Annotated in this window: 39 protein-coding genes and 1 tRNA gene; 23 read left to right on the forward strand and 17 right to left on the reverse strand. The window is 68.6% G+C overall.

The features are described 5' to 3' along the window. The 8 genes from infB to N788_RS07965 all read left to right on the forward strand — a co-directional run. On the forward strand, positions 1–2,101 hold a 2,101-nt coding region (gene infB, locus N788_RS07930), incomplete at its 5' end, for a translation initiation factor IF-2 (protein ID WP_051924490.1). 14 nt (positions 2,102–2,115) lie between these two features. Continuing rightward, entirely contained in the window at positions 2,116–2,478 is a 363-nt protein-coding gene (rbfA, locus tag N788_RS07935; protein ID WP_034223460.1) for a 30S ribosome-binding factor RbfA, read from the forward strand. Positions 2,479–2,488: 10 nt separating this feature from the next. Continuing rightward, positions 2,489–3,409: a tRNA pseudouridine(55) synthase TruB gene (gene truB, locus N788_RS07940; RefSeq protein WP_034223462.1), complete on the forward strand. Its 921-nt coding sequence runs from the start codon at positions 2,489–2,491 to the stop codon at positions 3,407–3,409. 180 nt (positions 3,410–3,589) lie between these two features. Then, positions 3,590–3,850, forward strand: coding sequence for a 30S ribosomal protein S15 (gene rpsO, locus N788_RS07945; RefSeq protein ID WP_034223465.1), 261 nt, complete (start codon positions 3,590–3,592; stop codon positions 3,848–3,850). A 137-nt stretch (positions 3,851–3,987) separates the two neighbouring features. Continuing rightward, positions 3,988–6,084, forward strand: coding sequence for a polyribonucleotide nucleotidyltransferase (gene pnp, locus N788_RS07950; protein WP_034223550.1), 2,097 nt, complete (start codon positions 3,988–3,990; stop codon positions 6,082–6,084). Between the two features lie 78 nt (positions 6,085–6,162). Next, entirely contained in the window at positions 6,163–10,620 is a 4,458-nt protein-coding gene (locus N788_RS14850) for an Ig-like domain-containing protein (protein ID WP_160171920.1), read from the forward strand. A gap of 172 nt (positions 10,621–10,792) precedes the next feature. Then, complete coding sequence (locus tag N788_RS13930) at positions 10,793–14,656, forward strand: NHL domain-containing protein (protein ID WP_084695960.1); 3,864 nt, start codon at positions 10,793–10,795, stop codon at positions 14,654–14,656. Positions 14,657–14,678: 22 nt separating this feature from the next. Then, positions 14,679–15,290, forward strand: coding sequence for a CDP-alcohol phosphatidyltransferase family protein (locus N788_RS07965; protein ID WP_034223470.1), 612 nt, complete (start codon positions 14,679–14,681; stop codon positions 15,288–15,290). A 15-nt stretch (positions 15,291–15,305) separates the two neighbouring features. Here N788_RS07965 and N788_RS07970 read toward each other — a convergent pair whose 3' ends face one another. Continuing rightward, a complete protein-coding gene (locus N788_RS07970) occupies positions 15,306–15,548 on the reverse strand; it encodes a DUF6868 family protein (RefSeq protein ID WP_034223473.1) in 243 nt (80 codons plus the stop codon). A gap of 229 nt (positions 15,549–15,777) precedes the next feature. Between N788_RS07970 and N788_RS07975 the strand changes: the two genes are divergently transcribed. From N788_RS07975 to N788_RS07990, 4 genes are all read left to right on the forward strand, one after another. Further along, positions 15,778–16,575 carry a nuclear transport factor 2 family protein gene (locus N788_RS07975; protein ID WP_034223476.1) on the forward strand — a complete coding sequence of 266 codons (798 nt, stop codon included), beginning with the start codon at positions 15,778–15,780 and terminating at the stop codon, positions 16,573–16,575. 87 nt (positions 16,576–16,662) lie between these two features. Further along, entirely contained in the window at positions 16,663–17,712 is a 1,050-nt protein-coding gene (locus tag N788_RS07980; protein ID WP_034223480.1) for a type 1 glutamine amidotransferase domain-containing protein, read from the forward strand. 36 nt (positions 17,713–17,748) lie between these two features. Then, positions 17,749–18,438, forward strand: a complete 690-nt coding sequence (locus tag N788_RS07985; protein ID WP_084695961.1) for a response regulator transcription factor — start codon at positions 17,749–17,751, stop codon at positions 18,436–18,438. Continuing rightward, a complete protein-coding gene (locus tag N788_RS07990) occupies positions 18,435–19,664 on the forward strand; it encodes a sensor histidine kinase (RefSeq protein ID WP_034223483.1) in 1,230 nt (409 codons plus the stop codon). Before N788_RS07985 ends, N788_RS07990 begins: the two co-directional genes overlap by 4 nt. Before the next feature lie 63 nt (positions 19,665–19,727). Here the strand turns inward: N788_RS07990 and N788_RS15135 are convergent, their stop codons facing one another. Together N788_RS15135 and N788_RS08005 are read right to left on the reverse strand one after the other, a co-directional pair. Continuing rightward, the gene (locus tag N788_RS15135; protein ID WP_152560431.1) at positions 19,728–20,519 is read right to left on the reverse strand and encodes a tail fiber protein; all 792 of its coding nucleotides are present in this window, start codon (positions 20,517–20,519) and stop codon (positions 19,728–19,730) included. 158 nt (positions 20,520–20,677) lie between these two features. Next, positions 20,678–22,075, reverse strand: coding sequence for a GntP family permease (locus tag N788_RS08005; RefSeq protein WP_034223485.1), 1,398 nt, complete (start codon positions 22,073–22,075; stop codon positions 20,678–20,680). 156 nt (positions 22,076–22,231) lie between these two features. Between N788_RS08005 and N788_RS08010 the strand changes: the two genes are divergently transcribed. From N788_RS08010 to N788_RS08020, 3 genes are read left to right on the forward strand one after another with little or no spacing between them, the layout of a single operon-like run. Then, complete coding sequence (locus N788_RS08010) at positions 22,232–24,436, forward strand: TonB-dependent receptor (protein WP_034223486.1); 2,205 nt, start codon at positions 22,232–22,234, stop codon at positions 24,434–24,436. Beyond that, the gene (locus N788_RS08015) at positions 24,436–25,494 is read left to right on the forward strand and encodes an extracellular catalytic domain type 2 short-chain-length polyhydroxyalkanoate depolymerase (protein WP_084695963.1); all 1,059 of its coding nucleotides are present in this window, start codon (positions 24,436–24,438) and stop codon (positions 25,492–25,494) included. The genes N788_RS08010 and N788_RS08015 overlap by 1 nt, the downstream gene beginning before the upstream one ends. A gap of 13 nt (positions 25,495–25,507) precedes the next feature. Further along, on the forward strand, positions 25,508–28,837 hold the full coding sequence (locus N788_RS08020) for a hybrid sensor histidine kinase/response regulator (protein WP_034223489.1): 3,330 nt from the start codon (positions 25,508–25,510) through the stop codon (positions 28,835–28,837). 84 nt (positions 28,838–28,921) lie between these two features. Here N788_RS08020 and N788_RS08025 read toward each other — a convergent pair whose 3' ends face one another. Beyond that, entirely contained in the window at positions 28,922–30,772 is a 1,851-nt protein-coding gene (locus N788_RS08025) for a 3-hydroxybutyrate oligomer hydrolase family protein (RefSeq protein ID WP_152560432.1), read from the reverse strand. Positions 30,773–30,882: 110 nt separating this feature from the next. On the opposite strand from N788_RS08025, the gene N788_RS08030 reads away from it, so the two are divergent. Beyond that, a complete protein-coding gene (locus N788_RS08030) occupies positions 30,883–31,692 on the forward strand; it encodes a 3-hydroxybutyrate dehydrogenase (RefSeq protein ID WP_034223491.1) in 810 nt (269 codons plus the stop codon). An 88-nt stretch (positions 31,693–31,780) separates the two neighbouring features. Next, entirely contained in the window at positions 31,781–32,440 is a 660-nt protein-coding gene (locus N788_RS08035; protein WP_034223494.1) for a response regulator, read from the forward strand. Here the strand turns inward: N788_RS08035 and N788_RS08040 are convergent, their stop codons facing one another. After that, positions 32,441–33,754: a hypothetical protein gene (locus N788_RS08040; RefSeq protein ID WP_034223496.1), complete on the reverse strand. Its 1,314-nt coding sequence runs from the start codon at positions 33,752–33,754 to the stop codon at positions 32,441–32,443. Positions 33,755–33,835: 81 nt separating this feature from the next. On the opposite strand from N788_RS08040, the gene N788_RS08045 reads away from it, so the two are divergent. From N788_RS08045 to N788_RS08055, 3 genes are all read left to right on the forward strand, one after another. After that, positions 33,836–34,297, forward strand: coding sequence for a hypothetical protein (locus tag N788_RS08045; protein ID WP_034223497.1), 462 nt, complete (start codon positions 33,836–33,838; stop codon positions 34,295–34,297). 51 nt (positions 34,298–34,348) lie between these two features. Further along, positions 34,349–34,927: a cysteine dioxygenase family protein gene (locus tag N788_RS08050; RefSeq protein ID WP_034223499.1), complete on the forward strand. Its 579-nt coding sequence runs from the start codon at positions 34,349–34,351 to the stop codon at positions 34,925–34,927. Positions 34,928–34,964: 37 nt separating this feature from the next. Further along, a tRNA-Leu gene (locus tag N788_RS08055) sits at positions 34,965–35,050 on the forward strand. 76 nt (positions 35,051–35,126) lie between these two features. On the opposite strand, the gene metX is transcribed toward N788_RS08055, so the two are convergent. The 10 genes from metX to ccmA are packed head-to-tail and all read right to left on the reverse strand — an operon-like array spanning position 35,127 to position 42,866. Further along, positions 35,127–36,239, reverse strand: coding sequence for a homoserine O-acetyltransferase MetX (metX, locus tag N788_RS08060; protein WP_034223501.1), 1,113 nt, complete (start codon positions 36,237–36,239; stop codon positions 35,127–35,129). After that, a complete protein-coding gene (locus N788_RS08065) occupies positions 36,236–37,234 on the reverse strand; it encodes a tetratricopeptide repeat protein (protein ID WP_034223504.1) in 999 nt (332 codons plus the stop codon). The genes metX and N788_RS08065 overlap by 4 nt, the downstream gene beginning before the upstream one ends. A 2-nt stretch (positions 37,235–37,236) precedes the next feature. Beyond that, complete coding sequence (locus tag N788_RS08070) at positions 37,237–37,662, reverse strand: cytochrome c-type biogenesis protein (protein ID WP_034223508.1); 426 nt, start codon at positions 37,660–37,662, stop codon at positions 37,237–37,239. Beyond that, positions 37,659–38,192: a DsbE family thiol:disulfide interchange protein gene (locus tag N788_RS08075; RefSeq protein ID WP_084695964.1), complete on the reverse strand. Its 534-nt coding sequence runs from the start codon at positions 38,190–38,192 to the stop codon at positions 37,659–37,661. Before N788_RS08075 ends, N788_RS08070 begins: the two co-directional genes overlap by 4 nt. Beyond that, on the reverse strand, positions 38,189–40,126 hold the full coding sequence (locus N788_RS08080; RefSeq protein WP_034223513.1) for a heme lyase CcmF/NrfE family subunit: 1,938 nt from the start codon (positions 40,124–40,126) through the stop codon (positions 38,189–38,191). The genes N788_RS08075 and N788_RS08080 overlap by 4 nt, the downstream gene beginning before the upstream one ends. Then, entirely contained in the window at positions 40,127–40,603 is a 477-nt protein-coding gene (gene ccmE, locus N788_RS08085) for a cytochrome c maturation protein CcmE (RefSeq protein WP_034223572.1), read from the reverse strand. Further along, entirely contained in the window at positions 40,603–40,761 is a 159-nt protein-coding gene (locus N788_RS14390) for a heme exporter protein CcmD (RefSeq protein WP_084695965.1), read from the reverse strand. The genes ccmE and N788_RS14390 overlap by 1 nt, the downstream gene beginning before the upstream one ends. Beyond that, entirely contained in the window at positions 40,758–41,507 is a 750-nt protein-coding gene (locus tag N788_RS08090; protein ID WP_034223518.1) for a heme ABC transporter permease, read from the reverse strand. Before N788_RS08090 ends, N788_RS14390 begins: the two co-directional genes overlap by 4 nt. 10 nt (positions 41,508–41,517) lie before the next feature. After that, a complete protein-coding gene (gene ccmB / locus N788_RS08095) occupies positions 41,518–42,204 on the reverse strand; it encodes a heme exporter protein CcmB (protein ID WP_034223523.1) in 687 nt (228 codons plus the stop codon). Further along, positions 42,201–42,866, reverse strand: a complete 666-nt coding sequence (gene ccmA, locus N788_RS08100; RefSeq protein ID WP_425476478.1) for a heme ABC exporter ATP-binding protein CcmA — start codon at positions 42,864–42,866, stop codon at positions 42,201–42,203. Before ccmA ends, ccmB begins: the two co-directional genes overlap by 4 nt. A 178-nt stretch (positions 42,867–43,044) precedes the next feature. On the opposite strand from ccmA, the gene N788_RS08105 reads away from it, so the two are divergent. The 3 genes from N788_RS08105 to N788_RS08115 are packed head-to-tail and all read left to right on the forward strand — an operon-like array spanning position 43,045 to position 48,654. Further along, positions 43,045–46,689, forward strand: a complete 3,645-nt coding sequence (locus tag N788_RS08105; RefSeq protein WP_034223531.1) for a S8 family serine peptidase — start codon at positions 43,045–43,047, stop codon at positions 46,687–46,689. A 13-nt stretch (positions 46,690–46,702) separates the two neighbouring features. Next, positions 46,703–47,851: a pyridoxal phosphate-dependent aminotransferase gene (locus tag N788_RS08110; protein WP_034223535.1), complete on the forward strand. Its 1,149-nt coding sequence runs from the start codon at positions 46,703–46,705 to the stop codon at positions 47,849–47,851. Positions 47,852–47,853: 2 nt separating this feature from the next. Further along, complete coding sequence (locus N788_RS08115) at positions 47,854–48,654, forward strand: amidohydrolase (RefSeq protein WP_034223538.1); 801 nt, start codon at positions 47,854–47,856, stop codon at positions 48,652–48,654. A gap of 1 nt (position 48,655) precedes the next feature. On the opposite strand, the gene N788_RS08120 is transcribed toward N788_RS08115, so the two are convergent. Next, a complete protein-coding gene (locus N788_RS08120; RefSeq protein WP_034223541.1) occupies positions 48,656–49,414 on the reverse strand; it encodes a class I SAM-dependent methyltransferase in 759 nt (252 codons plus the stop codon). A 3-nt stretch (positions 49,415–49,417) separates the two neighbouring features. Next, positions 49,418–49,604 (reverse strand): hypothetical protein (locus N788_RS14855; RefSeq protein ID WP_034223544.1); only part of this gene is annotated, 187 nt, incomplete at its 5' end.

A 49,604-nucleotide genomic window follows, 5' to 3' on the forward strand; every position in this document is an offset into this window, starting at 1 on the left:
GGCCGAGCCCGAGGCCGCACCGCTGGCGCCCGGCGCCATCGTCATCCACGAGCGCAAGCCGCGCGCCAAGCCGGCCGCGCCGCCGCCGCCGAGCCCCAAGGCCGCCACGCCCGCGGGCAAGGCCGCGCCCAAGCACAAGGTGCGTGGGTCGCATGCCATGGTCGACAACGAAGGTGACGAAGGCCAGGGCGCGCGTTTCGCGGCCGGCCAGCTGCACCTGTCCGAATCCGAGCGTGCCCGTCGCGGCGCCGCCGGCAACCGCAAGAAGTCGCGTACCCGTGGCGCCGAGCCGGCGCGCACCGGTGGCGGCCAGCACGGTTTCTCCCGCCCGACCGCGCCGATCGTGCGCGAGGTCTTCATCGGCGATTCGATTTCGGTGACCGACCTGGCCCAGAAGCTGGCCATGAAGGGCGGCGAAGTGGTTCGCGCGCTGTTCAAGATGGGCGTGATGGCCACCATCAACCAGGTGCTCGACCACGACACCGCGGTGCTGGTGGTCGAGGAACTGGGACATCGCGCCAGCAAGTCGGCCGAGGACGACGCCGAGACCGCGCTGACCGCGCTGCAGGTGGAAGTGCAGGGCGAGAAGAAGCCGCGTCCGCCGGTGGTCACCATCATGGGCCACGTCGACCACGGCAAGACCTCGCTGCTCGACTACATCCGCCGCACCAAGGTCGCCACCGGCGAAGCCGGCGGCATCACCCAGCACATCGGTGCCTACCACGTCGAAACCGACAAGGGCGTCATCAGCTTCCTGGACACCCCGGGCCACTCGGCGTTCACCTCGATGCGCGCACGCGGCGCCAAGCTCACCGACATCGTCGTGCTGGTGGTCGCCGCCGACGACGGCGTCATGCCGCAGACCGTCGAGGCCGTGCAGCACGCCCGCGCCGCCAACGTGCCGCTGCTGATCGCGGTCAACAAGATCGACAAGCCCGAGGCCAACCCGGACAACGTCAAGCAGGGCCTGGTCAAGCTGGAAGTCGTGCCCGAGGAATGGGGCGGCGACGTCCAGTTCGTCAACGTCTCGGCCAAGACCGGCGAAGGCGTGGACGCGCTGCTCGAAGCGATTTCGCTGCAGGCCGAGGTGATGGAGCTGCAGGCCGTGTACGACTCCCGCGCCACCGGCGTGGTGATCGAATCGGCCCTGGACAAGGGCCGCGGCCCGGTGGCCACGGTGCTGGTGCAGCAGGGCACCCTGAAGAAGGGTGATTTCCTGGTCTGCGGCACGCACTACGGTCGCGTCCGTGCCCTGTTCGACGAAGCCGGCAAGCAGGTGGATTCGGCGCAGCCGTCGATCCCGGTGCAGGTGCTGGGCCTGTCGGGCGTGCCCGACGCCGGCGACGACTTCGTGGTCGTGGCCGACGAGCGCCTGGCCAAGGAAGTGGCCCAGGAGCGCGACGCCAAGCGCCGTGAATCGCGCCTGGTGGCCGCCGCCGGCAGCCGCATGGAAGACATCATGGCCCAGATGGGCCAGGACAAGGACCAGGCCACCCTGAACCTGCTGGTCAAGGCGGACGTGCAGGGCTCGGTCGAGGCCCTGCGCCAGGCCCTGGTGGCGCTGTCGAACGACATGATCAAGATCAACGTGATCAGCTCGGGCGTCGGCGGCATCACCGAGTCCGACGCCACCCTGGCGGCGACCTCGAAGGCCGTGATCATCGGCTTCAACGTCCGCGCAGACGCCAGCGCCCGCAAGGTCATCGAGACCACCGGCCTGGACCTGCGCTACTTCTCGATCATCTACGACGTCATCGACCAGGTGAAGCAGGTCGCGTCCGGCCTGCTGGGCATGGAGATCCGCGAGGAGATCATCGGCATCGCCGAGGTCCGCGACGTCTTCCGCAGCTCGAAGTTCGGCGCCGTCGCCGGTTCGCTGGTGACCGAGGGCGTGGTCAAGAAGAGCAAACCGATCCGCGTGCTGCGCGATTCGGTGGTGGTCTTCGAAGGCGAGCTCGAGTCGCTGCGCCGCTTCAAGGACAACGTCGAAGAGGTCAAGTCCGGCGTCGAGTGCGGCATCGCCGTGAAGGCCTACAACGACGTCAAGCCGGGCGACCAGATCGAGTGCTTCGAACGCATCGAGGTCCAGCGCACCCTCTAAGGGAGGCATGAACCATGGCCACCAAGAGCTTCCATCGTACCGACCGGGTTTCGGCGCAGCTGCGCCGGGACCTGGGCCAGATCGTGCACCAGGCGGTGCGTGAACACGGGCTGCCGTCGGTGTCGGTGTCCGACGTCGAGGTCACCCGCGACCTGGCCCATGCCAAGGTCTTCGTCACCGCGCTGCTGGCCGAACAGGGCCCGGTGGCGGTGGCGGCGCTCAAGGAACTGGCGCCCGAACTGCGCCATCGCCTGGCCCAGGCGGTGCGCATGCGCCACGTGCCCGAGCTGCATTTCCACTACGACGATTCGGTGGACAAGGGCGAGCGCATCGAACAGCTGCTGCGCGACAACCCCGTCCCGCCCGCCGAAGACTGAGGTCCGGCGGATGGGCCGCATGGTGTTCCGGCCGCTGGACGGCCTGCTGCTGCTCGACAAGCCGGCCGGCCTGAGCTCGAACCAGGCGCTGCAGCAGGCGCGGCGCCTGTTCCGGGCCGAGAAGGGTGGCCACACCGGCGCGCTCGACCCCCTGGCCACTGGCCTGCTGCCCCTGTGTTTCGGCGAGGCGACCAAGATCGCCGGCCTGCTGCTGGGCGGTCGCAAGGCCTACGAGGCCGAGGTCGGCCTGGGCCGGACCACCGATACCGACGATGCCGATGGCGAGGTCCTGCGCGACCGGCCGGTGCCGGCCCTGGACCGGGCCCGGGTGGAAGCGGCCCTGGCACCGCTGACCGGCCGGATCCGGCAGCGGCCGCCGATCTTTTCGGCACTCAAGCAAGGTGGCGAGCCGCTTTACGCCAAGGCCCGGCGCGGCGAGGCCATCGAGGTGCCCGAACGCGAGGTCGAGGTTGAATCGATCCGGCTGATCGAGCTCGACGGCGACCGCCTGCGGCTGGCGGTGACCTGCGGCTCGGGCACTTACATCCGCAGCCTGGCCCGCGACCTGGGCGAAGCCCTGGGCTGCGGCGCCCACGTGACGGCGCTGCGCCGGACCTGGGTGGAGCCCTTTCTGGAACCCCGGATGCACACCCTCGAGGCCCTTGAGGCGGTGGCCGCACAAGCCGGCGAGCCCGGGCTGGATGCGCTGCTGCTGCCGGTCGAGGCCGGCCTGGCGGGCTTCGAGCCGGTGTCGCTGGACGCCGACCAGGCCCGGCGCCTGGGGCACGGCCAGCCGGTGCCGGTCGCAGGGGAGGTTGCGACAAACCTGAACCTGCAGGGCCCGGACGGGCGATCCCTGGGCCTGGGCCGCCGGGACGAAGCCGGCCAGGTCTGGCCCCAGCGGCTGTTTCGGTGGGCCAGCGCCTGCTGAGGGGCCTTGGCGGCCAGGCCGGACCCCCGTGCCTTCACGCCTTACGCCTTGTCCGGACAGCCCCAGTCCGTTAAACTTTTGCGGCTTTTTCGCAAAGCAATTCCCCCAACCGGCGGGCCATCGCGGTGCGTCGCCAACGGCGACGTTCCTGCGGGCTGCGCATCACCAAAGAGAAAACCAATGTCCATTGATTCCGCCAAGGTCATCGAAGAATTCAAGCGTGCCCCGAACGACACCGGTTCCCCGGAAGTCCAGGTGGCGCTGCTGTCCGCCCGCATCGACCAGCTGTCCGACCATTTCAAGGCCCACAAGCAGGACCACCACTCCCGCCGCGGCCTGCTCAAGATGGTCAACCAGCGTCGCAGCCTGCTGGGCTACCTCAAGAAGAAAGACGTCGCGCGTTACCAGACGCTGATCGAGCGCTTGGGCCTGCGTCGCTAAAACAGGCAAGTACCACACGGCGCAGAAATGCGCCGTGTGCATTTTCGGGGAACGGAAACGTCCGGGATCGGAAATGCGCCAACCGCGGGGCAGGGTGCCCCCCGGGGATGAATCCAGAGATAAAGGAAGTGATAAACGTGGCGAAAGTAACCAAGACGTTCCAGTACGGGCAGCACCAGGTCACGCTTGAGACGGGCGAAGTCGCCCGCCAGGCCGGCGGCTCGGTCATCGTGAAGATGAACGACACCGTCGTGCTGGTGACCGCGGTCGGCAACAAGAACGCGCGCGAGGGCATGGACTTCTTCCCGCTCACCGTCGACTACATCGAGAAGTTCTACGCCGGTGGCCGCATCCCGGGTGGTTTCTTCAAGCGCGAAGGTCGCCAGACCGAGCGCGAGACCCTGGTTTCCCGCCTGATCGATCGTCCGATCCGCCCGCTGTTCCCGGAACACTTCCGCAATGAAGTGCAGGTCATCGCCACCGTGATGTCCATGAACCCGGAAGTGCACGGCGACATCCCGGCCCTGATCGGCGCGTCCGCCGCGCTGGCCCTGTCGGGCATCCCGTTCGCGGGCCCTATCGGCGCCGCCAAGGTTGGCTACGTCGACGGCAAGTACGTGCTGAACCCGACCATTTCCGAGCTCAAGACCTCGGACCTGGAACTGGTGGTCGCCGGTACCGCCAACGCCGTGCTGATGGTCGAGTCCGAAGCCAAGGAGCTGAGCGAAGAGGTCATGCTGGGCGCCGTCGTGTTCGGCCACGAGCAGATGCAGGTCGCCATCAAGGCGATCAACGAGCTGGTCGCCGAAGTCGGCGTCAAGCACTGGGATTGGAAGGCTCCGGAAAAGCAGCAGGCCCCGATCGACGCCATCAAGGCCGCCATCGGCGACAAGCTGGCCGCCGCTTTCCAGGTGCGCGACAAGCTCGAGCGCAAGGAAGCGATCTCCGCCCTCAAGAAGCAGGTGCTGGAGTCGCTGAAGGACCAGGCCGAGGCCAATGGCTGGAACATGGCCGACCTCGCCAAGGAGTTCTCCGAGTTCGAGTACAGCACCATGCGTGAGTCGGTGCTCAAGACCAAGGTCCGCATCGACGGCCGTGCGCTCGACACCGTGCGCCCGATCTCGGTGCAGACCGGCATCCTGCCGCGCACCCATGGCTCGTCGCTGTTCACCCGCGGTGAAACCCAGGCGATCGTGGTCGCCACCCTCGGCACCGCCCGCGACGGCCAGATCATCGACGCCGTGGAAGGCGAGTCCAAGGACCACTTCCTGTTCCACTACAACTTCCCCCCGTACTCGGTCGGTGAAGCCGGCCGCATGATGGGCCCGAAGCGTCGCGAGATCGGCCACGGCCGCCTTGCCCGTCGCGGCGTCCAGGCCGTGATGCCGTCGATGGAATCGTTCCCGTACACCATTCGCGTGGTGTCCGAGATCACCGAATCCAACGGCTCCTCGTCGATGGCCTCGGTCTGCGGTTCCTCGCTGGCCCTGATGGACGCCGGCGTGCCGATCAAGGCGCCGGTGGCCGGTATCGCCATGGGCCTGGTCAAGGAAGGCGCCGACTACGTCGTGCTGTCGGACATCCTGGGTGACGAAGACCACCTGGGCGACATGGACTTCAAGGTCGCCGGTACCGAAAACGGCGTGTCCGCGCTGCAGATGGACATCAAGATCGACGGCATCACCAAGGAGATCATGGAGACCGCGCTGGCCCAGGCCAAGCAGGGTCGCCTGCACATCCTCGGCGAGATGGCCAAGGCCATCACCGCGCCGCGCTCGGAGCTGTCCGAGTTCGCGCCGCGCCTGCTGACCATCAAGATCCATCCGGACAAGATCCGCGAAGTGATCGGCAAGGGTGGCGCCACCATCCAGGGCATCACCAAGGAAACCGGCACCCAGATCGACATCCAGGACGACGGCACCATCGTCATCGCCTCGGTCAACGCCGCCGCTGCCCAGGCCGCGAAGGAGCGCATCGAGCAGATCACCTCCGACGTCGAGCCGGGCCGCATCTACGAAGGCAAGGTCGCCAAGATCATGGACTTCGGTGCGTTCGTCACCATCGCCCCGGGCAAGGACGGCCTGGTGCACGTGTCGCAGATCTCCAACGAGCGCGTCGAGAAGGTTTCCGACAAGCTCAAGGAAGGCGACATGGTCAAGGTGAAGGTGCTGGAAGTGGACAAGCAGGGCCGCATCCGCCTGTCCATCAAGGCCATCGAAGAAGGCGAGGGCTGAGCCCCGCTAACCGACGTTAGCTGAATGAGAAAGCGGGCTTCGGCCCGCTTTTTCTTTTGCCGACCGCGAATTCTTCGCGTGTCGGCGGTGGCTGCATTCGGTATCTTTGCCGGGAGCCGCTCCTTAGGAAAATGTTGGATGCGAATTGATTCTTGCCGCGGGTACCGCGGCTTGGCCGCGACGCTACTCATCCTTGGCCTCGCCTGCTCCCACGTGGCATTCGCCCAGGTCATCAACGCGTTTTCCGGCGGTGGCGTCGGTGACGGCGCGCCGGTGGCCACGGCCGCCTGGCAGGGAAACAAAATGCTGGGGGACGGCACTGGTGCGATTTTCATTTCCCAGAGCGCGGGCGACCGCATCCGCCGCGTATCCCCGGCCGGAATCGTCTCGACCTGGGCAGGCCCGGTCAATGCCTGGTACCACGGTGCGCATCCGCCGCAGTTTGGAGTGGACCTGTCGTCGCCGAGCCGGCTGAGCACCGACGGTGCCGGCACCATTCACGTCTATGAAAGCGGGCCGCGCCGTATCCGGGAAATCGCAGCCAATGGCAGCGTGCGCCTGCGCGCCGACGCCGCAGCCCTGGGCAACCGCTTCAACGTGCGGGGCCTGGCGAGTGATTCGTCGGGCAATCTTTTCCTCTCGGCCGACAACGCGGTCTGGCGACTCGACCAGGCGGGGGTATTCACTGCGGTGGCCGGTACGGGTACGGCGGGCTATTCAGGTGATGGTGGTCCCGCCACTTCCGCCATGGTGTCCAGCCCCAGCGCCCTGGTCCGCGCCTCCGACGGCACGCTGTACGTGGCTGATTATGGCAATGACCGCGTCCGGCGCATCACCCCGGCCGGCGTCATCTCGACCCTGGCCCAGGTGCCCTCGCCGGAGGAATTGCTGCTGGCACCGAACGGCGACCTGTACGTCGCGGGTCGCGACTACCGTGTCCGCCGCATCACGCCGGCGGGCGTCGTTACCGTGGTCGCTGGCAACGGGGAAAGCACCGGCGGCTACAGCGGCAACGGCGGACCGGCCGTCAATGCAGTGCTTTCCTTCATCCACTCGCTGGCTTTCACTGCTTCCGGCGACCTGCTGATTGCACATGCTCCCGCGGTCATTCGTCGCGTGGACGCTGGCGGAACCATCCATCCCTGGTCGGGTGAGCTGCTTGGCGACGGCCTTGCCCGCTTCGAAACATCGTTCAACCAGCCTACTGCCCTGGCCGTCGATGGCCAGGGCAATATCTTGCTCGCCCACCACAACCGCATCCGCAGGGTGGCACCCGACGGCGTGACCAGCACGGTGGCCGGCCGCAGTGGCGTGGGATCCTCCGGCGACGGCGGCCCGGCGCTGGATGCGCTGTTCCGCACCATCGAGGCCATGGTCGTGGATGCGGCCGGCAACATCTACTTTTCGGAAACCAGCAGCGCCGTCGTCCGGGTCGTGCGAACCAACGGCACGGTCGAGCGGTTTGCCGGCAACGGTTCGTTTTCCGTATCTGGTGACGGCGGACCCGCAGTGGACGCCGGCGTGCCCTGGCCCAAGGGGCTGGCGGTAGACGGGCAGGGCCGGCTTTACATCGCCAGTCGGCGCAGCGTACGTCGCGTCGAGCTCGACGGCAGCATCACCACGTATGCAGGCGGGCTGCAGTCCGGCTTTGCCGGCGATGGTGGGCCGGCCACGCAGGCCTTGTTCTGCTATCCCACCGAGCTGTCATTCGCGGTTGGTGCGCTGTTCATTGCCGACTCTTGCAACAATCGCATCCGCCGCGTCGATGCAGCAGGCATCGTAACGACCGTCGCCGGCAACGGCAGTGGCGGGCGGCCGGGCGAAGGCGGGCTGGCCCTGGAAAGTCCCTTCACGCTGTATGGCGCCATGGCGATTGCCAGGGACGGCAGCATATTTGTGGCCCAGCCTGAGGACCGACGCATCTACAGGATCGATGTCGATGGCGTGGTACGGCTCGCGGCCGGCAATGGCCAGCCGGGCTACGGCGGCGACGGCGGCCATGCGGACCAAGCTGGCTTCAATTATATCGGTCCGATGACCGTGGATTCGTCCGGTGCACTTTTCATCGGTGACCAGGGCATCAACCTGCTGCGCAAGGTGACCGGGTTCACCCAGCAGCCGACGCTGCCGGTGATTTCCATTGCGGATGCCGCCGTACTTGAAGGCGATACCGGCACGTCTATCGCCCGTTTCGTCGTCAGCCTCGATCGTGCGTCGTCGGGTCCGGTTGGCTTCCGTGTGCGTACGCAGTCGGGCACCGCCCTCGTGGGCACCGACCTGATCGCGCCTGATGGCGGCGATCGTGTGATTGGCGTCGGGCAGCTTTCGGTCGAAGTCGAGGTCGAGGTGATTGGCGACACGCTTGAAGAATCGGAAGAGACCTTCCAGCTGGTGCTTGAGTCCGTCACCGGCGCGCAGCTCGGCAGAAGCGCGGCCACGGGCACGATTGCCGACAACGACAACGCCACCGGCGGCCCGCCGGGTGGCCTGGGTGCGCCGCTTGCGCGCGCCGACCGCCGGGTGGTGGCGATCAATGCACCGGCGTTCCTGGTCGAGGTGCTGCACAACGACGACTTCGACCCGGCCAACCTGGGTGCTTCACCGGTGACGGTGGTGGGAAGCGCACAGGGTGGGCAGGCCATGGTCGTGGGTGACGCCGTGCGCTTCACTCCGCAGCCCGGATTCGCAGGCGAAGGGGGTTTCCGCTACCGACTCTGCGACACACAGTCTCGCTGCACCGAGGCGGCGGTGGCGATCGTGCTGCGGCCGATCCCGCGGCGCGACCTTGAGGTCCTGTCCCGTTCGGGTCGCTTCACGCAGCCGCTGCAGAACCTGCCGGCGATGCCCGCCGCCGTGTTCAGGACCACGCAACTGGCGGCAGGAAAGACCTTCGGGATGTCCCCGAGTGTCGACGATGCACCGGCCAGTCCCTGGAACTCGACCGTCGGAAGGACCTACCAGTTTTTCTTCCTGGACCGGGACGATGGCGCACAGGACGTGCCGCACATCGTGCATGTGGACATGCTGCAATCCACGGGCGGCGAAAAGCTCGACCTTTACCTGGGCCTGGACGTCAATGGCGACGGCTGGCCGCAGGAGGACGAGGTGCTCTGCATGGACGCGCAGTCGCCAAGCCCGCGCTGTGACGCGCTGATGCCCGCGCCATTGACGGACATCAGCCGCTATTGGGTGATGGTCCACAATCGCAACCCGGTCCCGGCCCGCGCGGAACTGGTGACCTACGACGTGCCCCTGCTGCCGTCCGATGGCAGCCTGGTCGCCACGGGTCCGGGCAAGGTGCCGGCGAATGAAGCCTTCGACCTGTTGCTGTCCTGGCGTGACCTGAGTTTGCTCGAGGGTGAGCGCCGACTGGGTTATGTCTGGCTGGAGACCTCGCCTGGCGTAGCGGCCGGCGGCTTCCCGGTGCGCCTGCATCGCACTGGCAATGTCGAAGAGCCCGTCCTGCTGACGCCGGGGCTGCCCACCACGGTGCGTCTGGCGCCGGGACGCAGCCATCGCCGCATCTTCCTGGACGTGCCGGTGGGCAGCACCCGCCTGGAGGTCGATGCCAGCGCGCCGAATAACCAGTTCACCATGCAGCTGGTGCACGCAGGCGCCGACAACGATGCCGCCGACACCTCGGTGCCGGAATCGCCACAAGCGGGCACCGCGCTCGCACGTCCCAAGCGTGGTCCGGCCGTTCAGGCCGTGCCGCAGCCGGGTCGCTGGTACGTGGTGGCAAACAATGCGGGTGTGGCGCCGGGTGAGATGACGTTCACCGCCAACGTTGAAGGGGCCGCGCCGAAGGTGCGTCCGGGCAGCTACTTCAACAGCGCACGACCCGGCCATGGATTGTTCCTGTATCCGGCTGGCGACCAGTGGGCGGGCCTGTGGTACGCCTATGCCAACGACGGTGGGCCGACCTGGTATTACCTCCAGGGCCTGGCCCCCGGTGCCAACGGCGTCTGGACCGGCGAGCTCTACCGCGCTGCCTGGAACGGCAGTTCCAACAGACTGGTGGACGTGGGCGTGGTCACGGTGGCGCCGACTGGCCCGGATGCCTTCACTTTCAGCTACACCCTCGATGGCTTGTCGGGCAGCGAGCCGATGGCATCGCTCGGCCGCGGCTGCCCGACGTCTGCCGGACTGCCGCAGGACCTCAGCTCGCATTGGTTCGACCCGACGCGCGCCGGTACCGGTTTCAGTGTGCAGATGTGGCAGGACTACGAGTACTTCGCAGCCTTCATCTACGACGCCCGCGGCGTACCACGTTTCCTGGCGGCCGAGCGCAGCGGTTTTGGTGGTGCCGAATCGACGCTGGCGCTGCAGCAGCTGCGCGGCAGCTGCCCGACCTGTACGTTCACGCCGAGCCAACGCAGCAACGTGGGTACGCTGCTGCGCCGGGTGTCTGGTGGCAGCCTCGACGTCATCGAGCTGGATCTGGAGTTCACCCATGGCGTGCCTGGCCTGTGGAGCAGCATCGACAACCTTGAATTGCTGGGCGGCACGGGCACCACGCAGGGCTGCGTGCCTTGACCGCGGAGACTTAATGGCGGGAACCGGAGCACGTGAGCTCGCGCAAGTCGTTCGTGAACCTGGCCTGCGGCCAGGGTCACGAACGAACAGCGAACTGACCTGAATTCCTCAATTTCCCCGTAACTACGCCCGTTGCAATGGTCGACAACCACCACCCGGAGTTATTGCTTTGATGGATATTTCGCCCCGCCCTCTGTGGCTGCTTGCACAGGCCCTGGTTGCTTTCGCGCTGGCAGTGTTGTCCGCCGCAGCGGGTGCATCCGAGACCATCAACACCTATGCGGGTACAGGCGCTGCCGGTCCGATCGGACCGGAAGTTCCGAGGCTTGAGGCCAACTTCGAGGGACCGACCGCCGTCGACACCCTGCACCGGGGGGCCATGGTTGCCGATGGGGCGCGCATCCGGGCAGTAAACACGCAGACAGTCCGTACGTTTGCCGGAACGGGCACCCCAGGATTTGCAGGAGACGGCGGACCCGTCGCGGACGCCGTCATCGGCGTGCCCGGGGGCATCGCAAAGTTGCCGGCGGCCGAGGAAAGGGTTCTGACCTTTTTTACCGACCCGGCGACGCATCGGCTCCGGATGGTGGACGACCAGGGCATCATGCGTACCCTCGCGGGCAATGGCTCGGCGGGTGATACCGGCGATGGCGGAGCGGCCGCGGCTGCAACGCTCGACGCCCCGACGGCGCTGGTTTCGAACTATCCGGGTTACCCGCGTTCGCTTTTCCTGAGCACCGGCAACCGGGTCCGGCTGGTCCGCCTGGATCCGATTTCGGCGGCACCGCCTGCCGGTGTCATCCTGGCGTTCGCCGGCACCGGTGAAGCGGGCTTTTCCGGCGACGGTGGCCCGGCGGCCAGTGCTCGCCTGAACTCGCCAGGCGCCCTGGCGGCGGCTCCCGACGGCAGCGTCTACATCGCCGATAACGGAAACTTCCGGATACGCCGGGTGGACCCGCAGGGAATCATCACCACGGTGGCGGGCACCGGCGTGGAAGGCGATGCCGGCTTGGGCGGTCCCGCTACGCAGGCCCAGTTGAGTGTCGTCACGGCCCTGGCGCTTGACCAGCAGGGTCGTCTCTACATCGCACAGGCGCAGCACCACCGTATCCTGCGCATCGGCGGCGACGGCCAGCTCGAGTCGTTCATCGGCACCGGAACGGCAGGATTCTCGGGCGATGGCGGCCCCGTGGGTGCCGCCCAGCTCAACCAACCCTCGGGCCTGGGCGTGGACGTCGACAACCGGCTCTGGATCGCGGACAAAGGCAACCGCCGCATCCGGATCACCAGCCCCCTGATCGCTGACGGCGCGACGGTGCCCGAAGCGCCGGGCAAACCCCGGGCGTCTTCAGCGAATACCGCGATCAGGGTCGAAGTCGAGCCGCCGGCCGACGGCGGCATGCCCATCCTCGAATACATCTATGAAGCGACGCCGGCCGACGTTCCACCGCAGGCCAGTGCCTACCCTCGGCTGACCGTTTCCGGACTCGAAAACGGCCGCACGTATACCTTCACCGTGCGCGCACGTAATGCCGTTGGCCTGGGCCCGCGCTCCCCGGCTTCGAACCAGGCCGTCCCCCTGCTTTCGATGCCCGAGCTGTCGGCGCCGGACGTCCAGGTGTGGGAAGGCAACAGCGGCGGGTCCGTGGCGCAGATGCGCTTCCTCCTCGACAGCCCTGCCGTGATTCCCGTGGAATTCTCGGTGCGCAGCAATGGTGGCAGTGCGACGCCGGGCGTCGACTACGCGCCCATCCCGCTCACGCCCCTGCGCATCGAGGTCGGTCAGACCGAAGTGAGCCTGCCGGTGACGGTTTTTGGTGACACCGCGGTGGAACAGGACGAAACCATCGAGTTCGACTGGGACTTCGGCATCAGTGGCGCCTATAGGGAAACACCGCGCCAGCGTCGCTGGACGCTGGTCGTGCGTGACGACGACATCGCCACGCCGGTCGAGATCGCAGTGCGCAACGACCGCCTCGTGCTCAGGGAGAACAGTCCGGCAACGGCCGTGCCTGTGCTGGAGAACGATGAGTTCGACCTGGCGCGCCTGGCCGGAGGAAGCCTGGTCGTGGCTGCACCGCCCGTAAAGGGTTCGGCCACCGTCGACAACGGCGGAACGCCGGGTAGTGCAGGGGATGACGTGCTGCGTTACCAGCCGCATCCCGACACCGCAGGTGAAGACCAGTTCTCCTACCGTGTCTGTCTTTCCGGCGGTGTTTGCAGGGAGGCCACGGTAACCGTGATGATCCGGCCGCACCTGGACCACGAACTCTATTTCGTAGGCAATGCTGGCTTCAAAGACCTTGAGTTGATCGGCCTGCGCGCCATGCCGTCAGCCACGTATTCGACGACGGCGCTGGTCGGGCCGGTCTTCATCCAGGACGCCCTGTCCGTGGATCCGAGCAGCGAGACCCCCTGGGACGGCGGCGAAAGCCGTCGCGTGCACCTGCGCACCTTGCCGGAGAGCGACACACCCGACGCGCGTGAATGGAAAGTACTGGTGGAATCCGGCGACGCCGGCGAAGGCACCGCCGTCGACCTGTACCTGGGGCTGGACGAAAACGGGGATGGCCAGGCTTCGCCGGATGAACTGCGCTGCACGTCAGCGACGGACGCGAATGTCGAACGCTGCGAGCTCGCGCTCAGCCAGTCGCCAGGCGAGCGGCCTGCCTACTGGGTGATGGTGCACAACCGCGGCGTTTCAACGGCATCCACGCGCACCGACATATTTGAAGTTCCGATGTCCGGGTCCATTGGCAAGCTGGTCGCGACCGGCCCGGGCCGCGCGGACGCGGGCGAAGCCTCGACCCTTCGCGTGGCCTGGCACGACGGTACCCTGCTGGCGGGCGGATACCGGGTTGGCTACGTGGCACTGTCGGCAGCCGACGGCCAGCCAATGGGCAGCTTCCCGATCCGCATCCACGACTACGACCTCCCTGTCGAAGCCGTCGTGCTGCGCAGCGGCGAGCCCTACACCCTGGCGCTACGCCCTGGGCAAAGGCATGAATCGATCATCATCGACGTGCCCCTGGGCGCCACCCGGATGACGGTGCAATCGGCAAGTACCCAGAACGTCGACCTGTACCTGGCGCCGGCCCCCGGCAGCGGCGGTGGCCCCGACTCCCTGGTGGCGCCCGTGGCCAATGCCGCCACCCACAGCGCGACCGGGCCGACCGGCAACGAAGTAATTGAAGTCAGCGGTGCTGCGTTGACACCCGGCAGGTGGTACCTGATCCCGCGCAACGCCGCCGCGGCGCCCGCGAGGATTGAACTCACTGCCGTGGTCGAAGGGAATGTGCCGGCGGTCAGGCCGGGCAGCTACTTCAATGCCGATCGTTCGGGCCATGGCCTGTTCCTGTATCCGGCAGGGAACCAATGGGCCGGCCTTTGGTACACCTATCTCGAGGACGGCGTTGGTACCTGGTATTACCTGCAGGCGCCCGCGCCGGGCATCGAAGGCCTTTGGACCAGCGCGATCTATCGCGCGTCCTGGAACGGGATGCGTAATGTGCTCACCCAGATCGGTCACGCCACGGTGACGCCCACCGGATCGGACGGTTTTCTCTTCAGCTATACGCTAGACGGCAAGACCGGTTCGGAACCAATGGCGCCGCTGGGGCGGGGCTGTCCGACACTGGGCGGGTTGCCGGTAGACGCAAGCTCACACTGGTTCAACCCGGACAGCGCGGGCACGGGCTATAGCGTCCAGTTCTTCGAGAATTACGAGTTCCATGCGGCGTTCATCTACGACGAACGCGGACAGCCGCGTTTCGTCACGGCCGAGCGCAACGCCTTTGGGGGCGCCAACGCCAACCTGGTGGCGCAGCAGCTCACGGGTTTCTGCCCGACCTGTCCGCGCCTGGCGCCACCCGAGCGGTTTGACGTCGGCGTGCTCGGCCGCACGATCAGCCAGGGCAAGCTCGATCGCATCTCGCTGGATCTGCTGTTCGAGGCGGGTGTCGATGGCGCCTGGAGCATCGACGAGCCGGTGCAGCTGCTCGGCGGCCCCGGTACCACGCAAGGTTGTGCGCCCTGACGGGTGACGGCAGGATAGGCCGATGAAACGTCATTTCTCGATGATCCGCGATTTCCACCTGGCCGACTGGTTCACCCTGGCCAATGCCTTCTGCGGCACGGGCGCGATCTTCGCCGCCATGCGCTTCCTGCAGGACGGGCGGGTGGGCGACCTGCTGTGGGGCATGGCGCTGGTGCCGCTGGCTTTCGTGTTCGATGCACTCGACGGCTGGGTGGCGCGCCAGCGCCACGGCGCGTCGCTGCTGGGGCGTGAACTGGACTCGCTGTCGGACGTCATTTCCTTCGGCGTGGCGCCGGCGGCGCTGGCCTATGCCTGCGGCATGCAGGGCGGCTGGGACTGGCTGGTGCTGTCGTACTTCGTCGGCTGCGGCGTCAGCCGGCTGGCGCGTTTCAACGTCACGGTCGAAGAACTCTCCGAGGGCGCCGCCAAGGTGCGGTTCTTCGAGGGCACGCCCATCCCGACCTCCGTGGTGCTGGTCGGTCTGCTGGCCGTCGCGGCCTGGCAGGGCGCCATCGGCGAGAGCCTGTGGTTCGGCCAGCTCGACCTGGGCTGGCAGCTGCATCCGCTGGTGCTGCTGTTCGCCGTCTCGGGTTCGCTGATGATCAGCAAGACGATTCGGATTCCCAAGCCCTGAGCCAAACCATCCCTGTTATTTGATCAACTGGATCGCGATCAGCGGCGTCAGGTTGAAGACGATGATCAACAGCTTGTAGGCGGCCATGGCGCCGTAGTGCACGGCATCGAACACCTCGTCGGAAAGCGTGAACCAGCGCCGGTGCAGCCGGCGCACCGGTGCCCGGAACCAGACCAGGGCCGCCAGCCAAACCAGCAAGATGCCGTAATTGATCGCGAGCGACCACAGCAACAGTTCGGTGATGGGATCGTTTTTCATGGCGCTTCCCTCGGTTCGAATTGTGACAAGCTTAATTGGTGCCGGGTGGATGTGCTCGATTCCGCCGTTCGCCAAGCCCATGATCGCCAACGTTTCTTGTCTGGAAAGGCCGTGTTTCCAGGCTTTTCGCGTTTCATCCCTGGGTTGCTGCTTCGTCATTGTGGTGCTCTCGCGCGGGGCGTAGCTTGGCCCGCAACGGGGCATTCCGTCCCCGCAGGGAGGGAGAACCATGGATAAGCGCATCATCGCGGCCAGCCTCGCACTGGCGATGGCCGGCCAGGCCGAGGCGGCTTGCACCGCCGCCCAGAAGGCCGAACTCGAAGCACTGGATCGCAGCTGGTCCGAAGCGGCCCGCAAAGGCGACAAGAAGGCGCTCGACGCCATCTACAGCGACCACTTCCACGACCTTGCCCCGGGACGGCCACAGGACAAGAAGTCGGCGATCGCGTCGGTTACCGCAGGCGCGGGCGGGGGCGATCCGATCGTGCAGGACTTCTACAACATCCACTGTCACGGCGACACCGCAGTGATCACCCATCGCGTCGGCGGCACCTGGGAAGACGGCGACCAGTCGGGGAACTGGTACGCCCGCAGCATCCACCATCTCGTGCGCGAAGGCGGCAAGTGGCGGGTACTCGCCAATGCCGGACACCCGTTGGACGATGCCGGTGTCGTCACCTACCTGGACCTGGAATGGAACATCGCCGACATGGCGGGCGACAAGTCCTGGTACGAGCGCAACCTGGCTGCGGACTACGTGGGCGTCAGCAGTCGCAATGGCGAACTGCAGGACAAGAAGTCCGCCGTCGCGGAGATCGGCAAGTACAAGGTGAGCCAGGCCGACAGCACGGACGTGGACGTCCAGGTCAATGACGACACCGCCCGCGTCACCGGCATTTACCACTACGCCGGGACGGACGACAAAGGCCAGGCGTTCAAGCGCAGCATCCGCTACATCGACACCTGGGTCCGGCGTGATGGGCGCTGGCAGGTGTGGAGCTCGCAGGGGACCCAGATCGCGGATTGACCGTCCCGGGTTTGATCCTGGTTTTACCTTGCCCCGGCATCCTGCTTCTCGACCGCCAACCGGGCGGCAGGATGTCGGAGCAGACTCATGTGGAAATGGATACGTTGGACGGCCGGCATCATCGCCGGCCTGGTGGTGGTGCTGGGGATTTCCGGCTGGGCGTACGTCCAGAGCCTGGACCTGGACGCCGAGCCGCGAGGCAACCGCGACGCTACCGCGGCGGACCTGGCCTTCGTCCGCGATGCCGGCCCCGCGCAGCGCGGGCGCGTGCTTGCCGTGCTCAGCAGCACGGCGCGATTCGACCAGGACCGGCGCAAGGGCGGCTACGAGCTTACCGAAATCTCGCGCGCGTATTGGGTGTTCCAGGCCAATGGTTATGAGGTGGACCTTGCCAGCCCCGCCGGTGGCAGGCCGCCACAAACCCTGGACGATGGGCTGGTCGACGCCGATTACGCGTTCCTCAACGACCCCGCCGTCGAAGCCAAGCTGGCCGATACGATCCCGCTGGCTCGCGTGGATTCGTCCCGTTACGACGCCGTCTACTTCGTCGGCGGCAAGGGCGCGATGTTCGATTTTCCCGGCAACCCGGACATCGCGCGCATCGTTCGCGACATCGCGCCCAGGGGCGTGATCGGTGCGGTCTGCCATGGCCCCGCGGCGCTGCTGGACATCGAGCTGCCGGACGGGCGCCCCTTGCTGAGCGGCAAGCGGGTCACCGGGTTCAGCAATGCCGAGGAACTCTTCCTGATCGAACAGGCGCGCAACGTCTTTCCCTTCATGCTGCAGGATGCACTGGCGGGGCAGGCGGGTGCCTTCGTGGAGGGGCCAATGTACCTGGACAACACCGTGGTCGATGGCAACCTGGTCACCGGCCAGAATCCCTGGTCCACCTGGTCGGTCGCCGAGGCCATGGTGCGGGCCCTGGGCCACGAACCGGTGGCCCGCGAGGCCACGACCGAAGAGGTCAGCGTCGACCTGCTTGCGACCTACCACGCCCAGGGCCTGGCGCCGGCCCTTGCCCGCAAGCGGCAAGGACCGCGGGCCGGCAAGCACATGCTGCTGATGCACGCACTGGTGTCGGCGATGCAGTGGCGCCTGCGCGAGGCCTGGGAGATACAGCATCTGGCCAGGAACTAGGCGATTATTGGCCTATCGACGGAGGAGGCAGGCAAGGTGAGGGCGGGGCAGATCAAGGTGCTGTTGGTCGAGGACGACCTGGACGTGGCCGCCGGCATCGGCGACTACCTGGAAGCCAACGGGCTCGAGGTGGACTTCGCCGCCAACGCGTCCGAAGCACGGGCGCAGGTGGCCCGCTCGCCTTTCGACCTGCTGGTGCTGGACGTGAACCTGCCGGGGCAGGACGGGGTTTCCCTGTGCCGCGAACTCAAGCGCGACCACGGCCTGGCCACGCCGGCCATCTTCCTGACCGCCCGGGGCGGTCTCCAGGACAAGCTCGACGGATTTGCCGCCGGCGCGGTGGACTACATGGTCAAGCCATTCGCGCCGGCGGAGCTGCTCGTGCGCATCCGCGCGATCTGCGCCCACGTCTCCGGCCCGTCCGGCGTGATGCTGGATGTCGACGGTTTCCGGCTCGATGTCCATGGCGGCTTGCTCAGTCGTGGTGATCGCCAGCTCCAGCTGCATTCGACCGGCCTGGCCATCCTGCAACGGCTGATGCAGGCGCATCCACGCACGGTGGGCAAGCAGGTGCTTTGCCAGGGCCTGTGGGGCGACCAGACGCCTGAAAGCGATCCCTTGCGGGCACATATCTACCAGCTGCGCCAGGCGATGCTCGACTGTTTCGGCGAGGCGCCACTGACCACCGTGCGGGGTATCGGTTACCGTTTCGGGTCCGGGTCATGAGCGCAAAGCGCAGCCTCGGCCAGGTGCTGGCACGACAATGGATCGCGTTCGCCCTGGTGCTGGCGACGTGTTTCGCGGCGATGGGCCTGGTGCTGCTCTACATCCTGGAAGATGGCTTCATCGACGACAGGCTCGCCGGCGTCGCGGCGGGCATCGTCCGACTCGACGCGGCGCGGTTGCCCGAGCGCTTCGAAGCGTTTTCGCCGCAGCAGGCCCCTGCCGGGCTGGCGCGGGACATGCGGGGATCCCGGCCAGGAAGCATCCGCGAGTTCCGGCTGGACGACGGCCGCTACGTGCACGTCCTGGCGGGTCGCAGTCCCGCCGGGGACGATTATTTTCTGGTCTACGACGTCAGCGACCAGTTGCGGGTGAACCAGGCGCTGGCCGCGGCCTGGCCCTGGCTGTTGGCGATGGCGGCGGCCCTGGTGCTGATTTCATGGCTGCTGTCGCGCGCGCTGGTGGTGCGGATCGCGCGCCGCGCCCGCGGACTGATCGCGCAGATAGGCGCAAGCACGGACCCGGACGCGCTCAAGGCCTTTGCCGCCCGGGAGGAAATCGCCGAATTCAGCCAGATGGCACGCTGGGCGGCCGACTCCTGGAGTGCACGTCTGCAGGCGCTTGCCCTGGAGCGCGAGACCCTGGGTTTCCTGGGGCATGAGCTGCGCACGCCGCTTCAGTCCGCGCGCACCAGCCTGGCCTTGCTGCAGGACGATCCCGGCAACCAGGGCGCCTGGACCCGGTTGCAGCGTGCCCAGGACCGACTGCTTCGGGCCAGCCAGAGCGTGCTTTGGCTGGCCAGTGATGCCGAGCCACCGGCAGATGCCCGTTGTGGCGTGCGCAAGGTGCTCGACGGCCTGGTGGAGGAGTTCGCTCCGCTTGCACAGGGGCGCGGCCAGACGCTGGAACTGGCCTGCGCAGGCGATCTTCATTGGGCATTGCCCGGCGAGGTTGCCGAGACCGTGGTGGCCAACGGCCTGCTCAATGCCATCCAGCACGGCGGGGCTGGCCGCATCAGCTTGCAAGCCAATCCCACTGGCCTGGTGATCGAAAACCCACGGCCCGCCGAGGCATCCACGTCGGGCTTCGGCCTGGGGCTTTCGCTGTCGGCGCGTTTGCTAGCGCGTTTCGGCTGGACGCTGGAACGCACAGAGCCCGATGGCCGGGTTCGGCTCCACGTGCAGTCACCCCCGATCGGGCGGGGGCCTGAGTGTGCGACCGCTGGATGACCGGCTCCCGCGGCTGAAGCCGCGGGAGCCTTTGGCTATGCGGGCGATTGCCCGGTGGCAGGGCTACGAACGCGAGGGAAAGACACCGTTCGTGCAGATGAAGTACGTCAGCCCGTTGGGCGCGGCATCGCGCAGGTCGGGCAGGCCAAACGTGGTGCGACCATCGCCGCCGTGGGTGGTGCCCAGCAGCGCGAACAAGGCCGAATTCGACGAGATCGCCAGCAGTTGGCCCTCGGCTTTTACGCCGGAGGCGACAGAACCGGCGGTAAGCATCACCTCGCCCAGGACGCAGTCGTATTCGCGACCGCTGGCGGCCCAGTGGGTGTTCACACCAAAGCGCAGGTCAGGCGTGATCGGTCCGGCGGGGCCCTGCGGACCCTGTGGACCCTGTGGACCCGCGGGACCGGTGGCTCCGGCGGGGCCGGTGGCACCGTCGGCGCCCGCCGGGCCGGACGGACCCATCGGACCGATCGGTCCCATCGGGCCGGGCGTACCCGGGATGCCGGCCGGGCCAGGAACGCCCATCGGTCCCATCGGGCCCATGGCACCCATCGGACCGGGAACACCCATCGGACCCATCGGGCCAGGTGCGCCCATCGGACCCGTCGCACCGGTCGCGCCGGTTGCACCCACCGGCCCCTGCGGGCCGACCGCGCCAGCCGGGCCCTGGGGCCCCTGTGAACCCCAGGAAACGAGCGAGGTTCCCCAGCGGCAATTGACGAAGCTGCCCTTCTTGATGCTCAGCACGAGCAGACTGTCCGAATCCTGTGCGCAGGCATAGAACGTATCCGGATCCGGCGGATTGGCCGGCGGCGGCGGCGGGAACCACTGAGCGGAGGCGGTGGCAGGCAACATTAGGGCCGCAGCGGCGAACAGTCCCGCCAGGCGGCGCGACGAAGATGCATTAACAATCATTTGATTCCCCTGATTCTTGACGGATGCAGCACTTCCCTATTACGCAATAAGGCGTGCCATGTGGACACCCGCCGGGAATCCGGCGCTGCTGGATGGAACTACACCCAGCCCGTGGCGTAGAACACACTGATGATGAAAAACACCGCCAGCGTCTTGATGATCGTGATGGCGAAAATGTCCTTGTAGGCCTGGCGGTGCGTGAGACCGGTGACCGCGAGCAGGGTTATAACCGCGCCATTGTGCGGCAGGGTGTCCATGCCGCCGCTGGCCATCGAGGCAACGCGATGCAGCACCTCCATCGGGATGTTGGCGGCGTTGGCGTTGGCGATGAAGGTTTCCGACATCGCCGCCAGCGCGATCGACATGCCCCCCGAGGCGGAGCCGGTGATGCCCGCCAGTGCGGTCACCGTGATCGCTTCGTTGACCAGCGGGTTGGGAATCGAACCCAGGGCCCCGGCAACGACGAGGAAGCCGGGCAGGGCGGCGATGACCGCGCCGAAGCCGTATTCGGACGCCGTGTTCATCGAGGCCAGCAAGGCGCCGCCGATCGCCGGTTGGGTGCTTTCCGCGAAGTGCGTGCTCACGGCCTTCCAGGCCAGCACCACGACCGCCACGATGCCGGTCAGCAGCGCCGCCTCGACCGCCCAGATCGCGGCGATCCGCGAGACTTCCTGCACCACCGGCTCGGCATTGCCGATCACCGACGGGTCGAAGGCGTGGCTCTCGCCGTAGTAGCGCGGGATCAGCACGGTGTAGAGCTTGTTGGTGACGCCCACCAGCACCAGCGGCAGCAGCGCGATCCACGGGTTGGCCAGCTTGTGGCCGGCGAAGGGCGCCGGCTCGTTCCGGAGTTCGGTGCCGTAGCCTTCGCCGGCGCGACGCGCGACGCGACGGCGCCACTCGAGGTAACTGATGCCCAGGGCGAGGATGAACAGGCCGCCGAGCGTGCCCAGCACCGGCGCGGCCCAGGTGTCCGTCCCGAAGAAGCCGGTGGGGATGATGTTCTGGATCTGCGGCGTTCCGGGCAGCGCATCCATCGTGAAGGTGAAGGCGCCCAGCGCGATCGTGCCGGGGATCAGGCGCTTTGGGATGTCGGCCTGGCGGAAGAGCTCGGCCGCGAACGGATAAACCGCGAACACCACCACGAACAGCGAAACGCCGCCATAGGTGAGCACGGCGCAGACCGCGACGATGGAGAGCATCGCCCGGTCGGGGCCGAAGAGCCGGATCGTCGCCGCGACGATGGACTTGGAGAAGCCCGAGATCTCGATCAGCTTGCCGAAGATGGCGCCCAGCAGGAACACCGGGAAATAGAGCTTGAGGAAGCCCACCATCTTGTCCATGAACAGGCCGGTGAACATCGGCGCGACCAGCGATGGGTCGGTCAGCAGCACCGCACCCAGGGCCGCGACCGGCGCGAACAGGATGACGCTGTAGCCGCGGTAGGCCACGAACATCAGGAAACTCAGCGCCGCCAGCACGATCAGGAAAGACATGCCCTAGAACCCCCGGAAAACCAGACTCCGAGTGTCCGCAGGCAAACCCGTCGCCACCACTTGTACCAAGGTACAGGTGTCGCCCGGCCGGCCCGGTCGTAGTCTGCGGGGCATCCGGCCGTCCGGCCGTTCGCCAAGTCGTTCGAAGGGGAAACCATGAAGCGCAAGCAACTGAGCCTGGCCATCGGCCTCACATTGTCCCTGGCGGCGCTGCAAGCGCAGGCCCAGGAGACCACGCCGGCGCCGGCCAGCGACGAGGCCGTGACCCTCGACGCCATCCAGGTCACCGCGCGCAAGCGCGAGGAGACCCTGCAGGAAGTGCCCGTGGCCGTGACCGCCTTCACCCCCGAGACGATCGACAAGCTCAATATCCGCGACATCGGTGACCTTGATGCCCAGGTCCCGAACCTGACGATCTACGCCGCGCGTGGCTCCAGCAGCACGGTCACCGCGTACATCCGCGGCGTCGGCCAGTCCGATCCGCTCTGGGGCGTCGACCCGGGCGTGGGCATCTACCTCGACGACGTCTACATCGCCCGCCCGCAGGGCGCCCTGCTCGATGTGTTCGACGTCGACCGCGTGGAAGTATTGCGTGGCCCGCAGGGCACGCTCTATGGCAAGAACACCATCGGCGGTGCCATCAAGTACATCTCCCGTGGCCTCCCGACTGAAACCGAAGGCACCGTCGCGGTCACGGTCGGCAGCTTCAACCAGATGGACGTGAAGGCCGCCATCGGTGGTTCCTTCGGCGGCAATGACGCCCTGCGCGGCCGCCTGTCGGTCGCCAGCCTGAGCCGCGACGGCTACGGCAAGAACATCGTCACGGGCCAGGACGTCAGCGACAAGGAAGTGTTGGCCCTGCGTGGCCAGCTCGGCGCCTACGTCACCGAGGACTTCAACCTGCAGTTCGCCTTCGACTGGCTCGACGACCAGTCGGGCGTGCGTGGCGCGCAGATGTTGGCGCCCAACCGCTTCGTGCCGACCGCGCCGCCGATGGCCGACCGCTACGACGTGCGCAATGGCATGCCAAATATCAACGACACCTCCATGCAGGGCATTTCGGCCACCGCCAACTGGCGGATCAACGACGACTGGGGCTTCAAGTTCGTCACCGCCAAGCGTGAATCGGACACCGAAACCAATATCGATTTCGACCTGACCCAGGCGCCCATCGCCGACGTCAAGGCCTTCTACAGCGACGAGCAGGTGAGCCACGAACTGCAGCTCAACTACGATGCCGGTGGCCGTGCCCGCGGCGTCATGGGCCTGTACCTGTTCGACGGCGAGGCCGGTGGCCAGGTCCTGAACAACTTCTTCGGACTCCTCTTCGGCGACACCCAGGGCACGGTCTACACCGAGTCCGTGGCGATCTACGGCGACTGGACCTTCGACATCAGCGACCGCCTGCACCTGGACCTGGGTGCGCGCTGGACCGACGAGGACAAGCGCGCCGACGTGTTCAACCGCGGCTACAGCGACGGCACCTACACCAGGCCGACGACGGTGGTCGCGGACTTCGACAAGACCATCAACTTCAGCAACCTCTCGCCCAAGATCTCGCTGGGCTACCAGGCCACCGACGACATCCTCGTCTACGGCCTGGCGACCCGCGGCTTCAAGTCCGGCGGTTACAACATCCGGGCCCAGGCCACCGCGGTGCCCCGTTCGGCTGAGCCCTTCGATGACGAGGTCGTGGACAGCTACGAGGTCGGCGCCAAGATGGCCTTCCTCGACCAGCGCCTGTTCCTGAACCTCTCGGCCTTCCACAACAAGTACGAAGACATCCAGCTGTCGGTGTTCACCAGCTACGACAGCAACAACGACGGCACCAACGATGCCTTCTTCGGCGACTTCACCAACGCCGGCTCCGGCACGGTCAATGGCGTCGAGGTCGAGTACCAGTGGCTGCCGACCCGCAACTGGCTGATCAGCGGCAACATGGCGTTCCTGGACGCGAAGTACGACGAGTTCATCTACACCGGCCTGAACATCGCCGACGAGCAGGAGTTCACCAACGCGCCGGAGTTCTCGGGTGCCATAAACATCGAGTACCGCAGCGACCTGGCCAATGGCGGCGATATCTCCGCGCGAGTCGGCTACAGCTACCAGGATGACGTGGTCGCGACCACCGAAATCATCCGTTCCGGTGCCGTGCCGATCACCCAGGACGGGTACGGCCTGGTCAATGCCGGCGTGATCTGGAACACCGGCGGTCCGTGGTCCTTCTCGCTCCAGGGCACGAACCTGACGGACAAGGAATACCGGACCACCGGCTACAACATCAACGCGGCGCTGGGCGTGCTTACCGGCTTCTACGGCCCGCCGCGCCAGTTCAGCCTGTCGGCGCGTTACGAGTTCTGATGACAAGCTTTCCCCGGGAACTTTCCCAACGGGCCGCGCAAGCGGCCCGTGTTTTTATTCCGACGGTTGCGCTGCTGGCGCTGGCTGCCTGCAGCGCCGAACCGCCGCCGCCCTTGCCGGCGATCGCGGTGGACCCTGCGCGGGTGGCCGTGGCGGGTGTTTCGTCCGGTGCGATCATGGCGACCCAGGCCCACTTCGCCTGGTCTGACCGCCTGCGCGGCGCCGCCATGGTGGCCGGCACGCCCTATGGCTGCGCCGGCGGCTCGCTGGAAACCGCCCTGGGCCCGTGCATGCAGGCGCGGCCCTACCTGCCTGATCCCGACCGCCTCGCCGGGGCCGTGCGGGCGCGGGCCGAAGCCGGCGTGCTGGCCCCGCTCGCGGGCCTGCGTGGCGACACGGTTTATGTCCTGCACGGACGCGACGATGCCACGGTCGCGCCGGCGCTGGCCGGGTCGGTGGCCGGCGTCTATGAAGCACTGTCCGGGGAGGTTGGCGGCATCCGGATCGTGGCCGACACCACGCGCGGGTTCCCGCACCTGCTGCCCACCCTGGACCGCGGCGTCGACTGCGCGGTGGGCGGCGAGCCGTGGCTGGGTAACTGCGGCTTCGACGCGGCCGGGGAGATCATGGCCCACCTGTTCGGCGAGCCGCCAACCCCGGCCCGTCCCGCGGCCGACGGCGAACTGCGGCGTTTCGACCAGGCGCCGTTCGCACCCGCGGGCGTGGATCCGATGCTGGCCGGCGTCGGCTACCTCTACCTGCCCAAGGCCTGCGCAGCCGGCGAAACCTGCGGGGTGATGGTCGCTTTCCATGGCTGCCAGCAAAACGCCGACAAGATCGGCGAGGTCTTCGTGCGCGACGCCGGCTTCAACCGCTGGGCCGACGTGCACCGCGTGGCCGTGCTGTATCCTCAGGTTCGATCAAGCTACCTGCCGCTCAATCCAAAGGCATGCTGGGACTGGTGGGGATATACGGGCGAAAACTACGACACCCGCGACGGCGCCCAGCTGCGCTGGCTTGGCGCCGCGTTGACGGCGCTGGGCGCGCCCATGCCGTGAACCGGACGCGGTCGTGCTGACCGACGTCCTGGTCATCGGCGCCGGCCTGCTGTGGCTGGGGCTGTTGTTCGGCACGGCGCTGCTGGCCGAGCGCCGTCCCGGCCTGCTGGCGAAACAGTGGCCGGTGGTCTACAGCCTGTCGCTGGCGGTGTACTGCACGTCCTGGACCTTCTACGGCACGGTCACCCAGGCCCAGCGTTCGGGCTGGGCGATCCCGCCGACCTTCCTGGGCACCATCCTGCTTTACGTGCTGGGCTTTGGCTTCCTGCTCAAGCTGCTGCGACTGGCCCGCGAGCACAATTCCACGTCGCTGGCCGACCTGATCGCCACGCGCCTGGGCCGCAACTCCTGGCTGGCGGCCGTGGTCACCTTCGTGGCGGTGATGGGCATCGTTCCCTACATCGCTCTGCAGCTCAAGGCGGTGGCGATGAGCTACGGCCTGCTCACCCGGGCCTCCGAACTGGCGCCGCCGCCGTGGCAGGACAGCGCGCTTTACGTGGCGCTGGCGATGGGCCTGTTCGCGATGCTGTTCGGCACCCGGCGGGTGTCGGCCGCCGAACACAACCGCGGCCTGGTGCTGGCGATGGCGGTGGAATCACTGCTCAAGCTGGGCGCGATGCTCGCCCTGGGCGTCTTCGTGGTGTTTGGCCTGGACCTGCCGGACGTCGACCTGCCGCCGCCGCCCGCCGACGGCGCCAGCGGCTTCCCGGCGCTGGTGTTGCTGGGCGCGCTGGCCATGTTCACGCTGCCGCACCAGTTCCACGTCGGCATCGTCGAGTGTCGCCAGGAACGCGAACTGCGGACCGCCCGCTGGCTGTTCCCGCTGTACATGCTGGTCATCGCGCTGCCGATCCTGCCCCTGGCGCGCGCCGGCGATGCGCTGCTGGCTCCCATGGGCGTGCCCTCGGACCTGTACGTGCTGGCACTGCCGCTGGCCGAAGGCCACGAGGCACTCGCGTTGCTGGCCTTCCTGGGGGGGCTCAGCGCCGCCACCGGCATGGTCATCCTGGCGACGCTGGCATTGAGCGTGATGATCGGCAACCACTGGCTGGCGCCGCTGCTGGTGCGCGGACCCTGGTCGGGCGGGGCGGGCGAAGGGGCCGACCTGCGCGGGGCCGTGCTCAACCAGCGTCGCGTGGGCATCCTGGCGGTCGTGCTGCTGGCCTGGGTTTACAGTCGCCTGATCGCCGGCTCGGATGCGTTGGCCGACATCGGCGCGCTGTCGTTTTCGGCGCTGGCGACCCTGGCGCCGGCGGTGGCGTTCGCCGTCTGGCGCCCGCAGACGCCGGCCCGGGCGGTGCTCGCCGGCCTGGTGGTGGCGGTGGCGATCTGGAGCTGGGTGCTGCTGGTGCCGGCCTTCGCCGAAGCCGGCGGCGAGTCCGCGCCGTGGCTGCGGCAGGGACCCTTTGGCTGGGCCTGGCTGGCCCCCGAGGGCATGTTCGGACTGGGCGAGTGGAGCCGGATCGGCCGCGCGACCCTGCTCAGCCTCGCGGCCGGCGCGCTGGTTCCCTGGATGCTGGCTTCGCGCCTGGACGTGGCCACGCCGGACCGCGGCGGTGCGCTGTCGCGCGAGGCGCTGCGCGAAGTGGCGGTGCGGTTCCTGCCGGTGGACCGGGTCGACGCGGTGCTGGCCGGGGCCGCGGCCGGGCAGGCGGTGCCGTCCCAGTTGCAGCAACGCATCGAGCGCGAACTGGCGGCGGTGCTCGGCGCGGCTTCGGCCCGGCTGCTGCTCGATGCCGCGCGCCGTGCCCAGGGAACCGATCTCGATACCGTCGCCACCATCGTGGGCGAAGCCTCGCAGGCGCTGCGTTTCAACCAGCGCGTGCTCGAGGCCGCGCTGGAAAACATGAGCCAGGGCATCTCGGTGGTGGACGCCGAACTGCGCCTGGTGGCGTGGAACCGGCGTTACGCCGAGCTCTTCGACTACCCGCCGGAACTGCTCCAGGTCGGCGTGCCGGTCGCGGAACTGGTCGCGCACAACGTCGACCGCGGCCTGGCCGGCGATGGCCCGCCGGAACGGGAGGTCGCCAAGCGCCTGCGCCACATGCGCGCGGGCACGCCCTACGTCGCCGAAAGGCACTTCGGCGGCATCGTCGTCGAGATCCGCGGCAACCCCATGCCCGGCGGTGGGTTCGTGGCCACGTTCACCGACGTCACCGACTTCCGCCGCAGCGAAGCCGAGCTCAAGTCGGTCGCCGAGACGCTCGAACAACGCGTGGCCGAACGCACCGCGCAGCTTGCCGGCGCCAAGGCCGAGGCCGAGCGCGCCAATCGCGGCAAGTCGCGTTTCCTGGCGGCGGTCAGCCACGACCTGGCCCAGCCGCTGAACGCGGCGCACCTGTTCGTGCACGCCCTGGCGCCGCGCCTGGCGGCCACCGAGCACGAGGAGGCCCTGGCCAACATCGATGGCGCCCTGGTGTCCGCCGAGGGCCTGCTGTCGGGCCTCCTGGACATCTCGCGGCTTGATGCCGGCGGCATGGAGCCCAAACCCGAGGTTTTCCGCGTCGACGAACTGCTGCAGCACCTGGCCGCCGAGTTCGGCGTGCTGGCGGCGCAGAAGGGGCTGGCGCTGGACCGCGTGCCTTCGAGCGCCTGGGTCTTCACCGACCCCCAGCTGTTGCGCCGGGTGCTGCAGAACTTCCTGGGCAACGCGGTGCGCTACACGGCGCGCGGCCGCATCGTGCTGGGCTGCCGGCGGCGCGGCGAATCCCTGGTCATCGAAGTCTGGGATACCGGCCCGGGCATCGCCGAAGCGGACCAGGCGGTCATCTTCGAGGAATTCCGGCGCCTGGACAAAGGCGGGCAGGGGCTGGGCATCGGGCTGGCGATCGCCGAACGCGTGGCACGCCTGCTCGGACTGCCGCTGAAACTGCGCTCCTGGCCCGGCCATGGCACCGTGTTCTCGATCCAGGTGCCGCGGGCGGCGCCGGCACCGGCCGACACGACGGCAGCGCCGGAGCCGACGCCGGAGCCGCCGCGCAGCCGCGTGCTGGTGGTGGACAACGACCCGGACGTGCTGCGCGGCATGCAGGCCTTGCTGGGCGGCTGGGGCTGCGACGTGATGGCGGCGCGCGATGGCGACGACGCGGTCGCGCTCGCGGCGGAGCACGGCCCACCCGACTTGCTGTTGCTCGACTTCCATCTCGATGGCGGCCAGACCGGCCTGATGCTGCGCGATCGGCTGGCCAGCGTCATGCCCGCGCGTCCCTGCGTGATCATCACCGCCGACCACGGCCCGGACGTGCGCGACGCCATTGCCGCGGCCGGCTGCGTGCTGCTGCACAAGCCGCTCAAGCCGCTGGCGTTGAAGTCGGTGATGTCCCGCCTCTTGCAGAACGTGTAGGAGCGCCTTCAGGCGCGAATCCCATCTTTGCCAAGGGCAAGGCCGAAGGATTCGCGCCTGAAGGCGCTCCTACAGGGCGCGGGGCTAGGGCATCGCGCCCAGGTTTTCCCTGGCGAGCGGCGCCAGCTTCCCGTCCTCGAACGAACGCGGCGTGGTCGCGATGTCGGCATCCGCCGGCAGCGCCACCCCGGCCGCGAGGTGCTGCCAGGCGGCGTCGAGGGCACGGTAGCCGTAGGGCATCATCGGCACGTAGCGTTTGCCCAGCACCGGCAGACCGAGGAAGGCGTCGAAGTGCTGCGCGTTCTGTACGCGCCAGTAGCGCAGGTCGGCGCCCCCGGCTTTGGCCCAGCGCGCGTAGGCGCCGCCGCTGAAGGGTTCGGGCACCAAGCCGTCGTCGGCGCCATGCACGACGATGATCGGCAAGCCCAGGCGCGGCACGCCCGCGCGCGTTGCCTCGACGCCGGCACGCACGGCGCTGCCGGGTTCGGTCCACAGCGCACGCAGGCACTGGTTGCCGCCCAGGGCCGGATCCGCAGTGGTGTCCATGCCGCCCACCAGGGCGACGCCGGCGCCGGGCGGGATGCCGCTGGCATCGGACCACCACGCGGCGCGCTCGGCCGGCGTCGGCGCGCGCAGCTGGCCATCGGCGCCGAGCGCGGCGAAGGAAAAACCACAAGGCATGTCGGCCGGGCCGGTGCGTGCATAGGCCGAAGCGTAGGTGGCATTCACCGCGCGCCACAGGTCGAAGTTGCTGCTGATCACGCCGGCGGCGATGCCGGCGTCGGTCCAGCCGCCGTCGAGCAGGTGCTGGCGTGCCTGTTCGGCCTGGGCGGCGGCATCGCCGGCATCGAGCAGGCCGCGGGCCTGGAGCATCGTGCAGCGCGCCAGGCCGGCCGCCGAAGGCTGGCCCTGCGGACGGGCCAGCACGTTGTCGTCGAAGGCGCCGGCATTGAGCGCGCAGGACATCCACAGCGCCGCATCGGTCGAATAGTCGTAAAGCGCGCGCCCGCCGTTGCCGGGCAGCACGTTGGGCGAGATCGCCACCACCGCATCGATGCCGGTGCCGGGCAGTTCGGCCGCGCGCAGCACCGCGCCGCCGCCGTTGGAGACGCCGACCGCGATCACGCGGGTATTGGCGTGGGTCCAGGGGCCGTCGTCGGGATGCGCGAGCGCCAGCACCTGGAAGGCAAAACGCGTCGCCTGCCCGACGTGACGGCCCCAGTCGGCCTCGGGATTGTCACCCGAGTGCGCGTGCTTGACCGCGATCGGCGCGACGCCATCGACGGTGTCCCGCGGCGCGACCTCGAATTCCACCGCCTCGCCCGGACCGGCCAGCCGGCCGTCCAGCGCGAAGCCGCGGCCGTCGCCGGTGTCGACGTAGCCGGTGCCCGCGCCCTTGTCGGTGTAGGCCACCGCGCAGCCCCGGGGCAGACCCCAGGCGCCGGCGAGGGCGATGGCGCCGTAGATGCCGCGCGAACCGGACGAGGCCGTGACGACGATGCAGCGCGCATCGGTGTCGAAGTCGTCGGGCAGTTGCACCATCACCCGGTGCGGCTGGCGACGGCCCGGCAGGGTGGCCAGGGCGTGGTACTCGCGGCCGGTGACCGGCGCCAGCGAGCCATAAAATTCACCGTAGCCACCGCCCGGCGCCAGGTCGGCGATGCCGCGCCAGTTGGTCCAGACGGCGCGCCGGCGCAGCTCCTGCGCGGTCGGCGCGGCCGGGTCGGCAAAGCCGGGTGGCGTGGCGCTTCGCAGGCCTTGGGCGCCCAGTCCCGCGGTCAGCAGGTCGTCGTCGCCGCGATGGGTGTGCAGCGCGATGCCGGCCTCGAGGTCCAGTGCCCCCGGGCCGACGCCGCCACCGACACCGGCACAGGCGGACAGGGCCAGCGCGAGCGCGGCGATCGGCAGGGGGCGCGACAATCGGTGCATGTTCATGGCCAGACCTTAGCAATGGGCGTGTCGGCCGGCATCGTACCTTGGTACGACGCGGGGTCGCGGGGTCGCTGCTAGTCTGGCGACAGGCTTTCAACTGCCAGGAATTGCACATGGGCGAACGTTTCCTCGAGGGCCGCACGGCCCTGGTCACCGGCTCCACCTCCGGCATCGGGCTGGCCATCGCCCAGGCGCTGGGAAGCGCCGGTGCCAGCGTGGCGGTCAACGGCCTGGGCAGCCACGAACAGGTCGAAGCCGCCGTCGCCTCGGTCTGCAGCGCCGGCGCGCCGAAGGCGACGTTCCTGGCCGCCGACCTGGCCAACGCCGACGCCGTGGAAGCGATGATGCGTGCGCTCGACGACTGGGGCCCGGCCGACATCGTCGTCAACTGCGCCGGCGTGCAGCACACCGCGCCGATCGGCGAAATGCCCGCCGCCACCTGGGACAAGCTGATCGCCATCAACCTCAGCGCGGCCTTCCACACCATGCGCCTGGCATTGCCGGGCATGGTCGGGCGTGGCTTCGGGCGCGTGGTCAACATCGCGTCGGTGCACGGGCTGGTGGCGTCGGTGAACAAGTCGCCCTACGTGGCCAGCAAGTTCGGCCTGGTCGGGCTGAGCAAGGTCGCGGCGCTCGAAACGGCGGGTGCGGGCAGCCGCGACAGCGGCGGCGTCACCATCAACTGCGTTTGCCCCGGCTGGGTGGAAACGCCCCTGATCGAGCCGCAGATCGCGGCGCGCGCACAAGCCAACGGCGGTGACCGCGACGCCGGCATCCGGGCTCTGCTGGCCGAAAAACAGCCCAGCGGCCGCATGTCGCTGCCGGCCGACATCGCCGCGACCGTGCTGTTCCTGTGCCGCCAGGAAGCCCACAACATCACCGGCACCGCGATCCCGGTCGACGGCGGCTGGTCGTCCCAGTAGCCACGCTTCCTTTGGGAGGGACTTCAGCCCCGAAGAGCTTCGGGACTGAAGTCCCTCCCACAGCGAACGCCGGGATAGACTTTCGCCCGTGACCCGCCTGCTGATCGCCGACGACCACCCGCTCTACCGCCTGGCGCTGACCCAGGCGGTGCGCGGCGTGCTGCCGGAAGCGGACATCACCGAGGCCGAAGACCTGCCCGGCGTGCAGGCGGCGCTGGCCGCGCATCCGGACATCGACCTGGTCCTGCTGGACCTGCACATGCCCGGCAGCCACGGACTGGTCGGCCTGGCGTCGCTGCGTGCCGAATACCCGGGCGTCGCGGTGGCGATGATTTCGGCGCACGAAGACCCGGCCACCATCCGGCGCGCGCTGGCCTACGGCGCCGCCGGCTACCTGACCAAACGCGCCGACCTGGGCGAACTGCAGGCTGGCCTGCGCGCGGTGCTGGCCTGCGAACAATGGCTGCCGCCGTCCCTGCGCGAGGCCGTGGCCAGCGCGCCCTCCGAACCCGGCGACCGCGAGACGGCCGCGCGCCTGGCGACGCTGAGCCCGCAGCAGTTCAAGGTCCTCACTCGCGTCGCCGAGGGCCGGCTGAACAAGCAGATCGCCGACGAGCTGGGCATCCAGGAGCGCACGGTCAAGGCCCACATGAGCGCCATCTTCGAAAAGCTCGGCGTGCGCAACCGCACCCAGGCCGGCGTGTTGCTGGGCAGTCTGTCGCTGTCCGACCCGGCCCGCGAGGCCTGATCAGTACCAGTAGGGGATGCGCCAGGTCGGCGGCAATTCGCCCTTTTTCGGCGGCGTTTGCGGCGTGAGTACGATGTTCAGCTCGTGGCGGCCGCGGCGCTGCCCGGAAAGCGGGACCATGTAGAGCAAGCCCCGCAGGTCGCGACGGGCGTCGGAATAAAGCTCGGCGCGCAGGTCAAGCGGCTCGCCGTCGAGGCTTACCGCAAGACCGGCGGACAAGCAGTCCCGGCGTGCTTCGCGCTGCGCCTCGCGCGCCGCCGCGTCGGCGTCCGCAGCCTGCCGCTCCGTGCAGTTTTCCAGCAGGTGGCCATGCACCGAAGGCACGAACGGCACCACCAGCGGCAGGTAGCTGCCGCGGGCCACCATGTCGGGCACGTAGGGACCCTGCGGCGACTCGCCGACTTCGTGCAGGCTGGCGTAGCGGTCATGGCGTACCGATTGTTCGCCCGACGATTCCAGGGTGGGAAAGGCGTCGTAATGTCCCCAGCCCAGGTCGTCGTCCAGGACGTTCATGCTGGCGATGCTCGCCACGGTGGCGAAGGTGACGATGCCGCCGACGATCCAGTTTCCGCGGTCTTCGCCAACGTTGGTGGTGTATAGGGTCACCAGCGGCGCGGATTCGCGGCCCAGTCCGAAGCGCGAGAAGGCGGCGAGCACGCCCCGGATCGCCCGGTAGGGCCAGCCACCCGGGGACAGCCGGTGACCCAGGTAGCGGTCGGCCATCAGCACCAGCAGGTAGGGAAACAGCGACAGCGAGAACACGTACATGACCCAGGTACTGGCCTGGTCAGCCTGGCCGGCGAGCGCGGCCAGTCCCAGCGACACCAGCAGCAGGGCCGATCCCACGAAGGTGATGGTGACCATCATCCGCGCCAGGCCAATGCCCATGCCGAAGACCACCGAGGCCCGGTTGTCGGCCGCTTCGATCTGCTCCGGCATCGGCACCCAGCGGCTCAGCAGCAGGTCGCGTCCCACGGGGCCACCACGGAGGCGGTCTGGCTTGAGCCCACCGGGATAAACCGAGTCCATCCCCACCAGCGCGACCCAGTAGGCGCGCATGAAAAGGTGCAGTACGAACGCCACGCAAAGCAGGATGACCCCGCATTGGAAATAAACCAGGCCCAGCCCCAGCACCTGCTGCCAAAGCGGACCCAGCCGGGGCAGCAGGTAGCCGCCCCATTCGGGCAGGGCACCGGCGAACTGCACCAGGGCGAAGACCGTCGCGCCTGAGAGCAGCAGTTCAATCTCCCAGGTCGGCGTGGTGCGGCCGGACAGGTGATTGACGGGGGCCGGGTGCGCGGATTTTTCGGTCATGGGTCGATTCGGGCGACGGGGGTGGCTCAGCCTGTCAGACGCTTCCGGGGGCGGCAAGCTGACAGTGCTAGGCTCACGGCCATGCCAGCCTTGCTCAGAACCTGCGGCCGTTTCCTGGTGGCGCTGGCCGGCGCGGCATGGGCCAGCCCGATGAGCCTGGCCGGTCTCGTGGCGGGTTTGGCCGCATTGCCGTTTGGCGCCCGCCTGCACGGCTCCGACGGTGCCCTGGTCTTCAACCGCTTTCCCTGGGGCCCCGGCGGTGCCCTGGCGCTTGGCAACGTGGTCCTGCACACGGGCGAGACGCTCGACGCCAGGGTGCGCACCTACGCCGCCGTGGCCGCCGGCCTGGACAGGCCGCGCGTGCGCCTGGGCGACCACGAGCGGGCCCACGTCTACCAGGCGATGGTGCTGGGACCGCTGTTCCTGCCGCTGTACCTGGCCTGTGGCGGCATCAGCCACCGCAACCGCTTCGAGCAGGCGGCCGATCGTTATGCCCGGACCGGGCGTGGCTGGTGGCCCTGGCCGCGCCCGGCCGGACCTTGAGCGGGCGCACTGTTAAACTCCCTTCACGTCCCACACACCAAGGTGCCGCCCATGCAGGCCCTCGATTTCCCCGGTTGCCAGGAGCTGTTCGCGATGATCGATCGCGCGGTGTCCAGCGATTGCCAGCACGAGACCACCGACTGCATCCGCAACGGCCTGGCCGAACTGATCCGGACCCGGGCGGTGCAGATGCCGCCTTGCGTGCTCGAGCCGGTCGCCGACCACTACGCGCGCCGCGAGCTCTATCGCTGCGAGAAGTCCGGCTACAGCGTCGTCGCCATGACCTGGGGCCCGGGCCAGGGCACGCCCGTGCACGATCATTCCGGGGTCTGGTGCGTGGAAGGCGTCTGGCAGGGACAGCTCGAGATCACCCAGTTCGAACTGCGCGAACAGGACGGCGACCGCGTGCGCTTCGAGCCGGTGGCCACCCACCTGGCCGGCGTCGGCTCGGCCGGCAGCCTGATCCCGCCGCACGAATACCACGCCATCCGCAATCCCAGCGCCGACGCGGTGTCGATCTCCCTGCACATCTACAAGCAGGCGCTGACCTGCTGTTCGATGTTCCAGCCAGAAGCCGACGGCTGGTATCGCAAGGCGGCCCGCCAGCTGGGCCTGGACGAAGCGGCGTAGGCGGGCCCGGCCTGGGCTATAATCGCGCCGCCCACGTGCCGGTGTGGCGGAATGGTAGACGCGGGGGACTCAAAATCCCTTGCCAGCGATGGCGTGTAGGTTCGAGTCCTATCACCGGTACCAAAAGCAGGCGCGGACCCGGCAAGGTCCGGCGCCGACAAGACCGAAGGCGTGGAGCCATCCACGCCTTTTTTCTTTTCTAGAGTTTGCCCAGGAACCCGCCGATCGCGGGCCCGAAACGCTCGATGTCGACCAGGAAGGCATCGTGGCCCTGCGGGGACTCGAGCGCGACGAACTCCGAATCGGCACCGCCGGCGCGCAGGCCGTCGGCGACCTGTTCCTGCTGCTGCAGCGGGAACAGGATGTCGGTGTGGACGCCGATGGCCATCGCACGCTCGAGCTTGATCGATGCCAGCGCCTTCATGACGTCGCCGCCGCCGTATTCGGCGGCGTCGAACCAGTCCATCGAACGGCTCAGGTACAGGTAGCAGTTCGGATCGAAGGTGCGCACGAAGCGGCGGGCATGGCCCTCGAGGTAGCGTTCGACCTCGAACTCCAGGCCGAACGGGTCGTCTTCGCGGCACTCACTGTCCAGGCGAACGCGGCCGAACCGGCCGTCCCATTCCATGGCCGAGCGATAGGTGACCACGCCCAGCTTGCGCGCGATGCGCATGCCGTTTTCCGGATAGGCGTGTTCGTCGTAATGGCCCTGGTTCCAGTTCGGGTCCAGGCGGATCGCCTCGCGCTGCAGCGAGCGGATGGCGATCGAGAAGGGCAGGGCGCGGGCGCTTCCCGACACATTGATGTGCGAACGCGCGATGCCGGGGAACTGCAGCAGCAAGGCGAGCGCGCTCATGCCGCCCATGGAGTTGCCGATGACGCAGGCCAGCTGCCCGATGCCCAGCCCCTGCACCAGGTGCTGCGCCGCGCGGGCGCCGTCCTCGATCGACAGGTCAGGGAAGTCGAGCCGGTAGGGCTGGCCGCTGGCCGGGTTGACCGAGGCCGCGCCGGTGCTGCCCTTGCAGCTGCCCAGCGGGTTGATGCAGACCACGAACCAGCGATGGGTGTCGATGGGCTTGCCGGGCCCGAGCATGGCCTCCCACCAGCCCGGCTCGCCGTTGCCTGCGTTGGCCGCTGCATGGGCGTTGGGCGACAGGCCGGGCAGGATGAGGATGGCGTTGTCGCGTGCCGGGGAAAGCGTGCCCCAGGTTTCATAGGCCAGCACGGCGTCGCTGATGGCGCCGCCGCGCTTGAACGGGAAGGGACTGGGCAGCGCGATGAATTGGGTGGCCGGCGGGATCGATTCGCTCATTGCAGCACTTTAGCAATCACCAGCGTTGCCTCGCCGCCATCGGCGACGTCGAGCTCCAGGCCTTCGGCCTCGAGGTCGCCAGGCGCGGCCCCGGCATCGCCCGAGCGCGAGATCCGCGCCATCAGGCGCACCCGCGCCTGCGCCGAGAGCTTCTGGGCCGGCATCAGGCCATCGGCGTCGGACAGGGTGACGGTCAGCGGGAAATCCGCGACCGGCAGTCGCTTCACCGCCACCGGCAGGCCGCCTTCAAGCGTGCGGGCGAAGACATACAGCGTGTCGCCGGGCGCGACCTTCCCGGCGAGCTGCGGCGCCAGATCGACCGTGATCGCCAGGGTCGGGCCACTGGCGAGGGCCGGTTCGACCTCCAGCGGCGGCAGGCCGGCCTGTTCGCGCGCCGTGTCCAGCTGCGGTCGCAGCGCAGCCGCGGTGGCTTGATCGACCAGCGGCAACAGCCGGCCCCAGGTCTCGGCGGCTTGCGCAGCCTGGCCCGACTGCAATTGCTGGGCGCCGAGATAGAACAGGGCGCGCTGGTGGTCGGGGCGAAGCGCGACGGCTCGCTGCAGCAGGGCGACGGCGTCGGCCGGGAAGCGTCCGCCGGGCGCGGCGCGCATGCGGGCATCGGCCAGCTCGACCATCAGGTCGGGCTCTTCCGGCAGCAGCGCCTGGGCCTTGCCCAGGGCCTCGGCGGCGCCGGCCCAATCGCCCTGGGCGGCACGGCTGCGGCCGAGCAGCACCCAGCCTTCGACGCTGCCGGGCTCTTCGGCCAGGCGGTGTTCGAGCTGGGCGATGGCTTCTTCCAGGGTCTCGGGGGCTTTCACCTGTGCCGGGTCCAGCGCATCGGGCGAACCCAGCATCGCGTACAGTCCGGCGGTTCCGACGCCGAGGGCCAGCGCCAGGACCAGGGCGCTTCGGCGCGCGCCGCGCCACAGCGGCCGCAGCGCGAGTGCCAGCAGCAGGGCCAGCAGCACCAGGGAGGCAAGAACGAAGCTGGTCATGGTCACCATTCCTGCCCGTCTTCGGCGGGCGGCTGCACCGGGGCCTGGCCCGAGCGCCTGCGAACCACCACCGCCACCACAATCGCGCCGCCGACCAGGATCAGGCCCGGCCCGAACCAGAGCAGCCAGGTGGCGGGTCGCACCGGCGGGTTGTAGAGCACGAATTCGCTGTATCGCGCCACCAGGTAGTCCTTGATCTCGCGGTCGGTCTTGCCTTCGCGCATCAATTCGAGAACCTGCATGCGAAGGTCCTGGGCGATTTGTGCATTGGAGTCGGCCAGGGACTGGTTCTGGCACATCACGCAGCGCAACTCGGCGGAGAGTTCGCGGAAGCGGGCTTCTTCGGCGGCATCGCGGAATTCGATGGGCTCGAAGGCGGCGGCCAGCGCGGAAAACGCCAGCAGCAGGAACAGCAGGCAGGTCTTCATGGCAAGGACTCCAGCGCCGGCAGCAGCTGCGTCTGCACGACGTCGGGGGTCAGCGGACCGACGAATTTCCAGCGGATCACGCCCTGGGCGTCGACCAGGAACGATTCCGGCGCACCGTAGATGCCCCAGTCCAGCGCCGCGCGTCCTTCGACGTCGGTGATGACCAGGGCATACGGGTTGCCGAACTGCGCCAGCCAGCGGCGGGCGTCATCGGCCTCGTCCTTGTAGTCGTAGCCGATCACGCGGATGCGGCCGGACTTGGCCAGTTCGGTGATCACCGGGTGTTCGTCGCGGCAGGCCGGGCACCAGCTGCCCCAGACATTGAGCAGGTAGGGTTCGCCCAGCAGGTCGGCGCGGGAGACGATGCGTCCGGGTTCGTCGAGCACCGGCAGCGCGAAATCGGGCGCCGGCTTTCCCACCAGCGGCGAGGGGATCGCGCTGGTGTCCTTGCCCGAGTTCATCATCACGCCGACGCCCAGCAGCAGTGCGAGCGCGACAAAGGCCAGCAGGGGCAGCAGCCGCTTGATCATGCCGGGACTCCCGCGGCGAGTGGACGGCGGAAGCGGCGGTCGAAGACGACCACGAAGCCGCCCAGCGCCATGAACAGCGAACCGAGCCAGATCAGCCGGATCCAGGGTTTCACGTACAGGCGCAGCGCCCAACCACCGGTTTGGTTGACCGGTTCGCCCAGGGCCACGTAGAGGTCGCGGCTCAGGCCGCCGTCGAGCGCGGCTTCGGTCATCACCTGGCCGCCCGCGGCGTAGGCCCGCTTCTCCGGGTGCATCACCGCGATCTGCTTGCCGTCCCGGGACACGACGACGGTGCCGCGGTCAGCGACATAGTTCGGACCTTGCTGCTTTTCGACGCCACGGAAGCTGAAGTCAAAACCACGCAACTCGAAGCTCTGGCCCGGGAGCGCGGCGACGTCGCGTTCGATGCTGGTCGATTCGGTGATGAACACGCCAGCCACGAAAACGCCGATGCCCGCGTGCGCCAGCAGCATGCCCACCATCTCGGCGGTGAAGCGCGCGCCCCGGGACGTGGACTTGAGCCGCTGCCAGGCGAAGCGGGCAGTGCCGGCGAGGATCCAGGTGGCGCCCAGCAGGCCAAAGGCCGTCTTCACGGTGCCGTGCGGAAAGCTGAAGAAGGCGACCAGCCCGACCACCAGCGCCAGTGCGGCCCAGGGCGCCAGCCAGCGCAGCGGCTGCGAGAGGTCCTCGCGCTGCCAGCGCATCAACGGTCCGAACGGCACCAAGGCCACCAGCGGCGCCATCAGCAGGACGAACAGCAGCCCGAAATAGGGCGGGCCCACCGAGATCTTGCCCAGGTCGAGGGCCTCGGCCAGCAGCGGGTAGAGCGTGCCGAGCAGGATCATCGCCGCCGCCGCCGTCAGCAGCAGGTTGTTGGCCAGCAGGAAGGTTTCGCGCGAGGACGCGGCGAAGGGCTTGCCGGTTTCCAGCTTCGGCGCGCGCAGCGCGTACAGCAGCAGCGAACCGCCGATGACGATCACCAGGAAGGCGAGGATGAACATGCCGCGCTCGGGGTCCGAGGCGAAGGCGTGCACGCTCGTGAGCACGCCCGAGCGCACCAGGAAGGTGCCCAGCAGGGACAGCGAAAACGCGGCGATCGCCAGCAGCAGGGTCCAGCCGCGGAAGCTTCCGCGCTTTTCGGTGACCGCCTGCGAGTGCAGCAGCGCGGCGCCGACCAGCCAGGGCATGAAGCTGGCGTTCTCGACCGGATCCCAGAACCACCAGCCGCCCCAGCCCAGTTCGTAATAGGCCCAGAAGCTGCCCAGGGCGATGCCCAGGGTCAGGAAGGCCCAGGCCACGTTGGTCCAGGGCCGGCTCCAGCGCACCCACTGCGCATCCACCTTGCCGTCGATCAGCGCCGCCACCGCGAAGGCGAAAGCCACGGCGAAGCCGACGTAGCCCATGTAAAGCAGGGGCGGGTGGAAGATCATGCCCGGGTCCTGCAGCAGCGGGTTCATGTCCCGCCCCTCGACGGCCGCCGGCAGCAAGCGTTCGAAGGGGTTGGATGTGAACAGGGTGAAGGCCAGGAAGCCCAGGGCCACCATGCCCATCACCGCCAGCACCCGGGCGACCACGGCCGCCGGCAGGGCTTTGGAAAAGAGGGCGACCAGGGCGGTCCAGCCGACCAGGAACAGCAGCCACAGCAGCAGCGAACCTTCGTGCGCGCTCCAGACGGCGGTGAACTGGTACTCGCGCGGCAGCAGCGAGTTCGAATTCTGGGCGACGTAGGCCACCGAAAAGTCGTGCACCAGGAACGCCCAGGTCAGCAGCGCGTAGGCCACGGCCACGGCCGCCAGCAGCGCATAGGCCAGGGGGCGGGCGCTGGCCATCCAGGCTGCGTGGCCGCGATGGGCACCCAGCAGCGGCAGCACCGACAGTGCCAGCGAAAGCATCAGGGCCAGCGCGAGGCTGACCAGGCCGAGTTCGGGCAGCACTCAGTAGCCTCCCTGTGCGGCGCCGTCGGTCCTGGTGTCGTCGACCTTGTGCTTTTCGTGGGCCTTGCCCATGGCTTCGGCGACCTCGCGGGGCATGTATTGCTCGTCGTGCTTGGCCAGCACCTGGGTGGCGTGGAATTCATCGCCGACGCGGCGGCCGGTGGCGATGACCGCCTGGTTCTCGCGGAACAGGTCGGGCAGGATGCCCTCGAAGCGCGCGGTCATCACGGCGTCGCCGTCGGTGACGCCGAAGCTGACCTTCAGGGTGCCGTCCTCGCGGACCAGGCTGTCCTTGGCGACCATGCCGCCAAGGCGGAACACCGCCTGGTCGGCGGCTTCGCCGGCGTAGACCTGGCTGGGCGTGTACAGGTAGGTGATGTTCTCGCGCAGGGCCAGGGTGACCAGGCTGGCGGCGACCGCCGAGGCCGCGACCAGGCCCAGGACCAGCCAAAGCCGGCGCTTTCGGGTGGGATGCATCATGGTGCTTGGTTTCCTTGGCGGGCGGCCTCGCGGCGGGCGCGCTGGCCGATGGCGCGGCGGATGCGATGGATGCGCCAGCGTGGCGCGGTGAAATCCCAGGCCAGGTAGGCGGCGAACACGGCGTAGGCGCCGACGACGTACTCGAGGTAGCTCATCGGCCCGCCTCCACGCTGGCGCGCGCCCAGTCCTTGCCGGCCTCGCGCTCGAGGTTGTCGGCGCGTGCCCGCTGCAACAGCGACCCGATGAACCAGAACTTGGTGGCGAAGACCATCACCCACAGCGGCCAGGCCATGGAAGCGTCCATGGTCGATTCACCGAACAGCTTGATGGTCGCGCCCTGGTGCAGGGAGTTCCACCACTCCACCGAATACCGGATGACCGGCAGCAGGGCCACGCCGACGATGGCGAGGAAGCTCGCCGCGCGCGCCGCGGCGCGCCGGTCCTCGATGGCCGAATACAGGCCGATGACGCCCAGGTACATGAACAGCAGCACGAGCTCCGAGGTCAGCCTCGGATCCCAGTCCCACCAGGTGCCCCACATCGGCTTGCCCCAGATCGAACCGGTGGCCAGGGTGACGGCGGTGAACAGGGCGCCGACCGGCGCGCAGGCCATGGCCAGGATTTCGGCCAGCTTGATGCGCCAGACCAGGGCGATCGCGGCGTAGACGGCCATCAGGCCGTAGACGAACAGGCTCATCCAGGCCGCCGGCACGTGGATGTAGAGGATGCGGAAACTGTCGCCCTGCTGGTAGTCGGCCGGGACCACCAGCAGCGCGCCGTAAAGGCCGACCGCCATGCCCAGCAGGCCCAGTCCGAAACCCCAGGGCGTCCAGCGCGCGGCGAAGCGGTCGAAGATCGGGGGGGATCCGAGTTGGTGGAACCAGAGCAGGACGGGATTCACGTTGGCGGCTTCAGGTCAGGGCGATACGGATCGCCGCGGCGGCGGCGAGCGGGGCGAGCACGAGGGCGAGGACCAGGCCGGCGGCCATCAGCAGCAGGGCGCCGGCCCAGGGCAGGCCCTGCGCGGCGGCCATCACGCTGCCTGCCCCGAACACCAGCACGGGCAGGAAAAGCGGCAGGGCCAGCAGGGCCAAAAGCATACCAGAGCGTCGTATGCCGACCGTCAGCGCCGCCACCACCGCGCCCATCAGGCTCAGCAGCGGCGTGCCCAACGCAAGCGAGACCAGCAAGACCGGCAGGAGTTCCCCGGGCAGGTACAGCAGTTCGGCCAGTACCGGGCTCAGCAGCACCAGGGGCAGGGCGGTGGTGACCCAGTGCACCAGCACCCGTACGAAGATCAGCCAGGCCAGCGGCACCGGCGCCAGCAGCATCTGTTCGAGGCTGCCGTCCTCGAGGTCGCCGCGGTAAAGCGAATCGAGCGAAAGCAGGCCGGCCAGCAGCACGGCCACCCACAGCACGCCGGGCGCGATGCGCGCGAGCTGCACCGGGTCCGCACCCAGCGCCATCGGGAACAGGGCCACCACCATCACCGCGAACAGCAGCGGTTGGGCGGCGTCGCCGCGTCGGCGCCAGACCAGGCGCAGGTCGCGGCGGGCCTGTGCGCGTGCCGCCGCCAGCAGCGAGGGCGTGGTGCTCATGCGGGCCTCCGGGCGGCACGCAGTTCCAGCGTGCGCACGGGCACCGGTGGCGCGGCATAAGCACCGTGGGTGGTGAGCAGGACCGCGCCGCCGCCGGCGAGGTGGGCCTGGATCAGCCGGTTCACCAGGGCGATGCCGTCGAGGTCGAGGTTGGCGTAAGGCTCGTCGAGCAGCCACAGCGGCGCCGACTGCAGCCGCAGGCGGGCCAGGCCCAGGCGCTTGTTCTGGCCGGCGGAAAGGCGACGGGCCGGGGTGTCTTCATAACCGGCCAGGCCGACGTCGGCGAGGGCCTGTTCGAGGTCCAGCTGGCCCGGCGCGCCGGCCAGGGCGCGTGCGAATTCAAGGTTCTCCAGCGTCGTCAGCTCCGCCTTGTGCCCCGGCAGGTGCCCCAGGTAGGCGCTGCCGCGGGCCAGGTGGTCGCGGTCGACGACCTGGCCGCGAAGCCGCACGTCGCCGGCGTCCGCGGCGAGCAGGCCGGCCAGGACGCGCAGCAGGGTGGTCTTGCCGGCGCCGTTGCCGCCCAGGACCAGCAGCGCCTCGCCCTGGACGAGCGCGAAATCGAGCGGCCCGAAGACGGGTTCGTCGTTGCGCGCGAAACACAGCCCGCGGGCTTGCAGCAGCGGGACGTCGGCGGACGGGGAAGGAATCATCGCGGGCGGCATGCTACCGGCTAGCCCGGAGCCGCGCCATGATGCGGATCAAGCCCGTCGGGAGGGGCAACGGTTACGGGATGCCCGGCCGACGGTTCAGGCTGGTGAAAATGACTGTCGTTGTCTTGTTTTGATATTCACACCCCTGTGCTGGACAATCGGGGACTCGTTCATCCGCAGGACATAATTCATGCGCGCCAGCCCCCTGATGCTCGCCATCGCACTCGGCCTCGGCCTTCCCCTGGCCACCCCGGACGCCAGCGCGCGCTCGACGGCCGCGACCCAGGCCAAGGTCAGCGCCCAGAGCTCCTGGATCGTCGTGTTCGAAGAAGCCCCTGCGGCAAGCTTCCGCGGCTTCAAGCCCGGCGACACCCGCCGCCCGAAGCTGGCGGCCACCAGCCCGCAGGCCACCGGCGCCAGCAAGTACGATGCGCGCAGCGCCGCGGCCCGTGACTACGTGGATTACCTGGCGGACCTGCGCGAGGCACGCCTGGCCGACTTCTCGGCCCGCCTCGGTCGCCAGCTCGAACCGACCTACACCTACGCGCATGCCACTAATGGCGTGGCCCTGTCGCTGACCCAGGCGGAAGCGGACGAGCTTCGGAGCCAGCCCGGCGTCGCCAGCGTCAGCCGCGACTTCGAGCGTCGCCTGATGACCTCGCATGGTCCGCAGTGGATCAATGCCGACGAGATCTGGAGCGGGGCCGTCACCGGCAATGCGCACCGGGGCGAGGGCGTGGTGGTCGGCGTCATTGACTCGGGCATCAACCGCAGCCACGTCGCCTTTGCCGGCGGCAGCCATACCAACCCGCTGGGCGGGTTCCGCGGTTATTGCATTTCCACGCCCGCGGCCTGCAACAACAAGCTCATCGGCCTGTATGACTTCACCGCCAGCAACAACGGCCTGTCCGATCCCATCGACGAGGACGGGCACGGCACCCACGTGGCGGCGACCGCGGTGGGCAATTCCTTCGGGGCTGCGCCTTACTCCGGCGTCGCGCCGCGGGCCAACCTGATCGTCTATCGTGCCTGCGTCGACACCTGTCCCGTCAGCGCCACCATCCGCGCCATCGACCAGGCGGTCGCGGACGGCGTCGATGTCGTGAACTACTCGATCGGTGGCGGCATCGAAGATCCCTGGACCTACGTGGGTGCCGCCCCGTACGACGACGCCGAAGCGTTTCTCGCCCTGCGCGAGGCCGGCATCATCGCGGCCGTCGCCGCCGGCAACGACGGTCCCGACGCCGGTACCGTCAGCAACCCGGGCAATTCACCCTGGACGTTCGGCGTCGCCGCCGCGTCCCACGACCGCAACGGCGTCCAGAACGCCGACGTGCTCGCCGGCTTCAGCGGCCGGGGCCCGGTGGTGCCGTTCAGCGTGATCAAGCCCGACATCACCGCGCCCGGCGTTTCGATCATCTCCGCTGGCCGCACGGGCACGACGTCGATCGCCCAGCTCAGTGGCACATCGATGGCCACCCCGCACGTGGCCGGCGCCGCGGCCCTGGTCAAGTCCACCAACCTGGCGCTGACCGCCGACCAGGTGATGTCCTCCCTGCACCTCACGGCCCGTCCCTCGATCAAGACCGGGCCGCAGGCGCAGCTGCCGCCGGCCACGCCGCACCAGCAGGGCTCGGGCATGGTGGACGTCGCCAAGGCGGCGCGCGCCGGGCTGTACCTGGAGGTGCCGGCCGGCGCTTTCCGCAACGCCCGCGCGAGCATCTTCACCGGTGGCGCCGAGAACCTGAACCTGCCGACCATGGCGCATGGCGGCTGCTTCGTTGATTGCGTGCTGACCCGTACATTCAAGGCCATGCCCGGTGCCGCCGGCACCACCTACAGCGTGCAGGCCAGCCTGTCCGCTGGCGCGACCATCACGCCCAGCGTCGCCAACTTCGCCGCCAGCGACGCCGGCACCGCCATCAACTTCAACATCACCGTCCAGGACAGTTCGCTGGTGGGCGAATGGGTCTATGGCGAGGTGCTCCTGACCAATACCAGTGGCAACGGACGCCCCAACCTGCGCCTGCCGGTCGCGGTCTATTTCTCGCCGCTGTCGGACGAGTCGGGCGCACCTGCCGAGATCGTGATCAACGCGGCCCACGAACGCGGCTTCGCCGACGTCGACCTGCACTCGCTGCTGCCCCTGCCCAACGCCCGCTTCGTCGCGACCGACCTGGTCGCGGCCAACGTGCAGGTCCGCAACATCCCGGTTGATCCGACCAACGACGACGCATTCGACAACGTCGCGCAGAACTTCAGCGAGACCTTCTCCGTGCCGGCCGGTTCGGGCCAGGTGTTCCAGGTCCGGGTGTCCACCACCGCGCCGCAGCCGGACATCGATCTCTATGTCGGTCGCGACAACAACGCCAACGGCCTGCCGGACGAGAACGAACTGCTGTGCGCCTCGCAGTCGGCCGATTCCGACGAAACCTGCTCCTTCGAAGTGTTCGGCGCTGGCGCCGCCCAGCAGTTCTGGGTGATGGTCCAGAACTGGTCCGGTTCGGGCAACAACGTGCGCATCAGCCGCGCCGTGGTGCCCAAGTCGGCCGGTGCCGGCGAAGAGCTGGTGGCCACGGGCCCGGGCAACACCGGCACCAACGACGGCTTCACCGTGCGCCTGGGCTACGACGACCCGACCATGGGCAATGGCCAGGAACGCCACGGCTACCTGGCGATCCAGAGCCAGCCGGGCGACACCATCCTGGAGATTCCGGTGCGCATCCAGCGCAACGGCACGGCGCCGTCGCCTTACGCCCTGTCCGACGGCCAGCCGCGTGCGGTGACGCTGGCGGCGGGCGTGGCGCATGAAACCCTCGTCTTCGACGTGCCGGCCAATGCCACTTCGGTGACCTTCCAGACCCAGGGCAGCGGGTCGGTGTCGCTGTACGCGGCGCACGTGCCCAACCCGACCGGTCCGGTCATCCAGCCGGCCCCGGCGCGTGGCGCCCCCGGCGTGCTGTCCTCCACCGGCGCCGGTGCCAACCAGACCATCACGGTCAGCGGCGGCAACCTGCAGCCGGGTCGCTGGTACGTCACCCCGGTCAACACCGGCGGTGATTCGACCCTGGTGGACGTGACCGCCAGCATCAACACCAGCGGCGCGGCGCTCAAGGTCAAGGGCGGCTCCTACTACGCCCCGGGCCGCGGCGGCCACGGCATCTTCATGTACCCGGCCGGCGCCGAGCAGGCGGTGCTCTGGTACACCTACTTCCAGGACGGCACGCCCACCTGGTACTACATGCAGGCGCCGCAGCCGGGCAATGACGGGACCTGGACCACGCCGATCTTCCGCGCGGCCTGGAACGGCAACGCCAACCACCTGGTCGAAGTCGGCGAAGCGGTGATGAGCGCCACGACCGACAGCAAGTTCAGCTTCGCCTACAACCTCGACGGGTTCACCGGCGTCGAATCGATGGACGCCTTCCTGGTGGGCTGCCCGACGATCGGTGGCCTGCCGGTGGACGCCAGCGGCAACTGGTTCGACCCGGCGCGGGCGGGCAGCGGCTACAGCGTGCAGCTGCACCCGAACTACGAGTTCTTCGCGGCCTTCATCTACGACGACCTGGGCGTGCCCCGCTTCCTGGCGGCCGAACGGGGCGGCGCCTTCAATGCCGGTGCCGGCACGATCCAGCTCGACCAGCTGCTGGGCTTCCCGCCGCTGGGCGCCCATGCCGCGCCGGTGCGTTCGCCGGTGGGTACGCTGGGCCGCCAGTTCACCGCCAATGCCCTGACCGGCATCACGGTGAACGCGACCTTCGGCAACAGCGTGTCAGGCACCTGGAACGTCAATGACACCGTGGTGCCGCTGGGCGGTACGCAGGGCTGCCCGTGACCGGGAAGCCCTGATGCGCCTGGAGACCAAGCTACCCAAGGTAGGCACCACCATCTTCACCGTCATGTCCCAGCTGGCGCTGGAGCACAAGGCGGTGAACCTGGGCCAGGGCTTCCCGGACTTCGCGGTGCCGCAGCGCCTGGTGGACGCCCTGGCCCGGGCCATGGCCGAGGGCCGGAACCAATACGCGCCGATGCACGGCATCCCGGCGCTGCGCCAGGCCATCGCCGCCAAGACGCAGCGCTGCTACGGCCGCAAGGTGGACGCCGACAGCGAGGTCACGGTCACCAGCGGCGCCAGCGAGGCGATCTTCGATGCCGTGCTGGCCGTGGTGCGGCCGGGCGAAGAGGTGATCGTGCTCGACCCGTGCTACGACTGCTACGAGCCGGCCATCGACCTGGCCGGCGCGGTCGCGGTGCATGTGCCGCTTGATCCGCAGGACTTCAGCGTGGATTGGCAGCGGGTACGCGAGGCGATCACGCCGCGCACGCGCATGCTGATGGTCAACAGCCCGCACAATCCGTCGGGCGCGATGTTCGGCGCTTCGGACATGCAGGCCCTGGCCGACATCCTGCGCGACACGTCCATCGTCCTGCTTTCCGACGAGGTCTACGAACACATCGTTTTCGACGGGGCGCGCCACGAAAGCGTGCTTCGCCATCCCGAGCTGGCCGAGCGCGCCTTCGTGGTTTCGAGCTTTGGCAAGACCTACCACTGCACCGGCTGGAAGGTCGGCTACGCGGTGGCGCCGCCGGCGCTGACGGCCGAGTTCCGCAAGGTGCATCAATACAACACCTTCTGCACCTTTGCCCCCGCCCAGTTCGCCTTCGCCGACATGATCGAGAACGAGCCGTCGCATTACGAAGAGCTGGGCGCGTTCTACCAGTCCAAGCGCGACCGCTTCCGCGAACAGCTGCTGGAAACCCGGCTCGAGCCGCTGCCGGTCCCGGGCGGCTATTTCCAGCTGGTCGATTATTCGAAGGTCAGCGACTTGCCGGATGCGGAATTTTGCCGCTGGCTGACGGTGGAGAAGGGCGTGGCGGCGATCCCGCTGTCGCCGTTCTACGCCAGGCCGCCGGAAGGCCAGCGCCTGGCGCGTCTTTGTTTCGCCAAGGAGCCGGCCACGCTCGACGCCGCCATTGAACGGCTTTCGGCGATCTGAGCATGGACGACCTCCGGATATCCCTGGTCCAGGGTGACACCCGCTGGCACGATCCGGCGGGCAATCGAAGCTACTACGCCGAGCTCATCGCTCCGCTGGCCGGCCAGACCGACCTGGTGCTGCTGCCTGAAACCTTCACGTCGGGGTTCAGCAACGAAGCCCTGGCCGACGCCGAAACCATGGACGGGCCCACCGTCGCCTGGCTGCGCGAACAGGCACGCAGCCTCGACGCGGTGGTCACCGGCAGCGTGCAGATCCGCGAGGGCGAGGGGGTCTACAACCGCATGCTGTGGGCGACGCCCGACGGGCAGCTGCAGCACTACGACAAGCGCCACCTGTTCCGCATGGCGCGCGAACACGAGCGTTACGCCGCCGGCCGCCGGCCGGTCACCGTCGAGCTGAAGGGCTGGCGGGTGCGTCCGCTGGTCTGCTACGACCTGCGTTTCCCGGTGTTCATCCGCAACCGTTTCGACGCCGAGGCGCCGGGACGTTTCGATTACGACCTGCTGCTGTTCGTCGCCAACTGGCCGGCGCCGCGTCGTCACGCCTGGCGCACGCTGCTGATGGCACGGGCGATCGAGAACCTGGCTTGTGTCGCTGCGGTCAATCGCGTCGGCAGCGACGGCAACGGCATCGCCTACGCCGGCGACAGCGCCGTGCACGACTTCCTGGGCATGCCGCTGCTGGAGCTGGGCGACCAGCCGCAGGTCGCGACCGCCGTGCTGTCCGCGGCGCGCCTGGCTGAACATCGCGAACGATTCCCGGCCCAGCTCGACGCCGACCGGTTCCAACTGATCGACTGAATCAGCGGCGCGCGGCCACCATCACGCGTTTGCCGAAGCGCAGCTGTTCGTAGCCGTCGGCGGGTACGTCGAGCACCCGGGCTTCGCGGAATCCGACCTTGCGCAGCACCCAAAGCAGCGCCTCGAGGCTGGGCACCAGGCAGATGCCGGTGGTGGAGGTTTCGGGGCCATGGGTTTCGTCGGTCTCGTCGACGATGGCGAAGTTGCCCACCATCGGTTTGACGAAGGTGTGGTGGCCGTAATCGAGCGGCCCGGAAAGGTTCGGGGCGACCTGGGTTTCCACCAGGCACAGGCCGTTTTCGGCGGTCAGCGCATGCGCCGTGCGGAGCGCACCGACCGGGTTTTCCAGGTGGTAGATCAGGCCCAGGCAAAGCACCAGGTCGGCGCGGCCGGCGCTGGCCGCGTCCAGCGCGTGCACGTCGGCCTGGTCGAAGCGCAGCTCGCGACCGCATCCGGCGGCCGCCAGGCGGGCGTTTTCGACGTGGTCGGCGCGGGCATCGAAGCCGCGCACGCTGCCAAAACCCAGGTCCTGCAGCTGGTGCGCGAACCAGCCTTCGTGGCAGGCCAGGTCGATCGCCGACAGGTCCGCACGCGGGCGATCGCCGAAGTGCGCCTGCACGGCCGCGCCCAGCATCGCCAGGCGGGTCGTGTGCACCGGCGCCACTTCCGGGGGTGGATAGGTCGCTACCGTGCGCCCGGACACCAGGCGGAACGGATAGAACCATTCACGGTCCAGGCAGCGCGCTTCGACGTCGGTCATGGCTCAGTCGTCCGAGGGCAGGCCTTCGGGGCGCTTGGGCTTGAAGCCGCGCTGGCCACCGCCCGGGCGCTGGCCACCGCCACCGCCGCCGGGACGTCGCGGGCCGCCGGGCTTCTTCGGGCCGCCGTAGGGGCTCGATCCGGGCTTGCCGCCGGCGGGCTTGCCGCCGCCGCCAGGGCGGGCGCCGTGG

The sequence above is a fragment of the Arenimonas donghaensis DSM 18148 = HO3-R19 genome (assembly GCF_000743535.1).
Lineage (GTDB): Bacteria > Pseudomonadota > Gammaproteobacteria > Xanthomonadales > Xanthomonadaceae > Arenimonas > Arenimonas donghaensis.

Bases quoted from the DNA above. Each gene is read 5' to 3' on its own strand.
- rbfA (WP_034223460.1), top strand. From the start codon at position 2,116: ATGGCCACCAAGAGCTTCCATCGTACCGACCGGGTTTCGGCGCAGCTG.
- truB (WP_034223462.1), top strand. From the start codon at position 2,489: ATGGGCCGCATGGTGTTCCGGCCGCTGGACGGCCTGCTGCTGCTCGAC.
- rpsO (WP_034223465.1), top strand. From the start codon at position 3,590: ATGTCCATTGATTCCGCCAAGGTCATCGAAGAATTCAAGCGTGCCCCG.
- N788_RS13930 (WP_084695960.1), top strand. From the start codon at position 10,793: ATGGATATTTCGCCCCGCCCTCTGTGGCTGCTTGCACAGGCCCTGGTT.
- N788_RS07965 (WP_034223470.1), top strand. From the start codon at position 14,679: ATGAAACGTCATTTCTCGATGATCCGCGATTTCCACCTGGCCGACTGG.
- N788_RS07970 (WP_034223473.1), bottom strand. From the start codon at position 15,548: ATGAAAAACGATCCCATCACCGAACTGTTGCTGTGGTCGCTCGCGATC.
- N788_RS07975 (WP_034223476.1), top strand. From the start codon at position 15,778: ATGGATAAGCGCATCATCGCGGCCAGCCTCGCACTGGCGATGGCCGGC.
- N788_RS07980 (WP_034223480.1), top strand. From the start codon at position 16,663: ATGTGGAAATGGATACGTTGGACGGCCGGCATCATCGCCGGCCTGGTG.
- N788_RS07990 (WP_034223483.1), top strand. From the start codon at position 18,435: ATGAGCGCAAAGCGCAGCCTCGGCCAGGTGCTGGCACGACAATGGATC.
- N788_RS15135 (WP_152560431.1), bottom strand. From the start codon at position 20,519: ATGTTGCCTGCCACCGCCTCCGCTCAGTGGTTCCCGCCGCCGCCGCCG.
- N788_RS08005 (WP_034223485.1), bottom strand. From the start codon at position 22,075: ATGTCTTTCCTGATCGTGCTGGCGGCGCTGAGTTTCCTGATGTTCGTG.
- N788_RS08010 (WP_034223486.1), top strand. From the start codon at position 22,232: ATGAAGCGCAAGCAACTGAGCCTGGCCATCGGCCTCACATTGTCCCTG.
- N788_RS08015 (WP_084695963.1), top strand. From the start codon at position 24,436: ATGACAAGCTTTCCCCGGGAACTTTCCCAACGGGCCGCGCAAGCGGCC.
- N788_RS08025 (WP_152560432.1), bottom strand. From the start codon at position 30,772: ATGAACATGCACCGATTGTCGCGCCCCCTGCCGATCGCCGCGCTCGCG.
- N788_RS08030 (WP_034223491.1), top strand. From the start codon at position 30,883: ATGGGCGAACGTTTCCTCGAGGGCCGCACGGCCCTGGTCACCGGCTCC.
- N788_RS08040 (WP_034223496.1), bottom strand. From the start codon at position 33,754: ATGACCGAAAAATCCGCGCACCCGGCCCCCGTCAATCACCTGTCCGGC.
- N788_RS08045 (WP_034223497.1), top strand. From the start codon at position 33,836: ATGCCAGCCTTGCTCAGAACCTGCGGCCGTTTCCTGGTGGCGCTGGCC.
- N788_RS08050 (WP_034223499.1), top strand. From the start codon at position 34,349: ATGCAGGCCCTCGATTTCCCCGGTTGCCAGGAGCTGTTCGCGATGATC.
- metX (WP_034223501.1), bottom strand. From the start codon at position 36,239: ATGAGCGAATCGATCCCGCCGGCCACCCAATTCATCGCGCTGCCCAGT.
- N788_RS08065 (WP_034223504.1), bottom strand. From the start codon at position 37,234: ATGACCAGCTTCGTTCTTGCCTCCCTGGTGCTGCTGGCCCTGCTGCTG.
- N788_RS08070 (WP_034223508.1), bottom strand. From the start codon at position 37,662: ATGAAGACCTGCCTGCTGTTCCTGCTGCTGGCGTTTTCCGCGCTGGCC.
- N788_RS08075 (WP_084695964.1), bottom strand. From the start codon at position 38,192: ATGATCAAGCGGCTGCTGCCCCTGCTGGCCTTTGTCGCGCTCGCACTG.
- ccmE (WP_034223572.1), bottom strand. From the start codon at position 40,603: ATGCATCCCACCCGAAAGCGCCGGCTTTGGCTGGTCCTGGGCCTGGTC.
- N788_RS14390 (WP_084695965.1), bottom strand. From the start codon at position 40,761: ATGAGCTACCTCGAGTACGTCGTCGGCGCCTACGCCGTGTTCGCCGCC.
- ccmB (WP_034223523.1), bottom strand. From the start codon at position 42,204: ATGAGCACCACGCCCTCGCTGCTGGCGGCGGCACGCGCACAGGCCCGC.
- ccmA (WP_425476478.1), bottom strand. From the start codon at position 42,866: ATGCCGCCCGCGATGATTCCTTCCCCGTCCGCCGACGTCCCGCTGCTG.
- N788_RS08105 (WP_034223531.1), top strand. From the start codon at position 43,045: ATGCGCGCCAGCCCCCTGATGCTCGCCATCGCACTCGGCCTCGGCCTT.
- N788_RS08110 (WP_034223535.1), top strand. From the start codon at position 46,703: ATGCGCCTGGAGACCAAGCTACCCAAGGTAGGCACCACCATCTTCACC.
- N788_RS08115 (WP_034223538.1), top strand. From the start codon at position 47,854: ATGGACGACCTCCGGATATCCCTGGTCCAGGGTGACACCCGCTGGCAC.
- N788_RS08120 (WP_034223541.1), bottom strand. From the start codon at position 49,414: ATGACCGACGTCGAAGCGCGCTGCCTGGACCGTGAATGGTTCTATCCG.